The 55,324-nt window shown below is 48.1% G+C and carries 46 protein-coding genes (1 of these 46 running past the window's edge); 34 read left to right on the top strand and 12 right to left on the bottom strand.

Going from position 1 to position 55,324, the window contains the following annotated elements:
* Positions 1 to 636, bottom strand: partial view of a DUF1345 domain-containing protein gene (locus UC14_RS07400; protein WP_013576902.1) — the 5' portion only. The gene continues 24 nt to the left of window position 1, outside the view; 636 of the gene's 660 nt are visible here — the first part of the coding sequence; it begins with the start codon at positions 634 to 636; its stop codon lies beyond the left edge, outside the window.
* A 155-nt stretch (positions 637 to 791) separates the two neighbouring features.
* Between UC14_RS07400 and UC14_RS07405 the strand changes: the two genes are divergently transcribed.
* Both UC14_RS07405 and UC14_RS07410 read left to right on the top strand, forming a co-directional pair.
* Positions 792 to 2,084 carry a hypothetical protein gene (locus UC14_RS07405; RefSeq protein WP_112197484.1) on the top strand — a complete coding sequence of 431 codons (1,293 nt, stop codon included), beginning with the start codon at positions 792 to 794 and terminating at the stop codon, positions 2,082 to 2,084.
* Positions 2,081 to 2,719 (top strand): LysE family translocator, encoded by a 639-nt coding sequence (locus UC14_RS07410; RefSeq protein WP_013576900.1) that lies wholly within the window; start codon positions 2,081 to 2,083, stop codon positions 2,717 to 2,719. Before UC14_RS07405 ends, UC14_RS07410 begins: the two co-directional genes overlap by 4 nt.
* On the opposite strand, the gene UC14_RS07415 is transcribed toward UC14_RS07410, so the two are convergent.
* Complete coding sequence (locus UC14_RS07415) at positions 2,706 to 3,512, bottom strand: AraC family transcriptional regulator (protein ID WP_013576899.1); 807 nt, start codon at positions 3,510 to 3,512, stop codon at positions 2,706 to 2,708. The two genes, UC14_RS07410 and UC14_RS07415, sit on opposite strands and share 14 nt — an antisense overlap.
* A 607-nt stretch (positions 3,513 to 4,119) precedes the next feature.
* Here UC14_RS07415 and UC14_RS07420 point away from each other — a divergent pair.
* Complete coding sequence (locus UC14_RS07420; RefSeq protein WP_013576898.1) at positions 4,120 to 5,481, top strand: APC family permease; 1,362 nt, start codon at positions 4,120 to 4,122, stop codon at positions 5,479 to 5,481.
* A 50-nt stretch (positions 5,482 to 5,531) separates the two neighbouring features.
* Here UC14_RS07420 and UC14_RS07425 read toward each other — a convergent pair whose 3' ends face one another.
* Positions 5,532 to 5,855, bottom strand: a complete 324-nt coding sequence (locus UC14_RS07425; protein ID WP_013576897.1) for an AzlD domain-containing protein — start codon at positions 5,853 to 5,855, stop codon at positions 5,532 to 5,534.
* Positions 5,852 to 6,520, bottom strand: a complete 669-nt coding sequence (locus tag UC14_RS07430; protein WP_013576896.1) for an AzlC family ABC transporter permease — start codon at positions 6,518 to 6,520, stop codon at positions 5,852 to 5,854. The genes UC14_RS07425 and UC14_RS07430 overlap by 4 nt, the downstream gene beginning before the upstream one ends.
* 98 nt (positions 6,521 to 6,618) lie before the next feature.
* On the opposite strand from UC14_RS07430, the gene UC14_RS07435 reads away from it, so the two are divergent.
* The 3 genes from UC14_RS07435 to UC14_RS07445 all read left to right on the top strand — a co-directional run bounded on the left by UC14_RS07435 (position 6,619) and on the right by UC14_RS07445 (position 8,198).
* A complete protein-coding gene (locus UC14_RS07435) occupies positions 6,619 to 7,167 on the top strand; it encodes a helix-turn-helix domain-containing protein (protein ID WP_013576895.1) in 549 nt (182 codons plus the stop codon).
* Positions 7,168 to 7,297: 130 nt separating this feature from the next.
* The gene (locus UC14_RS07440; protein WP_112197485.1) at positions 7,298 to 7,954 is read left to right on the top strand and encodes a hypothetical protein; all 657 of its coding nucleotides are present in this window, start codon (positions 7,298 to 7,300) and stop codon (positions 7,952 to 7,954) included.
* On the top strand, positions 7,944 to 8,198 hold the full coding sequence (locus tag UC14_RS07445) for a hypothetical protein (protein ID WP_112197486.1): 255 nt from the start codon (positions 7,944 to 7,946) through the stop codon (positions 8,196 to 8,198). The genes UC14_RS07440 and UC14_RS07445 overlap by 11 nt, the downstream gene beginning before the upstream one ends.
* Before the next feature lie 64 nt (positions 8,199 to 8,262).
* Here the strand turns inward: UC14_RS07445 and UC14_RS07450 are convergent, their stop codons facing one another.
* Genes UC14_RS07450 through UC14_RS07460 form a run of 3 tightly spaced genes read right to left on the bottom strand, consistent with a single transcriptional unit; the run spans position 8,263 to position 13,375 of the window.
* Positions 8,263 to 9,228 carry an acyltransferase gene (locus UC14_RS07450; protein WP_013576891.1) on the bottom strand — a complete coding sequence of 322 codons (966 nt, stop codon included), beginning with the start codon at positions 9,226 to 9,228 and terminating at the stop codon, positions 8,263 to 8,265.
* The gene (locus tag UC14_RS07455; RefSeq protein ID WP_112197487.1) at positions 9,225 to 12,290 is read right to left on the bottom strand and encodes an efflux RND transporter permease subunit; all 3,066 of its coding nucleotides are present in this window, start codon (positions 12,288 to 12,290) and stop codon (positions 9,225 to 9,227) included. The genes UC14_RS07450 and UC14_RS07455 overlap by 4 nt, the downstream gene beginning before the upstream one ends.
* Positions 12,290 to 13,375, bottom strand: coding sequence for an efflux RND transporter periplasmic adaptor subunit (locus tag UC14_RS07460; RefSeq protein WP_015690378.1), 1,086 nt, complete (start codon positions 13,373 to 13,375; stop codon positions 12,290 to 12,292). Before UC14_RS07460 ends, UC14_RS07455 begins: the two co-directional genes overlap by 1 nt.
* Before the next feature lie 290 nt (positions 13,376 to 13,665).
* Here UC14_RS07460 and UC14_RS07465 point away from each other — a divergent pair, with 290 nt between their 5' ends.
* The 23 genes from UC14_RS07465 to UC14_RS07575 all read left to right on the top strand — a co-directional run bounded on the left by UC14_RS07465 (position 13,666) and on the right by UC14_RS07575 (position 43,131).
* On the top strand, positions 13,666 to 16,377 hold the full coding sequence (locus UC14_RS07465; protein ID WP_112197488.1) for a cation-transporting P-type ATPase: 2,712 nt from the start codon (positions 13,666 to 13,668) through the stop codon (positions 16,375 to 16,377).
* A 1,111-nt stretch (positions 16,378 to 17,488) separates the two neighbouring features.
* Positions 17,489 to 17,962, top strand: coding sequence for a helix-turn-helix transcriptional regulator (locus UC14_RS07470; RefSeq protein ID WP_223509121.1), 474 nt, complete (start codon positions 17,489 to 17,491; stop codon positions 17,960 to 17,962).
* Positions 17,963 to 18,036: 74 nt separating this feature from the next.
* On the top strand, positions 18,037 to 18,723 hold the full coding sequence (locus tag UC14_RS07475) for an EAL domain-containing protein (RefSeq protein WP_037033328.1): 687 nt from the start codon (positions 18,037 to 18,039) through the stop codon (positions 18,721 to 18,723).
* 288 nt (positions 18,724 to 19,011) lie between these two features.
* A complete protein-coding gene (locus tag UC14_RS07480) occupies positions 19,012 to 19,227 on the top strand; it encodes a hypothetical protein (protein WP_013576884.1) in 216 nt (71 codons plus the stop codon).
* Between the two features lie 74 nt (positions 19,228 to 19,301).
* Positions 19,302 to 19,958, top strand: coding sequence for a YjbF family lipoprotein (locus UC14_RS07485; RefSeq protein WP_013576883.1), 657 nt, complete (start codon positions 19,302 to 19,304; stop codon positions 19,956 to 19,958).
* Positions 19,955 to 20,698 carry a capsule biosynthesis GfcC family protein gene (locus UC14_RS07490; protein WP_013576882.1) on the top strand — a complete coding sequence of 248 codons (744 nt, stop codon included), beginning with the start codon at positions 19,955 to 19,957 and terminating at the stop codon, positions 20,696 to 20,698. Before UC14_RS07485 ends, UC14_RS07490 begins: the two co-directional genes overlap by 4 nt.
* Positions 20,698 to 22,788 (top strand): YjbH domain-containing protein, encoded by a 2,091-nt coding sequence (locus UC14_RS07495; protein ID WP_165497405.1) that lies wholly within the window; start codon positions 20,698 to 20,700, stop codon positions 22,786 to 22,788. Before UC14_RS07490 ends, UC14_RS07495 begins: the two co-directional genes overlap by 1 nt.
* A 170-nt stretch (positions 22,789 to 22,958) precedes the next feature.
* Positions 22,959 to 24,389, top strand: coding sequence for an undecaprenyl-phosphate galactose phosphotransferase WbaP (gene wbaP, locus UC14_RS07500; protein ID WP_013576880.1), 1,431 nt, complete (start codon positions 22,959 to 22,961; stop codon positions 24,387 to 24,389).
* 97 nt (positions 24,390 to 24,486) lie between these two features.
* Complete coding sequence (locus tag UC14_RS07505) at positions 24,487 to 25,620, top strand: polysaccharide export protein (RefSeq protein WP_112150915.1); 1,134 nt, start codon at positions 24,487 to 24,489, stop codon at positions 25,618 to 25,620.
* A 2-nt stretch (positions 25,621 to 25,622) separates the two neighbouring features.
* A complete protein-coding gene (locus tag UC14_RS07510; protein ID WP_112150914.1) occupies positions 25,623 to 26,057 on the top strand; it encodes a protein tyrosine phosphatase in 435 nt (144 codons plus the stop codon).
* Positions 26,058 to 26,075: 18 nt separating this feature from the next.
* Positions 26,076 to 28,247 carry a polysaccharide biosynthesis tyrosine autokinase gene (locus UC14_RS07515; protein WP_112150913.1) on the top strand — a complete coding sequence of 724 codons (2,172 nt, stop codon included), beginning with the start codon at positions 26,076 to 26,078 and terminating at the stop codon, positions 28,245 to 28,247.
* Positions 28,248 to 28,338: 91 nt separating this feature from the next.
* On the top strand, positions 28,339 to 29,496 hold the full coding sequence (locus UC14_RS07520) for a glycosyltransferase (protein ID WP_112150912.1): 1,158 nt from the start codon (positions 28,339 to 28,341) through the stop codon (positions 29,494 to 29,496).
* A gap of 15 nt (positions 29,497 to 29,511) precedes the next feature.
* Positions 29,512 to 30,501, top strand: coding sequence for a glycosyltransferase family 1 protein (locus UC14_RS07525; protein WP_112150911.1), 990 nt, complete (start codon positions 29,512 to 29,514; stop codon positions 30,499 to 30,501).
* A gap of 156 nt (positions 30,502 to 30,657) precedes the next feature.
* Positions 30,658 to 31,854 (top strand): O-antigen ligase family protein, encoded by a 1,197-nt coding sequence (locus tag UC14_RS07530; protein WP_112197490.1) that lies wholly within the window; start codon positions 30,658 to 30,660, stop codon positions 31,852 to 31,854.
* Between the two features lie 80 nt (positions 31,855 to 31,934).
* Positions 31,935 to 32,960 carry a cellulase family glycosylhydrolase gene (locus tag UC14_RS07535; RefSeq protein WP_112197491.1) on the top strand — a complete coding sequence of 342 codons (1,026 nt, stop codon included), beginning with the start codon at positions 31,935 to 31,937 and terminating at the stop codon, positions 32,958 to 32,960.
* A gap of 48 nt (positions 32,961 to 33,008) precedes the next feature.
* The gene (locus tag UC14_RS07540; RefSeq protein ID WP_112197492.1) at positions 33,009 to 34,247 is read left to right on the top strand and encodes a glycosyltransferase; all 1,239 of its coding nucleotides are present in this window, start codon (positions 33,009 to 33,011) and stop codon (positions 34,245 to 34,247) included.
* A gap of 4 nt (positions 34,248 to 34,251) precedes the next feature.
* Complete coding sequence (locus UC14_RS07545) at positions 34,252 to 35,268, top strand: polysaccharide pyruvyl transferase family protein (protein ID WP_112197493.1); 1,017 nt, start codon at positions 34,252 to 34,254, stop codon at positions 35,266 to 35,268.
* 18 nt (positions 35,269 to 35,286) lie between these two features.
* Positions 35,287 to 36,750: a lipopolysaccharide biosynthesis protein gene (locus UC14_RS07550; protein ID WP_037033313.1), complete on the top strand. Its 1,464-nt coding sequence runs from the start codon at positions 35,287 to 35,289 to the stop codon at positions 36,748 to 36,750.
* 8 nt (positions 36,751 to 36,758) lie between these two features.
* The gene (locus UC14_RS07555) at positions 36,759 to 37,748 is read left to right on the top strand and encodes a glycosyltransferase family 2 protein (RefSeq protein ID WP_112197494.1); all 990 of its coding nucleotides are present in this window, start codon (positions 36,759 to 36,761) and stop codon (positions 37,746 to 37,748) included.
* A gap of 118 nt (positions 37,749 to 37,866) precedes the next feature.
* Positions 37,867 to 39,288, top strand: coding sequence for a mannose-1-phosphate guanylyltransferase/mannose-6-phosphate isomerase (locus UC14_RS07560; protein ID WP_037033311.1), 1,422 nt, complete (start codon positions 37,867 to 37,869; stop codon positions 39,286 to 39,288).
* 14 nt (positions 39,289 to 39,302) lie between these two features.
* Positions 39,303 to 40,682 carry a phosphomannomutase CpsG gene (gene cpsG, locus UC14_RS07565; protein WP_037033310.1) on the top strand — a complete coding sequence of 460 codons (1,380 nt, stop codon included), beginning with the start codon at positions 39,303 to 39,305 and terminating at the stop codon, positions 40,680 to 40,682.
* 85 nt (positions 40,683 to 40,767) lie between these two features.
* Entirely contained in the window at positions 40,768 to 41,922 is a 1,155-nt protein-coding gene (locus UC14_RS07570; protein WP_112197495.1) for a glycosyltransferase family 4 protein, read from the top strand.
* Between the two features lie 138 nt (positions 41,923 to 42,060).
* Entirely contained in the window at positions 42,061 to 43,131 is a 1,071-nt protein-coding gene (locus UC14_RS07575; RefSeq protein ID WP_015690360.1) for a GDP-mannose 4,6-dehydratase, read from the top strand.
* An 87-nt stretch (positions 43,132 to 43,218) separates the two neighbouring features.
* On the opposite strand, the gene UC14_RS07580 is transcribed toward UC14_RS07575, so the two are convergent.
* Together UC14_RS07580 and UC14_RS07585 are read right to left on the bottom strand one after the other, a co-directional pair.
* Positions 43,219 to 44,232 (bottom strand): substrate-binding domain-containing protein, encoded by a 1,014-nt coding sequence (locus tag UC14_RS07580; protein WP_037033306.1) that lies wholly within the window; start codon positions 44,230 to 44,232, stop codon positions 43,219 to 43,221.
* Positions 44,233 to 44,241: 9 nt separating this feature from the next.
* The gene (locus UC14_RS07585) at positions 44,242 to 45,849 is read right to left on the bottom strand and encodes a methyl-accepting chemotaxis protein (protein ID WP_013576863.1); all 1,608 of its coding nucleotides are present in this window, start codon (positions 45,847 to 45,849) and stop codon (positions 44,242 to 44,244) included.
* 543 nt (positions 45,850 to 46,392) lie between these two features.
* On the opposite strand from UC14_RS07585, the gene UC14_RS07590 reads away from it, so the two are divergent.
* Complete coding sequence (locus UC14_RS07590) at positions 46,393 to 47,697, top strand: Nramp family divalent metal transporter (protein WP_013576862.1); 1,305 nt, start codon at positions 46,393 to 46,395, stop codon at positions 47,695 to 47,697.
* A gap of 11 nt (positions 47,698 to 47,708) precedes the next feature.
* Here the strand turns inward: UC14_RS07590 and UC14_RS07595 are convergent, their stop codons facing one another.
* The 3 genes from UC14_RS07595 to UC14_RS07605 are packed head-to-tail and all read right to left on the bottom strand — an operon-like array spanning position 47,709 to position 50,676.
* Positions 47,709 to 48,671 (bottom strand): YbhN family protein, encoded by a 963-nt coding sequence (locus UC14_RS07595; RefSeq protein ID WP_015690358.1) that lies wholly within the window; start codon positions 48,669 to 48,671, stop codon positions 47,709 to 47,711.
* Positions 48,671 to 49,918, bottom strand: a complete 1,248-nt coding sequence (clsB, locus tag UC14_RS07600; RefSeq protein WP_013576860.1) for a cardiolipin synthase ClsB — start codon at positions 49,916 to 49,918, stop codon at positions 48,671 to 48,673. The genes UC14_RS07595 and clsB overlap by 1 nt, the downstream gene beginning before the upstream one ends.
* Entirely contained in the window at positions 49,915 to 50,676 is a 762-nt protein-coding gene (locus UC14_RS07605) for an endonuclease/exonuclease/phosphatase family protein (protein ID WP_013576859.1), read from the bottom strand. Before UC14_RS07605 ends, clsB begins: the two co-directional genes overlap by 4 nt.
* A gap of 285 nt (positions 50,677 to 50,961) precedes the next feature.
* On the opposite strand from UC14_RS07605, the gene rbsK reads away from it, so the two are divergent.
* The 4 genes from rbsK to UC14_RS07625 all read left to right on the top strand — a co-directional run bounded on the left by rbsK (position 50,962) and on the right by UC14_RS07625 (position 55,199).
* Positions 50,962 to 52,176 (top strand): ribokinase, encoded by a 1,215-nt coding sequence (rbsK, locus tag UC14_RS07610; RefSeq protein ID WP_112197496.1) that lies wholly within the window; start codon positions 50,962 to 50,964, stop codon positions 52,174 to 52,176.
* 94 nt (positions 52,177 to 52,270) lie between these two features.
* Positions 52,271 to 53,200, top strand: coding sequence for a dihydrodipicolinate synthase family protein (locus tag UC14_RS07615; RefSeq protein ID WP_015690356.1), 930 nt, complete (start codon positions 52,271 to 52,273; stop codon positions 53,198 to 53,200).
* 172 nt (positions 53,201 to 53,372) lie between these two features.
* Entirely contained in the window at positions 53,373 to 53,867 is a 495-nt protein-coding gene (locus UC14_RS07620; protein ID WP_198670060.1) for a YhcH/YjgK/YiaL family protein, read from the top strand.
* A gap of 18 nt (positions 53,868 to 53,885) precedes the next feature.
* Positions 53,886 to 55,199, top strand: a complete 1,314-nt coding sequence (locus tag UC14_RS07625) for an MFS transporter (protein WP_173362116.1) — start codon at positions 53,886 to 53,888, stop codon at positions 55,197 to 55,199.
* The last annotated feature ends 125 nt before the right edge of the window (positions 55,200 to 55,324 follow it).

Here is a 55,324-nt window from a genome sequence, read left to right on the forward strand (position 1 = left end):
GTTAATGGACAACCCTAAAATCGCCAGATTAAAGACAAAGGAAATGACCGACTGCAACAGGGCAATCTGGCGCATATCGGTGGTGCCGGTCGCGACGTCGGCGGTTTGTGAGGCGACGGCGATGGTGAAGGAGAAATAGAGAAAATCCCAGTAGCCGGGCTGCTCAGGCTTTTCCGGGAAGATCATCGGCGTGATGTCTTTTGTCTGCCGCAGATAGTGATGATGCGCGTAATGCATGGCGAAAGAGGTCGGCAGCAGCGCCCACGAGGCAATCAGCGTAGTCGCGGTCAGCAAGATATGCAGGGTTTTTGCGCTTCCCGTCAGCGCTTTAAGGGAGCCGAGTTCCATCAGGATCGCCAGAATGCTCACCAGGCAGGTGAGCGTGACCAGCGTCAGCACCAGACTGGCGCTTTCATCCTGCGTCTTAGCGATGTGCGGGATATCCTTCGCTTCGGTGCGAAGCATGCGAAACCACAGGAAAAACAGATACATCCATGCCAGCACATTCCAGCCAATCATCAGCCGCTGCAAAATTCCCAGATGCGGGGGAAGCGCGAAGAAGCAAATCAGACCAGCAACAATAGAAATCAGTAAACGGCCACGAACGTGCAGATAATGGCGCAGAGAGAAACTCATGATGTCAGGCACCTGGTAAAAGAAACGGGGATAGATTAACTGTAGTCGCCGGGGGCAATATCCGGCGTGCAGACTTATGCGCAATTTCTTCCAATACCCCGCCGCAGGGGAGTGTTTAAGTAGTTTCTCTCCATTGCGCTCAAGGGTTTGAAACTATGTTTACGACATCATTTTGGCCAGCCGCCCCGGCATATCAGGTATCCATGATGGATCTGGATGCCCCGGAAAATTTAAGTCCTAAAGCTTTGCAAACGATTCATTATTGCCTGCGTCTGACCGAAGCCATCAACCAGCTGGAAGCGGCCTGTGAAAGCCGTTTGCTGGATGCCCTGCGTGAAGAGATGTCGATTCAGTGTTTCCGTTTAGCGCCGCTGTTTGAGGATCCCGATACCCGGCGCGGACTGTTTTTACGGGCGGAAATGCTGGCAGATGACAGTTGCGGAAAAACGGTATTACCGCAAATTGCTGGCCTGAAGGAACAGCAACTGGTGCTGGGCATCGGTAACACGTCCACCTGGGTGGGGAAATCCAAACAGAGTTTTTATTCGTCGTGGTTTGGTGAACCTGCCCCGGTTTTGCAGGAAGTTTCCGACGTGATGGACAGCCTGTTTCCGGAAAGCTTACTGTATCTGCAAAAGGAAATCGCCGCCGATTTACTGGCGATGCCAGGCTGCGCATACAAAATTATCAACCTCTTTGGCATTGCCGGTGAAGCCAATACCTATCCGAAACATTTTGCCTATTTCTTCCCGGAAGACGAGGGGCTGAAGTATTCGCCGGTCAAACGCACGGTGGTGTTTGCCAATACGTATCAGCAATTGTTCGAGCTGTTTTCACGTACCGAAGCCGCCAAAATGGGCTGGGCCGAAGACATGCTGCCAGACAGTGATGTGTGCCAGCGTTATCTGATTGCCTGGTTCCGCGGGCACGACCTCGGGCATTCTCTGGTGCGTAACGAGAACGTCTTTCCGAAACTCAGCAAAATTGATCGCTGGGGATCGATGATAGTGCAGGAAGCGCTGGCCGATCAGTTTGGTTTGCTGATGTGCCTCACGCCGCAGGTGGCCACCGGTTTGCAGCTCGACCGGACCGTGCTGGCGCGGATCTATTTCCTCGAAATGTTGCGCTATCTGCGCCGCGGCCCGTCAAGTTATCCGGATGCTGGTGCGGCCTGGATCCAGTTCAACTATCTGCGCGAACACGGTTGCATTGAGCTGTCGGCGGAGACGCTTGATTTCCATCCGGCGCTGTTTTACCCGCAAATGGCCGATCTGACCCGCCTGATGAGCGAAGCGCTGCTGGGGGGCGATGCGGAGCGTGCGCAGGCGTTCATGCTGCAACATTGTCCGCACACTAATCCGGAAGATGTCGAAATCCTGATGGCACGCCTCGGTACAACCAATGACATGATTGAATACAACCAGTTAATTAAGAGAGTCCCGTTATGATGCCGTTTTCAAATGGATTTTTACTCAGCCTGTCGCTGTGTCTGGACATTGGGATTGCTAATATCGCCATGATGACACTGGCGATGCAGCGGGGGTATTTTCATGGATTCTGGCTGGGCATCGGCACCTGCATCGGCGACTTAATTTACGCGGTGCTGGCGCTGGCCGGGATGACCATTTTGCTGCAATACCAGAGCGTGCGCTGGGTGCTGTGGGTCGGTGGTTCACTGATGCTGATGTGGTTTACCTACAAAATGATCCGCGCCGCACTCGCGCCTGCGGAGGATCTGAGCGCCGGTGACAGCGCGCAGCCACGTTCTGTTATTCGGAATTTTGGTCGCGGCATCGTACTGGCGATGTCTTCACCCACCGCTATTTTGTGGTTTGCCGCCGTCGGCGGGGCACTGATCTCCCGCATGGGGCAGGGAAGCACGGCGAATGCCTCGTGGTTCCTGGGCGGCTTCTTTATTGCAGGTGTGTTCTGGACGATGGTGATCTGTTCCGTCGGCAGCCTTGGCGGAAAAATGCTGGGCACCAAAATGCTGAAATATTCGTATGTAGCCTCAGCGGCGATCTTCTCTTACTTTGCGCTGTATGTGGTGATCAGCGGTTATCGGGAGTTCATCTTGGTATAAGTACCTGCGACGCGTGAAGTGACTGAGAATAAAGATGGGGAGTGATCCCCATCATCTTACGGAACGTATTGATGAAATGGCTTTGATCATAAAAGCCCAGCCCTATCGCCACATCCAGCGCATTATTATTTTTACGCAGCTGATTTCTGGCCTCGAGCAAACGCAGTTGCATATGGTATTGCAGCGGCGGCATGCCGATGTGCTGGCGGAACAGGCGGACAAAGTGAAACTTGCTCAGTCCGCTGATTTGCGCCAGCGTATCGAGATGGATTTTGCGGGTCAGATGGTCGCGCATAAAATCGAGCGCCAGCGTAATCGGCCGCAAAGACTGTTCCTGCTCTCTGGCGGGTTCTTCCAGCAATGCCCCCAGCAGCCACAACAAATTTTGTTCCTGATCGTCGTCGTTCAGCGTGCGTTTGTAATGGCACAGTGCCGAAAACAGCGCGGGATTACTCAGCACGCCTTCGGTTAACACCGGCGCGCAGTGATCGGAACGCAGATTGTGATCGACCGACACCTGACGCAGTAAAGCCTGCGGAATATGCACGCTGAGAAATTCGACCTTGTCGTTACCGAACAGCGACGACTGAACGGTGGCCGGGTTGTAAATCGTGATATCGCCGCCGCGCACAAGTTCGGTTTTGCCGTGCAGCCAGATTTCTTCCGTACCAGTCAGATTGGCACTGATGACATATTCGTCGTGAGTATGACGCGGAAATGAAGAATTGCTCGCTGTCAGGTGCGAGCATTCAATCTCATTAGCCATCGTCCATTCAGAAATAGAAAGAGACACGTTGCACTCCGAAAATCTTTGCTGTGCGGAAAAGAGGCTACATTGGTTTTTCTTATATGAAATTTATAGCACAAATTGTTAACCACAAAAGCGAGGAAAATTCATCTCTCATCGCAACAGGCCAAATTTTCAGATTTTGCCCATTCGCCAATCCGGGCAGCGGGACCCGGCGGAATGTTGTATGAATGTTGATTAATAGCCGCAGTCGTTATTTTCACCCACGCGCTGCCGATATTTGATAACGGCAATAACGGGGAATTCATTTTTGTTTTACAGGATAAAAACAATTAGCAAAACCACCGGCAAACGACTTTGACAATACGTGCTCGTTTTGACTGCCTGTTTTATTTATTGACCGTGTTTATTCTTATCCGGCTTGTAAATTCAATACTTAATAAGGCAAAATATGCGCCCCGCAAAACGGGGATGACTCATTTTTCGTTCATTGAACTACGCATTTTTCATTAAGCAAACCTTCAAATACCAGAGGCCGGGCTAAGTACCGGATAGATATTTACTTTCAGATACCGACAGTCTTGTCGCAAGGAATCATAAATGGTGCAGCACTCTTTATATGCAGCGTTCTCCGTCATGGGAAATCAACATCATGTCGGATAACCTCGTCACAGGGTCCCCTTCCCGCGTGGAATTACGTAAAAGTCTTACGCTGATTCCGGTTGTCATGATAGGTCTGGCCTATATGCAACCCATGACACTGTTCGATACGTTCGGTATTGTCTCCGGCCTGACGGACGGCCATGTGCCGACGGCGTATGCTTTTGCGCTGATCGCCGTGCTGTTCACCGCGCTGAGTTACGGCAAGCTGGTGCGCCGCTATCCTTCCGCCGGTTCTGCGTATACCTACGCGCAAAAAGCCATTCATCCTGTGGTCGGTTTTATGGTCGGCTGGTCGTCGCTGCTTGATTACTTATTCGCGCCAATGATCAATATTCTGCTGGCAAAAATCTATTTTGAAGCGCTGGTGCCGTCGGTGCCGTCGTGGATATTTGTCGTGGTACTGGTCAGCTTTATGACGCTGTCGAATTTGCGCAGTATCAAAACGGTCGCCAACATTAATACGCTGGTTGTTGTCTTGCAGATTGTGCTGATCACGGTGATCACCGGCATGGTGATTTATGGCGTAAATCACGGCACCGGCTATGGCACGCTCGCCAGCACCCAACCGTTCTGGGGTGAAAATGCGCATACCGTGCCGATGATTACCGGCGCGACCATTTTGTGTTTCTCCTTCACCGGTTTTGACGGCATCAGTAATTTGTCGGAAGAAACCAAAGACGCAGAACGGGTGATCCCGCGGGCGATATTCCTGACCGCTTTAATTGGTGGCGTGATCTTTATTGCGGCGACCTATTTCCTGCAACTCTATTTCCCGGATATCTCCAGCTTTAAAGACCCGGACGCCTCACAGCCGGAAATCATGCTGCAGGTGGCAGGCCGGGCGTTCCAGTTTGGCGCGCTGATTTTCTCCAGCATCACCGTGCTGGCCTCCGGTATGGCAGCCCACGCGGGCGTTTCCCGCCTGATGTATGTGATGGGCCGTGATGGCGTGTTCCCGAAACGCTTCTTCGGCTATATCCATCCGACATGGCGCACCCCGTCTTTCAACGTGCTGCTGGTCGGCGCCATTGCCTTGCTGGCGATTAATTTCGATCTGGTCACCGCCACGGCGCTGATTAACTTTGGTGCGCTGGTGGCATTCACGTTTGTGAACCTGTCGGTGATTTCGCAATTCTGGATCCGCGAGCAGCGCAACAAAACCGTTGTGGATCATATTCAGTATTTGCTGTTGCCGCTGTGCGGTGCGCTGACCGTTGGTGCGTTGTGGGTGAATCTGGAAGAAGGCTCGATGGTGCTCGGCCTGATCTGGGGCGCAATCGGCTTTATCTATCTGGCCTGCATGACCAAAAGCTTCCGCAATCCGGTACCGCAATACGAAGACGTAGCGTAACTCATCACTGGTGTGAAAATGGCTCCTGCGGGAGCCATTCTTGTTTCTGCCTACTGAATGCCGAACCCGCGCAGCAGCGCCGTCACTGCTGCTGCCGCAATAATAATCACCATCAGCGGCGCTTTTCTCCAGGCTAAAAACAGCGCCACGCTGACGCCGGTGACCCGCGCGTATCCGGCGAAATGCTGACCTTCGAACAGCGCCGACGTAGCGGCCACCGCCAGCAATAAGGTGGTCGCCGCATCCGATAACATTGTCTGAGTTGCAGGGGAGAAATTCAGGCGTGAACCCAGCCGGTAACCGGCCACGCGCATCAGAAATGTTCCGGCGGCGAGCACCGCAATTCCCGCGATCATCAGGCTGTGTGAGGTCATTTTCGGTTCCTCCACGCCAGCAATCCGAGCAGGGAAAACAGCACCGGCATACCGGCCGGAACGAAAGGCACCGCAGCCAGCGAAATCAGCGCACCGGAGGTAGCGGGTATGCGCGTTCTGCGGCTGCGCAGCGCCGGGAAAATCAACCCCAGCAAAATGGCCGGGAACACGGCATCAAGGCCGATGGCTTTGATATCCGGAATGAACTGGCCGATGTACGCCCCGGCCATCACACTGACCGGCCAGAATAAGGCGATACCTGCACCGCATAACCAGTAGGCGGTTTTGCGTTTTTCATGGGTAGATTGCGAGATGCCAAACACCACGCTTTCATCGTTCATGATGTGACAACCCAGCCAGCTCATGGCTTTGCTGCCGACCAGATCCTTCACCGCAATCCCGAACGGTAAATGGCGCGCATTGACCAGCAATCCGGCCGCCGCCGCCGCAAACGGGCTGCCACCCCCGCCGACGATGGCGATAAATAGAAACTCCGACGCCCCTGCCAGCACCAGCAGCGAAAGCATCAGCGGCACCCACAGCGGGAAACCGCCTGCGACCGCCAGCGAGCCATAAGAAATGCCGACCAGACCATCGGCCAGACACACCAGAAAGATGGCTTTAAGCACATCATTCCCCAACGGTGAAAAGAAACGCGCAGACATAATTTCATCCCATAACGAACAAGTATCCATTATAATGAACGCATCTGCATCGTTCTTCAAGTCGAACGATCGTTCGTTATACTGATCATGAGGCGGTTATGTCACAACCTATTAGTGTTATTTCGAAGGGACTGGTTCGTGAACGCCAGCGGGCTGGTCTGTCACTGGCGGAAGTCGCCCGCCGTGCCGGTATCGCCAAATCGACGCTTTCCCAGCTTGAAGCGGGCAACGGGAATCCGAGTCTGGAAACCCTGTGGGCGCTGTGTGTGGCGCTGAACATTCCTTTTGCGCGACTGATGGAGCCGGAAGTGAATAAAATGCAGGTGATCCGCCGGGGTGAAGGTCCGGCGGTAGTGGCGGAACTGGCGGATTATAAAGCGGTATTACTCGCGACCTGTCCGCCCGCTGCGCGCCGGGATATTTATCTGCTGACCACGCAACCGGGCGCTGACCGTATCTCCAGCCCGCATCCGCAGGGCTCGGTCGAGCACATCATCATCACCCAGGGACGCGCCCTCGTCGGCCTGGTTGACTCACCGGTGGAACTGAATGCCGGAGATTACATTTCCTATCCTGCCGACGTCGAACATATCTTTCGCGCGCTGGAACCGGACACCATGGCGGTGCTGGTATCGGAGCAGAGTTAAGGTTTTGTGTTAATGATCAATCTGTGATCCCGGAGGTACTGCGCGGCAGATATATACAATAAAGAGTCTGGTTGCTGAGTTATTAATGCCCTACAATTTGCGCGGGAATTATTAATGGCTAAGGGATGACATGGCTGACATTGGTGATATTGCAACGCGCATTGCCGGGATTATTCTTTCCCCTGATTCTGTATATGGCCTGATAAACGGTGCACTGACCGTTCCGGTTGATTTTGGATACATGGTGTATGGGATATTTGATACCGGTTCACGTTACATACATGAAACGATGCGAATACGTATGGCGGATGCCATCAGAAACGATATTCTGAATCATCACCATATCTCTGAAGCCGTTAAGCTGGTTTTTACCGAGTTTAATAAATATGTTTCAGAAACTGAGCAAGACAAAATTTACAGGGCGGTTTTTACTTCATTCATTGGACGAATGGGAACCAACATAATAATTGCGCTGATAACTGCCTCAGTATTAGAACGAGTCTCTTTCATCTCTGCCAGTTTTCGCTATCAGCCGATATCTGCATTAACCGGCGTTTTGCTAATAGGAGGCATGACAGAGCGTTCAATACGAACATCAGAAGCTCTTGAAACTGAGGATCCTGAAGTCTATAAACTCCTCAGACCGAGGGATTACGACCTTCTATATTTTTTGTTTAAGCCTTCAGTCCAACCCTTTGTGGACGCGATACATGTCAGAATGACGCAAGGTGAACCCACATTCATAAAAATTATGGATAGCGTGGAGAAGAAGATTAATGCAGCATAATAATATTTTTATCCGCTTTATCCGCTCCTTACTTAATATTGCCTCTAAGATTATCACCTTCACTATTCATCATGCTTTTGAAGCACTTATTGGCCCACTGATCGTTATTGGCTCAATACTTTGCATTATGTTTATCGAACCCTGGCCGGTGAAGTTTGTCAGTATCGGAGTATGGCTGGTGTTCCTCTATTTTCTGTCAAAGGTGATTGATAAAATCACTGGCAGAGATAAACGTGATAATTAATTATCCTTGATAAGGCCCCTCCATTTGCAGGGCTCATATTTGATCCCTGCCTCAGACCGCCTTCTCAAAACGTAATCAGCTTCTTCGTCACGCTATTCTTCAGCAGCAGCATTGAAGACAACACTGAAAGCAGGAAAGTCAGCAGGATGACGAACAGTTTGGCGGTCAGGGAGTTGATCGGGATCCACTGGATTAATAAATTGAAAAAGGTGTAGTGGAGAATATAAACGCCGGTCATGGTTTTCCCCAGCGAACTGACCATTTCACTGACCGGCAACCGCGTGGCGTCCTGTTTCACGCCATTGGCCGCGATAATGATCAATACCACCAGAATATAGACCTGCGATCCGGTCAGAATAAAGCTGTTGCGCTCAAGGTTGAAGATGGAAAAGAAGAAGTGTTTTTCATAATACCAGGTGAAAATATAGACAAAAGGAATGGCGATGGCGGCGATTTTCGCCACCCGCGGGCGACCGTACAGGGCGGAAACCACCGGGTCATATAACAACTGGCCGGTCAGATAATAAAGTACCCAGGTCCAGATGCGGAACTGCGCGGGGGTTGAAAAAGATTTATGGTCAGTGAAATAGATCGCCAGCAGATCATACGCAAAGGAAAAAATCAGCAGGCTGGCGACCAGTGCCGCAAGAATGACCCGTCTTTTAGCCAGCCATTCCACCAGCGGATGAAAGGTGTAAATAATCACCAGCGTAAAGATAAACCACGGCTGAATCAGATAACCTTTCTGGTAAGGCTCCCATAAATAATAAATCGAAAACCAGAAAATGAAGAGGGTTAAGATGCTGCGTATTTTCTTCAGTTGCCATTCTGCCGTGTGCTGTGAACCGGCATCCATATAACCGGTGACCACAAAAAACAGCGGTGTGGCAATGGTGGAAATAAAGGTCAGGAAAGCCAGAATAGTGTCGTAGTTATAATTGTAATTGTCGTAAGTGTTATAAACGGTGAAAAAGGTCACGGCGGTCAGGCAGCCGAGCGTTTTAATAATATTCAGTCCCGTGGTGTTCATTGTGTACGTCGTTGTCCTTCACGATGGAAACAGTTGTAAATCACCGGCAGCGCCAGCAGCGTCAGCACGGTGGCAAATCCCAGCCCGAACATGATAACAACCGCCATGCTCTGGAAAAAGACATCAAGCAACAACGGCGCGAGGCCGAGCACGGTGGTAAACGCCGTCAGCAGGATCGGGCGCAGACGCGAAGTGGCCGCGTAGATAATCGCGTCGGTCTGGTTTTTCTCTTTTTTCTGCTGACCAATTTCTTCCACCAGCACGATGCCGTTACGGATTAACATCCCGCTCAGGCTGAGCAGGCCGATCAGCGCCATAAAGCCAAACGGAATACCGGTCAGCAGGAAGCCAAAGGTGACGCCAATCAAGGCCAGCGGCACGGTCAGCCAGATGGCGATGGCGTTTTTCACCGAGCTGAACATCAGGACGGTAATGATAAACATCATCAGGAAACCAACCGGCAGGGTGGTAAACAGCCCCTGCTGCGCCTCGGCGGAGTTCTCCGCGTCGCCACCCCATTCGATGCTGTAACCGTGCGGTAATTTCAGCGCCTCAACCTGCGGTTTAATACGCGCCAGCATATCGCCGGAGGTTTCACCGCGGGCCGGATCCGGATCGGTCTGTACGGTGAGCACCCGCGAGCGGTCGCGCCGCATGATCAGCGGATCTTCCCATTCAACTTTAAAATCACTGACCACGTTACTCAGCGGAATAAATTGCTGACGCGTCTGGCTCCAGACCATGATATTGGCCATATGATCGACATCCAGTCGTTCCGATGATGGCGGGCGTAAAACAATCGGCATCAGCGTCGAGCCATCGCGGAAAATCCCCACGGTGCTGCCGCTGAAATTCATCTGTAATGCGCTGTCGGTTTCGCCTTTGTCCACGCCGAGTTCACGTCCCAGATACGGCGAAAATACCGGGCGAACCATTTTGCTGCGATCCTGCCAGTCATTACGCACCCCGTCGGCCGCGCCGTCATCGAGGATAATCTTATCCACCTGACTGGCGATATTACGCAACTGGTCGGGATCGGAACCTTTGATTCGCACTTCAATCGCACTGTCACCGGACGGCCCGAACATGATGCGTTTCAGGCTGGCGTTGACTTCAGGATAATGATTGCGGATGTTCTGTTCGGTGCTGTGGGCCAGCGCGGCGATTTTTCGCTGGTCATCCATGCGCACCATAATTTGCGCATAGTTGGAATATTGCCGCTGGCCGTTGTAGGTGAGGATAAAACGCATCCCGCCCTGACCGACGGTGGTGACAGTGTTTTCCACGCCTTCCTGCTTGTTAATATCTTTTTCGATTTCACCGGCGATGCGCGCGGTGTAATTAATGTCCGTGCCGTAGGGCAGCCACAAATCGACGAAGAAAATCGGTGTATTAGAGGAAGGGAAAAAGTTCTGCCGCACGGCACCGAAACCCCATACCGAAGCTACCAGCAGCGCAGCCAGCACGCTGAGCGTGAGGGCCTGGTGTGCAAGCAGTGCGGAAAGCATCCGCCGGTAGACGCGAAATATCCTGCCACCGTAAGGGTCAATCTGTTCGTCCGGTTTTTTATCCGCCACTTTCATATTGGCGAAGGCCCATTTCACCAGGACCGGCGTCAGCGTCAGCGCGGTCACCCAACTGAGCATCAGCGAAATCAGCAGCACCTGGAACAGCGATTTACAGTATTCACCGGTCGAATCTTGTGACAGCCCGATGGGCGCAAACGCCAGAATGGCAATCACCGTCGCGCCGAGCAGCGGCAGCGCGGAACGCTTAATGATTTGCGAGATGGCGTTCATCAGCGGGTTACCCTGCTGGCGCGAAATCAGCACGCCTTCCACCACCACAATCGCGTTATCCACCAGCATACTGAGCGCGATAATCAGCGCCCCGAGCGAAATGCGCTGCAGTTCGATGCCGGACAAATACATGATCAGCAGCGTGCCGAGCACGTTCAACGCCAGCGACACGGCAATAATAATCCCGCTGCGTAATCCCATGAAAATCAGCAACACGCCGACCACAATTGCCAGCGCCATCAGGAAGTTAATGATGAAACCATCGACGGATTTCTTCACTTCAGCAGCCTGATCGTAAAACACTTTCAGCTGGATCCCGGCCGGTTTATCGGCTTCAAGCTGATGCATTCTGGCTTCTATCGCCCGGCCAATGTTCATGACATTCACGCCGGGAATATAAGAGACACCAATGGTCAGCGCATTACGGCCATTGGCGTGATAAATATTGCCCGGATGATCGGTGATCCCCTGCGAGATGGTGGCGATATCACGCAGATAAATGCTGTGCGTCGAACCGGCGGGGCTGATCAGCACATTATTCAGCTCGTCAATATTTTCAAAGCCACCGGTCGGATGCAAACGGATCGACTCGCTGCCGACCGTCATGCTGCCCGCATCTGACACCATATTCTGGCGATTCAGCACGTCGGCAAGGCGCGGCAACGTGACGCCATAAGCAGCCATTTTTGCCCGTGAAATCTCAATGTTGACCTGTTCAGGAAGGATTCCGCCAATCGCGACTTTACCCACGCCGGGCACCAGCACCAGTTCACGGCGCAGTTGTTCGGCATATTTACGCAGTTCCGAGTTGCTAAAGTTGTCGCCATAAATCGAGAAAAAATAGCCGTATACATCACCGAAATCATCGTTCACAAACGGCGGGCTGACACCGGGCGGAAACTGCAACGTGGCGTCGTTGACGCGGCGGCGCAGTTCATCCCAGATTTGCGGCAGTTCGGAGGAGTGATAACGGGAATCGATATTGACGGTGATTTGCGATAAGCCGACGGCAGAAATCGAGGAAATATTATCGACGTAAGGCAGGCGTTGCAGGGCATTTTCCAGCGGCAGCGTGACTTCTTCCTCAACCTGCTGGGATGACGCGCCGGGATATTGCACGGCAACCACCGCGGTTTTAATGGTAAACGCCGGGTCTTCCAGCCTCCCGATATTGAACAACGCAATCAGCCCGCCCACGCCGAGCAGCAGGATCACCAGCCAGATGCGCGTCGGATTATTAATGAAGCTTTCGTTAATTCCCATCACAGACCCCGCTCTCTGGTCCAGATGCGAACCGGCTGCTGAGCGTGTAATTCCCCGACGCCCGCCGCCACCACTCTGTCGCCTTTTTGCAGCCCGGCGGTGATTTCAATGCCCTGAGACGTCAGCTCACCGACAGTGACTTTACGGTCTTCGACGTGCAGGGTATCGCCTTCACCGGCCACTACCCAGACGTGCGCGTCATTACGCTGGCTGCTGTCCGGATTAAAAACGGCTTCGACCGGGATAACCAGCGTACTGACCGGCGTTGCCGTGGCGAGATTGGCCGGATTAACCGTGACGGTGCCGCTTAATCCGGCCACCGCCGGGAAGTTTTCCGGACGCGGCATGACCAGCGTCACCTGCCAGGTCAGCGTATTGGCTTCGCTGCTGGCGGTGTGTTCTTTATAGGTTGCGGTGAATTCCCGGTCGGGAAGGTTGTTGATACGCACCCGCGGGCGGTAATCGACATTGCGTACATCCAGGCTGGTAAACAGATTTTCCGGCACGCTGAACACCACATCCAGCACGTCGGAACGGCTTATGGTTGCCACCGGCTGACCGGCGGCAACAACCTGATGATTGCGCACAGACAGCCGCGCAATGACGCCGCTGAACGGCGCAGTGAGGTTCAGATCGTTAAGTTCTTCCTGCGCAATTTTCAGTGCGGCAGCGGCGGAATCCCGGCTGGCTTTATGCACCTCGAGTTCGGCCTGCGACACCACGTTGCGCCGTGCCAGCGTCTGATAACGTTCAAACTGGCGCTGCGCCAGCGTGGCGGCGCTCTGACGATCGTTAAGGCGCTGACGGGCATCGTTGTTGGTCAGCCGGGCGAGAATTTGTCCTTGTTTTACCGCTTCGCCTTCGCGGACGTCCAGCGTTTGCAACTGGCCTGCACGTTTGAAAGCAATGTCGGTGTTATCACCGGCTAAAATGCGCGCCGGAAAAACGCGGGTGCTGAGCGGGCTGGCGGCTTCTGCCGTCGCAATTTTAACCTGTCGGGGCGGGGAGGGTGTATCCGGGGCTTTCTGGTCACAGGCGCTTATCAGAAATAGGATGAGCAGAGCGGGAGAGAAACGAATGTCCATAATACTTCCCCTCATAAACAACACACGAAATAATAAATTAAGACAGAATATATAAGGACATTTAATGTGCTGTGCCAATATATTATATCTCTGACCTATTCTTATTGAGACTCAGGTTATCTGTTGTTTTTGTTAATCTAATTGTTTTTTCAAAGCCGGGAATTAACACTATTTAACACGGTATATTATAGTTTATACAGCTTTACGTATCTTGCCAGAAATTAACATCACAATTCTTGCATTACCCGCATCATTCATGAACCCTTTCAGGGATCAAGGAGTCAGGCATCATGAATAATCCAGCGCCATATTCCGTGAATAAAACAACAGAAACACTGTGGTATCAGCAAAGCGTAGAAGAAAGCCTTACCGGGCTACAGTCCGGGCCTGACGGGCTCTCACCCGAAGACGCGAAAAATAAACTCCACCATTACGGTCCTAACGTCCTGCCGCAAAAAGAAGGTAAATCTCTGTTTATTAAGTTTATCTCGCACTTTAAAGATATTCTTATCTATATATTATTAGCGGCCGCTGTCGTCACGGCCATTATGGGGCACTGGGTTGATACACTGGTGATATTAGGTGTGGCGGTTATTAATGCTTTAATTGGTTTCATCCAGGAAAATAATGCTGAGAAATCATTGAAAAGCATTCAGAATATGCTTTCCAGTGAAGCGCTGGTATTACGCGGCGGACAACAGGTCACCGTCGGTACCGATGAAATCGTGCCGGGAGATATTGTTCTGCTGCGCCCCGGTGACAAAATCCCTGCCGATTTACGTCTGATTGACGTGCATAACTTACGTGTCGAAGAAGCCATTCTGACCGGCGAATCGACCGTGGTTTCGAAAAAGACCGGGGCGCTGGAAGGTGAGAAGTCGATTGGCGACCGTAAAAATCTCGCATTTTCAGGCACCACCGTCAGTTCCGGTACCGCCAGCGGCGTGGTATTTGCCACCGGTGGCCAGACTGAACTCGGCCATATCAATGAAATGTTGTCCTCCATTGAAGACAACAAAACGCCGCTATTGGTGCAGATAGATAAACTGGGGAAATCCATTTTTGTCATCATTCTGTTCATGATGGTGGCATTGCTGATTTTTGGTTATCTGCTGCGCGACATTCCGTTTGCCGAGCTGTTGCTGTCAGTGATCAGCCTGGCGGTGGCGGCGGTGCCGGAAGGGTTACCGGCGATCATTTCGATTATTCTTTCGCTCGGCGTACAGGCGATGGCGCGTTCCAAAGCCATTATCCGCAAGCTGCCCACGGTGGAAACACTGGGTGCGATGTCAGTGATTTGCTCGGATAAAACCGGCACGCTGACCATGAACGAAATGACCGTCAAGGCAGTGATTCTGGCGGATAATGTCTGGACGGTAGAAGGCAACAGTTACGAGCCGATGGGCAGCTTCTCGATTGCCGGTTCGGCGTCGCCGCTGCCTGCGGATTCTTCGCCTTTGCTGACCCAGTTCCTGCGTACGGTAGATATCTGTAACGACAGCACACTGTCGCAGGATGCGCAGGGGCACTGGGGCATTACCGGTGGCCCGACGGAAGGGGCGTTGAAAGTATTGGCAGCCAAGGCGCATTTGCCAGAATTGCCGTTTAACCTCAGCAGTAAAATCCCGTTCGATTCTCTCTATAAATATATGGCGGTGGCCGGTGAGAAAAATGGCCAGTCGCAGATCATGCTGACCGGCGCACCGGACGTGCTGCTCAAACTGTGTCAGTTCCAGCAGACGCCGGAAGGGGCGGTGCCGCTGGATCACGCCTACTGGGAATCGGCGATCACGCAATATGCCAGTGAAGGATTACGCATGGTCGCAGCGGCCTGGAAGCCGGTCGATCAGCCGGTTGCTGCACTCGATCATCCGGAACTCAGTCACGGCATGGTGCTGATCGGCATTGCCGGCATGATGGATCCGCCGCGGCCGGAAGCGATTGTGGCGATTGGCGAATGCCAGCAGGCGGGGATCCGCGTCAAGATGATCACCGGTGACCATCAGGAAACCGCGATGGCGATCGGTAAAATGCTTGGCATCGGTAACAGCGAGAATTCCATCACCGGCTATGAGCTGGAGCATATGGATGACGCGCAACTGAGAACGGCGGCGAAGCAGTTTGATATTTTCGCCCGCACCAGTCCGGAACATAAACTGCGTCTGGTGAAAGCGTTGCAGGATACCGGAGAAATTGTCGGCATGACCGGCGACGGCGTGAATGATGCACCGGCGCTGAAACAGGCCAACGTCGGCATTGCGATGGGGATTAAGGGTACGGAAGTAACCAAAGAATCCGCCGACATGATCCTGGTGGACGACAACTTTGCCACCATCGCCAACGCGGTCAGGGAAGGGCGGCGGGTTTACGACAACCTGAAAAAAACCATCCTGTTTATTATGCCGACCAACCTGGCGCAGGGGCTGCTGATCATTATCGCCATTCTGATGGGCAATCTGCTGCCGTTAACACCCGTGCAAATCCTCTGGATGAACATGGCGACTTCTGCCACGTTGTCCTTCGGACTGGCATTTGAGAAGGCTGAAAGCCGCGTGATGCGCCGTCCGCCGCGTAACGTCAGCGCACACGTCATGGATAAATACGCCATCTGGCGCGTGGCGTTTGTCGGGCTGCTGATTTCCATCAGCGCCTTCATGCTGGAAGCCTGGCTGCAGCCGCGTGGTTATGAGCCGGAATTTATCCGCACCGTGCTGTTGCAGACGCTGGTTACCGCGCAGTGGGTGTACATGATCAACTGCCGCGATTCGGATAACTTCTCGCTCAGCCGCGGTCTGCTGCACAATAAAGGCATCTGGATTGTCACCCTGGTGCTGTTTGCGTTGCAGGCGATCATTATCTATGTGCCGCTGATGAACACGCTGTTCGGTACGCGTCCGCTGCCGTTCATCTATTGGATCATCGGCCTGATGATCGGTGTGGCGCTGTTTGTGATTGTTGAAATAGAAAAAGTGCTGACCCGCCGCTGGCGCAAAGCGAGTTAAGGCAAGCCCCTGGGATATTTTCCTCTCAGGGGCCTGTATATTACCGCAGAGAAAATACTCACCCGCTCACCTTCCCGCGCTTCAGCAGCCCGCATAAAAAACATCAACCAGCCGAAAGGCTGGTTTTTTATTGCGCATTCACCTCTCTTAATTGTCTGTAAATTCAACATATTGAAAAATTTACTTTTTAATATTTATCCGAGTTATCTGATAGCCACAATGATTTAAATGCTAATTACCCTGATTTATCTGCACGAATTTACGTTAAAAAGGCATTTTTATAAGAATAGTCTTGGTATTAACAGGCATGGATAATCAAATAATTATTATTATTTGCATGAAAATAAAGAATTAATTCTGTTTACCCTATGAGTTAAGAATGTTCTTGGGTAAATTAGGGGTTACTGGCCCGGTTAATCGCTATGCATAAATGTGTATAAAAGAGCAATAGGTTAGTTTTTTTGAGCGGTTTTTCAGATAATGACTCAATAATGAAATTTGAATGTTTAGTTTTCGTAAAAAGCAAAATCTGAAATCACACTTAAAAAAAGTGAAAAATCCTGTTTTAAAACAAAAATACAGACAGTTAAGTGTGTTAATGGAGTTGTTTAAATGAGAGAGATTCTTACTGAGATAGTTCTTAGATTTTGGGGGCGCTTAACCTTAAAAGCGTCGTATACGTCACATTTTGATTCCTAATTAGGAATAATTGTAAGAATGCGCCTAGAAAACAGGCATGCATTTAACGATAAGAAAGTGTAAATCGATCGGTCAAACCTATTGTTAGGTCTTATTATGAGCGAGAAAAACGATTTGAAGAGTTTCGGCTGCGTATTACTCTACGTACAGATACTGAAAAGTTTTAAATATGATTTAGAGCGGATCTAAACATTCTTTTTTCTTATCTCTTTCTGAGAGTGCTTTATTCTTCCCCGGATTAACGAGGCAGAATTTGAGCGTTTTTAAAACCACATAATTAGGCGGCCCAATGCCTCGGGTAATAATCTGGAGTGAGTGCCAATTTACTAAATTGGCGTTGAAAGAAATAATCTCCAAGAAGCTGCCTTACGTAGACAATGTCATCCCATTTGACCAGAACGAAGGGATGAACTTGTTTGCGAAAGATTACTTGATCATCGATCCTTCAGGCGGTGGCTTCCACAGGTGTTATGAGTTTTTAAGAGAAAATCTGAATATATTGGACCCGGAGAGAATTCTGATTGTGTCATCAGCTGTTGATATGTTAATGCTCGAGCTTTTACTGAAAAAGGAGTTCAAGTTCCTTAAGAAGAAGAGTGATCTGGTTGATGTCGAGAGATCAGTTGAGCAATTTATCCGGCTTCAGGGCAGCGCGATTAACAAGGAAGAATTCAATTATAATATTACCAAAATGGAAGAAAAAGTTTTGGTGATGATGATGTCTGGTCTGTCTGTCACCAGCATTTCAAATATTCTAAAGCTCAGTGTTAAAACGATTAGTGTTCATAAATGCAACTCATTAAGAAAAATAGGCGTTGATGCCAGCAGCAGTTCAGCTTTGTTCTTTTTGCACAAACACGCCGTGGGTAACAGAATTGTCAGATAACAAAAAAACTTTTTAAGCTGACCTTGCACAGTGCAGGTCCGCGACAGACATTGCTATTTTTTCAGGGGTATGAAATGCGATCACTCAAAAGAAGTCATCCTGGCTTCCTGTATGAACCCATTGTGTCCGTCTCGGGAGTGATACTTGGTTTTGAGCTGGTTAAGAAAAAGAATACAAAGGAAAGCAACGAGTATTCAGAGGATTACGCATTACCTCTTTCTGCTGAAGAGAAGGTGAAGGACTTCTTCGAGCAGGTCACCACAGCGTGTGTGAATGAAAGTATCTTTGTCGCCAACGGCTTTTTATTGTCGATCAATATTGACTATGAGATTGCGGTGCATATTGCCAGCAATCAGGCGATACAAAAGGTTTTGCAGCAGCACAAATATATAAGACTGGAGGTGAGTGAGGATTTTCACGAATTCAATGCCGGGCAGGAACGTCCTGTGCTTCAGTCTTTAGCTGCATGCTGCCCTTTATGGCTGGATAATTTTGGCGCAGGTAACACCAGTCTTACGCTGGTGATGAGCGAAAAGTTTGAATATATAAAAATCAGTAAGACCTTTTTTTGGCAACACCAGGGAACTCAATCTCTAAGAAAAGTGATCGCCCATCTCAGGCCCTATTGCCGTGGCATTATTATCAATGGTGTCGAGAATTCGCAGCATATTGAGTACTTAAGCGGCAGTGATATTCTTGCTATGCAAGGTGCGTTATGGCTGCCTTATAGTCAGGATGAATTAATACAGTCATTTTTTTGAAAAGAATGACTTTTAAAATAACGCTGTAATAAGCACGAATAGCTAATTACTGCGGTTATTTTAAATGTACGGGAACCTATCGCCTGACCTATTTTTGGCGAGGGGAACCTGTGCGAATTATTACCGGAATTATCGTTTGGCAAATTGGTGGCCGTAAACCAGGGGCGGTAGCATAGCTAAAATATATACCGGTCTTAAATTGTACAATAATTATTTTCTATTGATATACTCAAAGGGCCCATTGGTTATTGGGTGAACAATTCGTTTGTCAATTGAAGAGGAGTAATTATGAGAAAATTTATGTTTTCTGTTATTGCCCTGATGCTGCTGCCGCTATATTCGCAGACAACATCTGCTGCTGAACTTAGCTCAGGGGAAACAGTGGCGGCAGTGGTCGGTACCAGCGGTGCAATATTAGCCGCAGGTCTGATTGCTGTAGGTAACGATGATAGTGATGGTAACAGCAACACCAATACCTCAACTACCACCACAACCTCACGCTAATAAGTCACTTAATTATAACCACACATCCGTGTGGTTATTTTCCCACATGATAATAAAGATATAGGGAATCACTTGTGCGCTATTCCTTATTGTTCCTCTGCCTCTTGTTACAAGCATGTTCCCCTTCGCAAAACAGTCTGGTTGATACTTTTAAGGTTGCCATTAAAGGGCCGCAGGATGTTGTGGTGCCACCCCAAAGAATTGCCGCTATTCCTTACGGCAGCATTTATTTAAAACTGCCTACGTCTGCGCAAATCTTTGTGGTCGGTTATCTCCAGGATGGCTTTGAAAAATGGAGTACCGGCGACCAGGTCGTATTTATTACCCAAAATGGTCGCCTGGTCCGTTCGGCCGGTTATTCGCAAGGGGATCTGCTGGAAGTCACCAATCTGCAACAAGACCCGCTGTTGCATGCAGCAAATTTGCGTGAAGGGGCTGGCTGGACACGTCTGATGCGCTGGACGGAGAACCGGCAGCCATTGTCATCCGTTGTGACATCCCGTTTCAGCCGTGAGGACGACGAAACCCTGACACTTCCCGGAAGAGTCGTCGCCTGTCAGGTGTGGCGCGAGGATGTGACGCTTGAGGCCACGGGTGACCGCTGGCAAAACACTTTCTGGGTAGATCCGCACAGCGGATTGGTGCTCAAGAGCAATCAGAGGTTGGGAGCAGATATGCCGGTGAGTATGACGTTGCTCAAACCTGCCAATGCGGGGATCCCACCAGCATGAAAATAAAAACGCTTTTATTCATTTTTAGCGCCTTGCCGGGGATGGCATTTTCCGAGGGCAACGTGGCCGTTTACACCAGCGCCTCTCAGGGGCAGCCTGCCCAGGTACTCAGCCATATTAAAGATATGCGCCAGATGATGGCGGAGTCCGATCTGATCCGCCAATCCTGGTCGCCCGGCACCGTGATTGCTGTGCCTGCCGCCACGCCTGAGGCGCAGCAACAGTATCTGTCCATGCAGAACCAGCTCAAGGCCTGGCGTGCCACGGAGAGTGGCGATACGCAGCAGACCATTAACCGCGTCATTCAGCAGTTGCAGGGGTTGCAGGTTACCGGTCGTCAGTTTACCCCGATGGATGCGGATTTGATCCTCAACAACAATGCCGCTAACCGCCAGTTACAGGGGGATTATCGCGTCTATACCGCAACGCGTCCCAACAGCGTGTTGTTGCTGGGTGCGGTGAGTGGTGCGGGAAAACAGCCGTGGGTTGCAGGTCGTACGATTCGTGAATATCTCGCAGACCATCAATTTCTTTCTGGTGCCAATCTGAATGAAGCCGTGGTGATTGATCCCAATGGAACCATCCGGGTCGTGCCGGTCGCGTACTGGAATTATCGCCACGCTGAAGCCCAGCCGGGCAGTATCATTTGGGTCGGTTTTTCTGACTGGACGCTGCCGCGCCAGTTTAAAAACCTTAATCAGCACATCGTCTCTGTTTTGGCGCACCGGATCCCTGAATGATGAAACCAAAATATCTTCTCAGCCTGCTTGCTGTGTCCGTGGTTTACGCTAATTCCGTCCGGGCGCAAACGTATGATGAACCCCTTGGTCCTTCACAGTCCGATTTCGGCGGCGCGGGACTTTTACAAACACCGACGGCGCGGGTCCCGAAAGAAGGGGAGTTCAGTGCCAACTACCGCGATAATGATGCCTACCGTTTTTATTCGGTCTCGATGGCGTTGTTTCCCTGGCTGGAGACCACGTTGCGTTATACCGACGTGCGTGACCGGCTTTACAGTAGTGATCCAAACTTCAGCGGCAATCAAACCTATAAAGACAAGTCTTTCGATGTGAAATTAAGGCTGTGGGAAGAGGGCTACTATCTTCCGCAGGTTGCGTTGGGCAAGCGCGATATCGGCGGCACGGGGTTGTTTGACAGTGAATATCTGGTCGCCAGTAAAGCGGCCGGACCGCTAGATTTCACGCTGGGGATAGGCTGGGGTTATATCGGCAACAGCGGCAATATCACGAACCCTTTCTGCAAAGCCAGCGATAAATATTGTACCCGCGCGCAAAGCCATTCCACCGGCGATATTTCACTCAATGATATGTTCCGCGGCCCTGCGGGGGTATTCGGCGGCGTGGAGTATCAGACCCCCTGGCAGCCGTTGCGCCTGAAGATGGAATACGATGGTAATAACTACCGCGATGATTTTGCCGGGGCACTAAAACAGAACAGTAAGTTTAACTTCGGTGCTGTTTATCGCCTGGCAAGCTGGATGGATGTCAACGCCAGCTACGAGCGTGGCAATACCTTTATGTTCGGGTTTACCCTGCGCAGTAACATGAACGATTGGGTTCCTCATCAGATTGATGATCCGGTTCCTGCCTATCAGCCGCAGCCGCAAAGTGCGGGAATGGTTAATTACAGCGTCGCGACCGGACAACTGGCTCAGCTGAAAGGCAATGCCGGGTTTAGCGAACCGCGTATCGACATCCGTGACGACACCCTCAACGTTACGGGTCAGCAGGATAAATATCGCAATACGTCCAAAGGCGTAGAGCGTGCCAATCTCATCATGCTGAATAATCTGCCGGAGAATGTCGACACCCTGGATGTTACCCAAAACCGCTTTGGTATGCCGATGGTCACCACACGTACCCGCGTGGCGAGCCTGCGTCAGCAGCAACAGGGTTATCCGCTGGGGCAGGAACAGTCCCTGAACCAGCAACGGATTGAACCGGTCACGGATGTTGGTCAGGGATTCTTTATCGGCAAGGACCGGTTTAATTACAGCCTGTCGCCGGTATTAAGACAATCCGTCGGCGGCCCTGAAAACTTTTATATGTATCAGATCGGGGTGCTGGCGGATGCCAACTACTGGCTGACAGATCATCTGCTTGTCGATGGCGGCGTGTTTGGCAACGTTGCCAATAACTACGATAAGTTCCGCTATGACGGCGTCAGTAATGACTCTTCTCTGCCACGCGTACGAACGCATATCCGTGAATACGTTCAGAACGATGTCTATGTGAATAACCTGCAAGCCAACTACTTCCGTTATCTGGGCAACGGTTTCTACGGACAGCTTTATGGCGGTTATCTGGAGATGATGTACGGCGGCGTCGGGGGCGAAGTGCTCTACCGGCCACTGGATTCTGACTGGGCACTGGGTATTGATGCTAACTATGTCAAACAGCGCGACTGGGACGACATGATGCGTTTTACCGATTACAAAGCCGCGACCGGCAACCTGACAGCCTACTGGCGGCCGGCATTTATGGATGATGTGCTGGTGAAAATGAGTGTCGGGCAATATCTGGCTAAAGACAAAGGCGGCACGTTGGATCTCTCCAAACGCTTTGACAGCGGTGTCACCGTGGGAGCCTATGCGACGCTGACGAATGTCTCTAAACAGGAATACGGTGAAGGCTCCTTTACTAAAGGCTTCTACATCTCTGTTCCGCTGGACTTGCTGACGGTCAAACCGACACGCAGTACACCAACCGTCAGCTGGACACCACTGACGCGTGATGGTGGCCAGATGCTGGGCAGACAGTACGGCTTGTACGGTATTACTTCAGACAGAGATTCGCCGCAGTTGCCTTAATGAAAGGTTGTGCCTGACTGCAACAGTCAGGCACCTACAAAATGACTTATTTATTATTTTTCTGATATGTCAGCATGTCAGGAGACCGTTAATGAAGTCCATTATTATAAGCCTATTAACCTGATGCTCTCAGGTAATAATTATTTTTTGATACTTGTTGTGAGGGAAATATGACATTTCTCACCAGAAATTTTTACTCAAGCCTGTTTCTTGCTCTTTCGGATTTCGTCAGTTTTACCCTGTCGATTTATGTCGCTAAAATATTACTGAGCTTTATGCTCAAAGAGTTTGATGACTATATTCCCGCTCAACATGTTACTGCCCTGGTTTTATTACACTGGACGCTGGCATTTTGTTGTGTTGGCTGGTTCTCCATGCGCTTGCGGCATTATTACTACCGCAAAACCTTCTGGTTTGAACTGAAAGAAATTTTACGCACGCTGGTCATTTTTGCCGTTATTGAGATCGCGGTGATGGCTTTCGCGGAGTGGAATTTTTCCCGCTATATGTGGATCCTCACCTGGTTGTTGGTGCTGATATTTGTACCTTGTGCCCGCATGATGACTAAGCGTGTATTAACGGTTCTGGGTATCTGGCAACGCGATGCCATTATTATTGGTACCGGTAAAAATGCTCACGAGGCTTACAAAGCGATTCAAAGCGAAAAGAATCTCGGGCTGAACGTCACCGGATTTATTTCCAGCGAACTCACTGACAAGCCGGGTGACAGCATTGATGGCATTCCGATCATATTCTGCGATGACCTGTGGTTATTAACCCCGTGCGATAAGAAAACCCAGTTTATTGTCGCCGTGGAAGCACACCAGAGCGATATCCGTAACTACTGGCTGCGGGTGTTTATGATCCACGGTTACCGCTATGTCTCAGTGATCCCGACACTGCGCGGCATGCCGCTCGACAGTACGGATATGTCGTTTATTTTCAGCCACGAAGTGATGATCTTACGTGTTCATCAGAACCTGGCGAAATGGTCATCACGCTTCCTGAAACGCGCTTTCGATATTGTGGCTTCACTGGGGATTATTGCCATATTGTCTCCGCTGCTGCTGTATATCAGCTTCAAAGTGAGAAAAGATGGCGGCCCGGCAATTTATGGCCATGAGCGTATTGGTAAAGGCGGCCGTCCTTTCAAATGTCTTAAATTCCGCTCAATGGTAATCAATTCCAAGGAAGTGCTTGAGGAATTGCTGGCAAATAACCCCGAAGCACGCGCTGAGTGGGATGAGACATTTAAGCTGAAAAACGATCCACGTATTACACGCATCGGACATTTATTGCGTAAAACCAGCATGGATGAATTGCCGCAGTTATTTAATGTATTAAAAGGAGAGATGAGCCTTGTTGGTCCGAGGCCTATTATTAACGCTGAACTGGAGCGTTACAGTGATGAGGTGGATTATTACTTGCTGAGCAAACCGGGAATGACCGGATTATGGCAGGTGAGTGGTCGCAGTGATGTGGATTACGAGACCCGCGTCTATCTTGACGCCTGGTATGTAAAAAACTGGTCGATGTGGAATGACATTGCCATCTTATTTAAAACAGTAAGTGTTGTGCTTAGAAAAGACGGTGCTTATTAACAGTCATTTAAATAATGCATCACCCTCATGTATTGGCTGCTAGTTATTAGCGTCATGGCCAACATCAATTTCTGTTGAACCACATGATATGGATTTTATGAAAAATAAAACGTTTAAGATTTCTGCATTATTCGGGGCTTTGTTACTGAGCGGATGTACGGTTATTCCAGGGCAGTCGTTAAGTACCACGGACAAAGATGTTGTTCAACCTACTGATAGCAATTATGACATTGATAAATTAGTTAACGTGTACCCGATGACGCCAGGTCTGGTGGATCAGCTGCGTCCGATCATTGCTCAGGCACGGCCAAATCCAGAGCTGGATATGCAACTGCAAAACTACCAATACCGCATTGGTTCCGGGGATGTTCTGATGGTTACGGTGTGGGATCATCCTGAACTGACCACCCCGGCAGGCCAGTACCGCAGTGCCAGTGATACGGGTAACTGGGTGAATACCGATGGCACGATATTTTACCCATACATAGGTAAAGTCGCCGTGGCGGGGAAAACTGTCTCTCAGGTTCGTGAGGAGATCAGTAGCCGTCTGGCGACGTATATTGAAAGTCCGCAGGTGGATGTCAGCGTCGCGTCGTTCCGCTCGCAAAAAGTTTATGTCAGTGGCGAGGTTGTGAAATCGAGCCAGCAGCCGATTACCAATATCCCTCTCACTGTTATTGATGCCATCAATGCCGCGGGCGGGCTGGCGCCGGACGCAGACTGGCGTAATGTCGTATTAACTCATAACGGGAAGGATCGTCGCATCTCGCTTGAAGCATTGATGCAGAAAGGGGATTTAACCCAAAATCAGTTGCTCTTTCCGGGCGATATTCTCTACGTACCACGTAATGATGACCTGAAAGTATTCGTCATGGGGGAAGTCGGGAAACAGAGCACGCTTAAAATGGATCGCAGCGGAATGACGCTGGCAGAAGCATTAGGTAATGCAGACGGCGTTTCACAGGTGATGTCGGATGCCTCGGGGATATTTGTTATCCGCCAGATTAAGGATAATAAACAGGGGAAAATCGCCAATATCTATCAGCTGAATGCTAAAGATGCCTCCGCAATGGTGATGAGTACTGAATTCCAGTTACAGCCGTACGATATTGTTTATGTTACCGCCGCACCGGTTGTCCGCTGGAACCGCGTGATATCTCAGCTGGTTCCTACTATTAACGGGGTTAATAGTATGACCGAAACTGCACGATATATTCATAACTGGAATTAGGAATGTTTGATTCATTGCTGATTATCTGCACGGGAAATATTTGCCGCTCTCCAACGGCAGAACGGATATTACGTCAATTATTACCTGATAAAAAAATAGACTCTGCAGGTGTCAAAGCATTAGTGGGATATCCCGCTGACGAAACGGCATTACTGACTGCACAGCACTATGGTGTTGCTCTGGATGGGCATAAAGGCAGGCAATTTACCAAGCAACTTGGGCGTCAGTATGACCTGATACTCGTGATGGAAAAACGCCATATTGAATCTGTCACACGTATGGCTCCGGAGGTTCGTGGTAAGACTTTGCTACTGGGGCACTGGCTGCAGCAAAAAGAAATTCCCGATCCATATCTCCAAAGCCAGGAAGCATTCAACTTTGTTTATCAGCTAATTGACCGGGCTTGCCAGAGTTGGGCAATTAAACTGGGTGGCTAAAAATTAGGAATCTATTGCATGTCATCTGTTATTTCTTTGAAGTCAGAAAGTTCACACTCGGGTGAAATTGAACTGGGTAAGTTAATTGGGCAATTACTTGACCATAGAAAACTTATTATTATCTTAACCGCAATATTTGCGGTGTTGGCGGTAGTATATGCTTTATTTGCCACTCCGATATATCAGGCTGATGCTCTGATTCAGGTTGAACAAAAGCAAGGCAATGCCCTCATTAATAGCATCAGCCAGATGTTACCAGACAGTCAGCCTGATTCAGCGCCGGAAGTCGCACTTTTACAGTCCAGAATGATATTGGGTAAAACAGTCCAGGATCTGAATCTACAGGCAAATGTTGAACAGGATTACTTCCCAATTTTTGGAAGGGGTTGGGCTCGTCTGACTGGACAGCCGAAAGGTAAGTTAACCGTGAGTCGACTTTATCTGCAAAATGTCGCCGGTAAAAGTCCTGAAATTACGCTTACGGTGCTTGATAAACATCATTTTAATATCACCGGTAATGATATCGATTTAAAAGGAACCGTCGGTGAGCTTATCGAAAGTAAAGGCATCTCATTACTGGTTAGTCAAATGGATGCACCGCCGGGAACTAGTTTTACAGTAAGCTATCTGACATATCTGGATGCCATTAACAAAGTTCTGGGTTCTTTCTCTGCGGAAGATCAGGGGAAGAATACGGGTATCCTTAATTTGACATTCACAGGCGATGATCCTGAATTAATTAAAGCTGTTTTAAATAGTATCAGCGAGAACTACCTTGCACAAAATATCGCCCGGCAAGCTGCTCAGGATGCGAAAAGCCTCGAATTTCTAAATACACAACTCCCCAAAGTCCGTAGCGATTTAAATATTGCGGAAGATAAGTTAAATACTTACAGGAAACAAAGTGATTCTGTTGACCTGTCACTGGAAGCAAAGTCGGCTTTAGACCAGATTGTAAATGTTGATAATCAATTAAATGAGCTTACTTTCCGTGAGGCTGAAATTTCTCAGCTTTATACCAAATCGCATCCAACCTATAAGGCGCTTATGGAAAAACGCCAGACATTGGAGGAAGAAAAAGAGAAGCTCAATAAGCGCGTCTCCGGAATGCCAGCAACCCAACAAGAAGTGTTGCGATTGAGTCGTGACGTAGAATCCGGTCAGGCAATCTATATGCAATTGCTGAACCGGCAGCAGGAATTGAGCATTGCAGAATCAAGTGCTATTGGTAATGTAAGAATAATTGATAGCGCGGTGACTGAGCCTAAACCTGTAAAACCCCGAAAGCTTTTGGTTATATTTATAGGGATTGTTTTAGGGGGAATATTCTCATTATCTATTGTCCTGTTAAGAATTTTCCTGCACAGAGGTATCGAGTCACCTGAACAGTTAGAAGAATTGGGCATTAATGTGTATGCAAGCGTTCCTCTGTCTGAATGGATTGTTAAAGAATCAGTATCAAAAAAAGGAAAAAAACAAAAGAACAAAGACAACTTTTTATTTTTAGCGCAAGAAAATCCTGCCGACCTGGCAATAGAGGCAATTCGTGGGCTGCGTACCAGTTTGCACTTTGCCATGATGGAAGCTAAAAATAATGTCTTAATGATCTCCAGTGCAAGCCCGAATGCCGGTAAAACATTTATAAGCAGCAACATGGCTGCATTGTTAGCCATGGGAAATCAGCGCGTACTGTTTATAGATGCTGACCTGCGCAAAGGTTATGTGCATAAACTGTTCAAGGGTAGTCTGGAGCATGGTCTGTCTGATATTCTTGCTGGGAAATCCACTATCGAACAGGGTGTTAAAACCTTGCCAGGTGTCGGGTTTGATTATATTACGCGCGGTAAGGTACCCCCGAATCCTGTCGAGTTATTAATGCATTCGCGCTTTAATAAGTTAATCGAATGGGCTGCTGAGAATTACAATATTGTTGTCATTGATACTGCCCCTATTCTTGCGGTCACTGATGCCGCTGTCATTGGACGCTATGCTGGCACATCGTTGCTGGTGGCACGATTTGAGGTCAATACTCCAAAAGAAATGGAAGTGAGTATCAGACGTTTCGCACAAAGTGGCGTTGAAATTAAAGGATGTATACTTAACGGGGTTGTAAAAAAAGCCAGTAGTTATTACGGCTACGGATACAATCATTATGGCTATGAATATTCGGATAAAAAATCTGACGAATAGTATGCATGTTTATGTCAGATCGATACTTTAATTGATGAATGCGGGTTGTTTGTCTTAAAACATTAACGCATAAAGAAATTCAGGCCAAAAAATGAAAAAAATTCTTGTTGCTTGTCGTGGTTATTATCCTGATATCGCCGGGGGTGGCGAAATTTCAACTAAGTTGTTGACTGAACAATTGTCAAGTTTAGGCTATGAAGTTGAAGTACTTGCTGTCAGTGATGCTGATTATAAAGATCAGGTTAATAGCATAGATGTTAACAGGGTTAAGTATTCTAATTTGTATTGGTCCATGAAAAACAAAGAAGTATCTAAAGTTAAGAAGCTAATCTGGCATATTGTGGATTCTAATAACATTGCATTTGCAAATAAAATTGGCGCGATTTTAGAAAAAGTAAAACCAGACATTTTTATTACCAGTACGATAGAGGATATATCTTCACTGGCCTGGAAAATTGCAAAGGAAAAAGGAATACGGACTATCCATATCTTAAGGAGTTATACATTATTATGTGTAAACGCAAATATGTATAAGGAAGATAATTGCGGTAGTCGATGTGGATTGTGCAAGAGCATGACTATTCTTAAAAAATCCAACTCAAAGTATGTGGATGATGTAGTTGGTATCAGTCGTTTTGTCTTGGATGAACATATAAGAAGCGGTTATTTCAAGAACGCACAACAACATGTTATTTATAATATTTGTTTGGAAGATGTTTTAAAAGAAAGGCAATATAATGGTTTTAATGGAAAAATAATAAATTTTGGTTATTTAGGGCGCGTTCATAAAACAAAGGGAATAGATTTGATATTTGCAGCGCTTAGTAAGCTCCCTGACAGTATAACCAAAAATATTAGTTTGAAAATAGCAGGTGATGGAGATAAAGATTACATACGCCATCTTTCTGATGAAGCCAGGAAAAGTAAGTTGAACGTTGAGTTTCTGGGTAATGTGCCTGCAAATGACTTTCTTGATTGCCTGGACCTTTTAATTGTGCCATCAAAATGGAATGAACCATTTGGCAGGGTGATCATTGAGAGTATGGCAAGAAAGGTTCCTGTCGCAGCGAAGAAAGTCGGTGGGATTCCTGAATTACTGTCAGATAACCAAGGCTTTTTATTTGATAATGAAGAGCAACTTACTTTATTAATCCGGAACTATTTAGAAAGTAACCTGCATTTTAAATTTATATTGAACAACTTTGAAACAAAAAATATTGTCAATAAATGGAATGATTTATTGTCTTAATTACAAGGGGGGGTAATGAAAAAAATAATATTCGATAAAAGATGGGAAGGCGGCCATGGGATTGGAAGATTTTCATCAGAAATCACGAAGCGTGTCAACTTCGACGGGTACATAAAACTAAATATAAAGCCCACCAGTCCTTTAGATATCTTAGTCACTCCATGGTATCTGTTTTCTAATAAATCAATATATTTCACCCCCGGATTTAATGCCCCCTGGTTATTTGTCAATCGTAGTATTATTACTATCCATGATTTAAATCATATTGATATCAGCGGAAATGATAGTCTTCTAAAAACTATTTATTATGACTTTGTTTTAAAGCGGGCTTGCAAGAAATCGTTGCTAATATTTACCGTGTCTGAATTCTCAAGAAGGAGGATAGCTGAATGGGCAGGCGTCTCTCCCGAAAAAATTGTGGTAGTTGGAAATGGTGTATCTAAAGATTTTAGACCTGAGGGAGATGTTTTTAAGCCCGGATACAAATACTTTTTATGTGTAAGTAACAGGAAACTACATAAAAATGAAGAAAGGTTAATAAAGGCTTACTCTACTATTGAAGAAAAATGTGGAATCAAACTTGTTTTGACAGGAAAAGAAACACCTGAATTAAAAGAATATATTGCTTCTCTGGATTTGTCAGACGATGTTTATTTTACCGGTTATATCGATGAAGAAAAGTTGCCATCTTATTATCGTGGTGCTAGTGCATTGCTAATGCCATCGTTATACGAAGGTTTTGGTTTACCTGTCATTGAAGCAATGGCTTGTGGTGTACCTACGTTGGCCTCGAACACGACAGCACTTAAAGAAATCGCTGAAGGTTATTCAGTTCTGGTTGATCCTGAATCTGTCGAGGACATAGCAAGAGGAATAAATTCTCTGATAAATAATAAGGTTTTGGTTAATGACCTACAGATTAAGGGCCTGCATCGTGCCAGGCAATTCACCTGGGATAAAACTGTAAGTTTAATTAATCATTCGCTTACTAAATTAAGAAAATAGAAAGTGAAATCTGTACTACTACAAACTGACATAATCTATTTTTTACTAAGTGGTTAGGATATAAATCTTTCCTGTATAAAGTTATGGGGTGAGTTAACTGCTTGACGAAAAAATAAGCTAATAATCGGCCTGCGAGATCAAAAAAAGTGATGGGTTATGAAGTTTAATAAAATAGAACTTACGTCATTTGCATTTTCATTATGTACGAGTGTTGACCTGTTAAGTTTTATGGGGTTCAGGGTATCACTTATTCCGATGGTCATATATGGAGTTGCATTAATCATTAAGAATAAATCCATTGACAAAAATATTTTCTTTGTTTTGGTTTTCTTTTTATGTTGTGCTCCTTCGGTTATGTTTAGTTATGCTTTCGGTAAGTCCGCTGGATATTTAATATGGATAATTTTTAATTTCTTTTTTATTTCATATATATTCAAACATCTTGCTCAGAATGATTATTCTGCTACCTTGAAAGGGTTATTTAACTCTTATCGCTTTCAAATTGTTTGTGGTGCAATTTTTTATTTCGCACATTTGCAAGACAGAGCGCACTTTCTCTATTATGAACCTTCTTACTTCGCCATCGCTTTAATACCATATGTTGTGATCGTTTTATGTAATTTTTTCCAAAAAGACAACAAAATACAAATACCCAAAGCACAGTTTTTTGATATTTTTTTATGTATCGTTGCAATTTATACAACCAAAAGTGCTAATTTACTTTTAGTTTTCCTAATTGGTACCTGCGTCATATCGTTACATGGAAAGAACAAGATGTTAAAAATATCAATTTCTTTGCTTATAATGTTTATTGGTTTCGTGGGTCTTTATTTTTATGCTAAAACAAACAATGATTTGATTGCTATTACCTTTAGAAATGTTTTTATGTCGGGTGATGTTTTAGAAGGTCTGAAAGACCGTGTGGGTAACAGATGGTACAGAGTTGAAATGGCTTATCATGTTGCCTTAGAACATTTTTGGGGGGTTGGGATTGGTGCTTATACCGAGTACACATTAAGTAATAAAAGTGCCTATCCATTTTACAATTCCCTGCCGTGGTATTTAAATCCCTTCGGGCTTCCAGCGATCAATCTTTACGTCGAAATGGCGGCTACATGTGGTTGGATGGCACTGATTGTATGGTTGATATGGCATCATAGGTTGTTGTTTGCTCGTGAAGCCGTGTTGTTTAAAGGAACTGTTATTTACTTCTCGTTACTTATATCAATGATAATTCTTATAATTGAATCTAGTTTTATGAGACCTTATTACTGGGTGTTAATTGGAATTTGTATGTCGCATAATCGATTTACTTTTAAAAGAATATTTACCAATGAAAACACCCTTAAATAAATATATGATTCATTTTGAGCTATGATTATAGCTAAATTTAATGTATTACAATTGCCAAAGTTTAAAAAGAGGTGGGCGCGATGATTAATAAGGTAATGAGATGGGGCGTGAATGTCACTCTAATTGTACCTTTTGTTCTTCTATCAATAAACCAAGCTTTGGCGTTTAATGTCGGTGTGGGTGTACACCCCGATGGTTTCTATGGTACCCCTGAGGAATTTATTTCATTAATGAAGAAGTATGATATAAATTCCTTAAGAACAGATTATAAATGGGATTCTGTGGAAAAGGTAAAAGGACAATATTCTGTACCGAATAGTAAAACTGAAAAAGTGCTCGACATAGCTTACCAAAACGGAATTAATCCTGTTGTTATACTAGATTATGGAAACGAATTATATGGAAAAGGAAAGCCAATAACTGACGAGCAAGTTTCTGCTTTCTCTAACTATGCAGCATGGACTGTTAAGCATTTCAAAGGTAAGGCTTCTGTCTTTGAAATATGGAATGAATGGTCCAACAGGGTAGAACCTGGAGCTAATAATGATGAGTCTGCCAAAAACTACGTCAAGTTAGTGGAAGTTGTTTCAAAAGTTATTAAAAAAGAAAATCCGCAGGCGACTGTCATCGCCGGTTCTTTCAACCCTATGGATTATATTGATCTTCGATGGGGGAAAGAAATCGTCAAGCTGGGAATCCTGGATTATATTGATGGCCTGTCAGTGCATCCTTATACGTGGGGAAGTAAAAGAGCCTCAATCCCCGAATTCAATATAAAAATGCTTGATAAGACTCAACAGGACCTGATGGTGTTGGCAAAACGAACTTCACCTATACCTTTGTATATAACTGAGATGGGTTTCCCAACTTCTGATAAAAAGCCTGTTCTCACACAGCAAGAAATTGCTGACTATGCCTATAAGTATATCCTCCTGGCTAAAACTAAACCTTATATTAAAGGTGTGTGGTGGTACGATTTTATTAATGATGGGAATAATAAAAATTATCGTGAACATAATTTCGGTATTCTTAATAGAGATCTGAGTGAAAAATCTACAGCAGATGCTATAAAAAATGCTTCTAAAAGTATATCAATAGAAAAGTAACAGTCATTGTTTAGTATTGTTGCAGCTGTTTTTTAAAGGACGTTATTTATGAAGGTTGCATTTTTTGTCTACAAATTCCCAGTGGCATCAGAGACATTTATTATTAATCAAATTGCGTATTTTATAAAAAAAGGGATCGATGTTGAAGTCGTGTCAGTTTTCCCTGGTGATTTCAACATTAAACACAAGTCACTTACCCAGTATCGCATATTAGATAAAGTAAGATTTCTTCTGGATAAAGAACCAGACAGTAAGGGACAAAAACTCATTACCAGAGTTATTGCTGCTACCGGTGCACTTACAAATAAAAAAGCATTTGAAAGCTTGAATTTCAAAAAATATGGATATTACGCAAAAACTCTAATTTTATCCCAAATTTTATCTAGGAATAGCAGGAAAATAAAATCCGACATAAATATTGCACATTTTGGAACTACAGCAGCGTTGTTAAATCAACTAAAAAGATTGGGTTTTGTTGATGGGAAAATAGCTGCTGTTTTTCACGGTAATGATATTTCTCAAAAAAGAATTTTGAATTTGTTTCATTCCGATTATGAACAGCTATTCAATGATGCAAATTATATTTTTCCGGTGAGTGAGTTGTGGGCGAGTAAGATAGCCTTAACACCTGCAATAAAAAATAAAACACACGTGATAAGAATGGGCGTGAATGTTAGTAAATTCATTTATAAAGAACGGATTACTATCAGTCATCCAATAAAACTGCTCTCTATCGCCCGACTCACAGAAAAAAAAGGCATCTCAGTCGCTATAAATGCCTGCCTGTTATTGAAACAACAAAACGTTGACTTTGATTACACCATTATCGGGGACGGGCCTCTGCGAAAAGAACTTGAATCTCAGGTCGCCAATCTTGGGCTGGGTGACAAAATTGCCTTTTTAGGTGCGCAGACGCAAGAAACTGTCTCTGAATATTTAAATAACTCGGATGTGTTTTTACTACCTTCTGTCACGGCGTCAGATGGTGATATGGAAGGGATCCCGGTTGCACTGATGGAAGCAATGGCAATCGGTATACCTGTGATATCGACGTTTCACAGTGGCATCCCTGAGCTTATTGAAGATCGCGTGTCTGGTTTTCTGGTCAATGAAAATGATGCCGCCAGCATTGCAGGTGTCATCTCTGAAATAATCGATAATCCCGGTGTGTTGCCGGATATTTGTCGTAATGCGAAACAAAAAATTGATAACGAATTTGATCAGGATAAATCCTATTCCAGGATGTTAAATATTCTACTCGGCCAGCCATTAAATATTAACCGGTGATAAATTGAAAATTTACTATTATAAATCTGCGCATGGAAATTTTGGGGATGATCTTAACGCATGGATTTGGGATGCACTACTTCCTGGCTTTTTTGATGACAATGAGAACGTCAGGGTATCCGGTATTGGCACCATTATTACTTCCGCTATGCCGCCTGCTAAAAAGTGGTATGTCTTTTCGAGCGGGGTGGGTTATGGCTATCCACCGGCTAACTTTGGTGACAGCTCCTGGGAAACGTTGTGTGTCAGGGGGCCGCTCAGTGCTGAAATTTTGGGATTGCCGAAAGACAAGTTTATTACCGATGGCGCCGCGCTGTTAAACACGCTCGCCGAGTTTAAACCCCTCTCAGAAGCTGAACGTAAGGGGGTGATTTTTGTTCCTCATCACCATGCGCTCGTCACGGGGCAGTGGGAAAAGGTTTGTCAGCAGGCCGGGGTTGAGTTTGTGAATCCACAGTCGGATGCGAAGACCGTTATTCAAAAAATCCGAAATGCCAAACTGGTGCTGGCGGATGCCATGCATGCTGCGATTATTGCAGATGCAATGCGTGTACCTTGGGTTCCTTTGATTACTTCTTCACAAATCAATACATTCAAATGGTTAGACTGGACTCAGACAATAAACCTTCCTTACAGGCCAACTGTTCTGGGTAGCAGTTCATTGCGTGAGTGTATGCGTGATAAGGGTTTATATGTTTATGGCGAGAAATACCATTTACCTGATGCTGACGTTGAGTATGCCGTGAGTTATTTTAAAAAACAGCGTGAGCTGAAGAATAAAAAATGGTGGCCTCACTATCATGACCTGACACGTCTTGCCTTATACCGGATCCCTAATAAAGGTATTCAAATTATTGAAAAAACCGCTAAATTAAATCTTGATAATCGCTTTATCGATAATGCAGCCAATATCCTCTTAGCTGCCAGAAAACAGCCTGGTTTTTTGAGTGAGGATAATCAGTTTAATAATAATGTAGAACGTCTGCTGGCTGGTATTGATATACTTTCAAAATGCAAGTGATATGTAAAGGATGTAACCTTGAAATCTCAAGAAAACGCCCGCAGGCCCAGTATTCTTTCTGGTGCAATCTGGTCTATTCTGGATAATACTGCGTCTCAGGTCATTACGTTTGTCATATTTATTGTACTTGCTAAGATTTTAACGCCCAGTATATATGGCATGTTAAGTGTTTCTTTATTAGTGACTCAATTTTTCAAAAGCGTTCTCTTTGATAGTATTGCGACTTCAATTGTCAGGAAAAAATCACCTTCTGAAGTCGATTACAACTCTGCTCTTTTTTTGTGTTTTTCTTTATCTGTTCCCGCTTTTCTGATTGTTTTTTTCGCCGCTCCTTTTATTGAGGCGTATATGAACGTGCCGCAGTTAGCCAATGTGATCCGCGGCACTGGCGTTATTATCCTGGTGAGTGGTCTGAGTCGTACTCATGAAGCCTGGCTGTCGCATAATATGATGTTTCGCCCGTTAGCGATACGTTCTATGACGTCGATTTCTATCGGCGGTATTGTCGGGGTAGTAATGGCCTACAATGGCTTCGCCGTCGCCAGTTTAGTTGTGCAGCAAGTTGTGACGTCTTTGATTTCACTGGTAGCTCTGTGGGTGGCGACACCCTGGAAACCCAGAATGAAAATTTCCAGAGAATCAATGAAGGAATCATTGGGATTTTCAAAGCATGTCGCGTTGAGCAATGTCACTAACTTTGCAAATCAGAATAGCGATGTTTTCTTTATAACTTATTTCCTGGGAAGTGCAGCAGCGGGGATTTACTCTGCCGGCAAGCGTATTGTTAATACATTGAATCTGGTTCTGGCATCGGCCTTAATGCGTGTTTCACTGCCTGCATTCAGCCGTTATAAAAATGATATCAACGAGTTTGGTAAGAAGTATTTGCAGGCGACATATTTAACGGTGTTAGTCACTGCGCCTGCTTTTGTGGGGCTTGCAACATTGTCCCATGATATTACTTTTTTACTTTTAGGGCATAAGTGGATGAATTCTGTCCCTGTTATGCAAATTGTCAGTGCTGTCGGTTTTGTCACTTCAATTGGCTATTATAACCATTCAGTGATGTTTGCCAGAGATAAGCCTGAATGGCAGGCACGACTGACATTGGTTTACGCTATTACCAATGTGGTGGCTTTTTATTTCTTTGTAAGATTTGGACTTATCGCTACCGCTCTCGTCTTCTCAATCCGAACCGTGTTGCTTTACCCTATTTCAGCATGGTGTGCCCTGACTCTGTTGAATTTAACTTTCAAACAATACGTAAAAGAGTTGATTACGCCCGTTATTTGTTCAGTTCTGATGTGCATGATACTCGTGGCGGTACAACAATACGCTGTCCTGAGCGAGTCCTGGTTTGGATTAATGATAAAAATAGGTATTGGTGCAGTGTGTTATTTTGCTTTGATTTTTACTTTCTCCTCAGTGAGTAAGAGAACAATGATTTTTTCTCTTGCAAGAAAAATTCTTCAGAGAGGATAAATGATCTCATGGAAAAAAACTCATCCTTAGTGAGTATCTTAATACCCGTCTATAATTCAGAAAAATTCCTCAGGAAAGCGCTTCAGTCAGTTGCAGATCAGACATATTCAAACGTGGAAATAGTTATCGTGGATGATTGTTCGAAAGACTCATCGCGAAAAATTGTCACCACTTTTTTTGAAGAATATGAACACATCCAGCACAAAGTCATCAATAATAAAATCAATCAAGGGGTCTCTTTTGGGAGAAATACTCTGGTTGATAATGCTTCAGGAGAGTTTATCTGTTTCTTAGATTCAGATGATTATCTTGAACCTGATTTTGTCAGTTACCTGCTCGGAGTTCTGACGAAAAATAATACCAGTATGGGGCAGTGCCTGTATTTTTCTGAGGAACCCTCGGGAGTCTCCGTTGGCAAAACGAATGATTTTGCATCAGATACTACCTTACAGGGTAAAAATGCTGTTTTTTCCATGCTGGAGGGTAAGGTAACGGGATATTTGTGGCATAAAATCTTTAAACGCGACTTGTTTGATGGCATTCGGTTTGATACTACATTGACCGTTTTTGAAGACTACGAAGTGATTATGAAAATGTTTGTTAACGGAGCAAGTATCGCTTTCGGTAATGAGCGTAAATATCATTATATCCAGCACGCGTCGTCATTAACTAAACAATCTTACCTTAAAATATTAAACCGACTGGAATACCTTAACAGGACGAAGTCACTTGTATCGCCACTTATTATCTCTGAAACCGATAAAGAAAAATGGGCTAAACATAGTTATCTGGTCATTTTAATGGTGTTTATCAATGCCGTCAGATATGGGGCGCCGTTAAAGGATGTTATTGGCATCAGGCGCTCTATTGATCTCTCGTATGTTGCGAAATTATCTAAATCGGTCAGTTTAAAGAAACTCTCCGCCATTTCATTAATTAAAGTTTCCCCCTATTTGTTTTATTTTATGCTTAAGACTGCTTTTAAAATAAAAGCATAGTGTTTTTCATATCCCTTTGTACCCTGCTGAATTATTAGTAAGTTATTCCTCTGCACACTGAGTGGTTGTATTCGGTGGTTTAATCTTATTTAACTCTTTTATTTTTGAGACGAAAACTATGATCCTTCCAGTAATCATGGCTGGCGGCACCGGTAGCCGTTTGTGGCCAATGTCTCGTGAGCTTTATCCAAAACAATTTCTTCGTCTGCATGGCGATAATTCCATGTTGCAGGAAACGGTCACCCGTTTAAAAGGGCTGGACGTTTCTGCACCGCTGGTTATTTGTAATGAAGAGCATCGTTTTCTTGTTGCCGAACAATTGCGACAAATAGACCAGCTCTCTGACAATATTATTCTTGAGCCTGTCGGGCGCAATACGGCGCCTGCTATTACGCTGGCTGCGCTCAGTGCCATCGACGACGGTTCTGATCCGTTACTGTTGGTGCTTGCTGCCGACCATGTGATCGAGTCTCCGGATGCCTTCCATCAGGCCGTGCAGAATGCTATTCCGTTCGCTGAGCAGGGGAAACTGGTCACGTTCGGTATCGTGCCAACAGGCCCTGAAACCGGTTACGGTTATATCCAGCGGGGAACAGAATTCAGCAGTGATGCCGATCCTGTTTTTCGGGTGCAGCGTTTTGTCGAGAAACCGAATCTTGAGACCGCATTGCAATATCTGGAAAGCGGCGAGTATTACTGGAACAGCGGTATGTTTTTGTTCCGCGCCAGACGTTTTCTTGAAGAGATGGCGAAATTCAGGCCGGACATACTCGAAGCCTGTCAGAAAGCGATTGAAACTTCGCATACTGATGAGCAGCAAGATTTTATTCGTGTAGATAAAGCGGCATTTATTTCCTGCCCGGATGAATCGGTTGATTATGCCGTAATGGAAAAAACCACGGATGCGATTGTTGTTCCGTTAGATGCGGGCTGGAATGATGTGGGTTCCTGGTCGGCGCTTTGGGAAGTGAATGATAAAAACGCTGAAGGGAATGCCATCAATGGCGATGTATTTACCCATAATGCGAACAATTGTTATATCAACACCGATGAGAAATTGGTGGCCGCCATTGGTGTGGATAATCTGGTCATCGTAAATACGAAAGATGCCGTTTTAGTGATTGATAAAAACCAGGTGCAGGACGTTAAAAAAGTCGTCGAATATTTAAAAAATAATAAACGACGGGAATATCGTTTGCACCGCGAATCCTATCGCCCGTGGGGCCGTAACGATAATGTTGTGACTGCACCCCGTTATCATGTGAACCGCATCACCGTTAAACCGGGCGGACAGTTCTCATTACAAATGCACCATCACCGCGCGGAGCACTGGGTTATTCTGTCGGGCACCGCCAGAGTTATTCTCGAAGATAAAAATTATCTGCTCAGTGAAAATGAATCAACGTTTATCCCTATTGGGGCTCAGCATATGTTAGAGAACCCGGGAAAAATTCCTCTGGAACTTCTGGAAATTCAGTCAGGATCCTATCTGGAAGATGACGATATTATCCGTATAAAAGATCACTATGGTCGCTGTTAATTTGGGGATGAAATATGTCAGGTACATTAACTTGCTTTAAAGCTTACGATATCCGCGGTGAATTAGGCGTCGAATTAAATGAAGATATTGCCTATCGCATAGGGCGTGCTTACGGGGAATATTTAAAACCTAATAAAATGGTATTGGGGGGCGATGTCCGCTTAACCAGCGAAGCATTAAAACTTGCGCTGGCGAAAGGTTTGCAGGATGCGGGAACCGACGTTGTTGATATCGGCGTGACCGGTACAGAAGAAATCTATTTTGCGACGTCTTATTTGTGCCTTGATGGCGGCATTGAAGTGACGGCCAGCCACAATCCGATGAACTACAACGGCATGAAACTGGTACGTGAAGATTCCCGTCCGATCAGCGGCGATACCGGCTTACGTGATATTCAGGCGCTGGCGGAAGCTAATAATTTTCCACCGGTCGATCAGGCTAAGCGCGGCAGTTACGAGAAAGCCTCTGTGCTGGATGAGTATGTTGATAAGCTGCTCAGCTTTATCAATGTAGAGAACTTTACCCGCCCTTTAAAGCTGGTGTTTAATTCCGGTAATGGGGCAGCGGGCCATGTTGTTGATGCCATCGAACAGCGGTTTATTGCAGCTGGAGTGCCGGTTGAATTTATCAAAGTTCACCATGAGGCAGACGGCACATTCCCGAACGGTATTCCTAACCCGTTATTGCCGGAGTGCCGTCAGGACACGACGGATGCCATCATTAAGCACAACGCAGATATGGGGATCGCTTTTGACGGTGATTTTGACAGATGTTTTCTCTTTGATGATGCCGGTAATTTTATCGAAGGGTATTACATCGTCGGTCTGCTTGCCGATGCCTTCCTCGAAAAATATCCTAACTCAAGAATTATCCATGACCCGCGTCTGAGCTGGAATACCATTGATATTGTCACCGGTGCGGGTGGCGTGCCTGTTATGTCGAAAACCGGCCATGCTTTTATTAAAGAGCGTATGCGTCAGGAAGATGCGGTCTATGGTGGTGAGATGAGCGCCCATCATTACTTCCGCGATTTCTATTATTGCGACAGTGGGATGATCCCCTGGCTGCTGGTCGCTGAATTATTGCATCTGAAAGGCAAGTCTCTGCGGCAACTGATTAATGACCGGATCACGGCCTATCCTGCGTCCGGCGAAATTAACAGCTATTTGCAGCAGCCTAAAGAATCCATTGCCCGTGTATTAGCCATGTATGAAGGTGAGGCGGTTAATGTCGATCATACTGACGGGATCAGTCTTGAGTTTGACGAATGGCGTTTCAATCTCCGCAGTTCTAATACAGAACCTGTTGTAAGGTTGAATGTTGAATCCCGCGCAAATACAAAACTCATGCAGGAACAAACCAGAAGAATTCTTTCTATCCTCCGCAGTATGTAATTATTAAAAATATCTTATTTAAGTGAGTAATGATAACTCGCTGTGGGTTTGTATTACTCACTTTTCATTTTATAAGGTTTAAATTATGTCACATGATGTGAGTGTTGGGATTGTTGCTGACTGGTTGGTGACATTTGCAGGGTCAGAAAAAGTTATTGCAGAGTTTATTAAATTATACCCAAATGCTGATATTTATTCTGTTGTCGATTTTCTTTCTGATGAATCCCGGAAGAAATTCTATGGAAAAGAAGCGACGACCTCTTTTATACAGCGGTTACCTTTTGCGAAGAAGAAATATCAGCAGTATCTGCCTTTAATGCCGCTGGCTATCGAGCAGCTTGATGTGACGGGGCATGACATTGTGCTTTCCAGCAGTCATGCGGTGGCTAAAGGGGTATTGACCGGCCCTGATCAGCTGCACATCAGTTATGTGCATTCGCCGATCCGCTATGCCTGGGATTTTCAGCACCAGTATTTGCGTGAGGCGGGGCTGAACAAAGGCCTGAAAGGGAAACTGGCCCGCTGGTTCTTGCATAAAATCAGGATTTGGGATTACCGGACAGCCAATGGCGTGGATCATTTTATCGCTAATTCCCAGTTTATTGCCCGGCGAATCAAGAAGGTCTATGGCCGGGATGCGGATGTTATTTATCCTCCCGTCGATGTAGAACGTTTTACTTTGCAGGAGAATAAAGAAGACTTCTATTTTACCGCCTCCCGCATGGTGCCTTATAAGCGTATCGACCTGATTGTTGAAGCATTCAGTCAGATGCCGGATAAGAAACTGGTGGTGATCGGTGACGGTTCTGAAATGGCGAAAATAAAATCCCGGGCTGGCAGCAATATCGAAATTCTGGGCTATCAGCCTGACGATGTGATGCAAGATTACATGCGGCGCACCCGGGCGTTTGTTTTTGCTGCTGAAGAAGATTTTGGCATTACGCCGGTCGAAGCACAGGCCAGCGGGACGCCGGTTATTGCCTTTGGCAAAGGCGGTGTTCTCGAGACCATCAGACCTTATGGCGAAAGTAATGCCACCGGGGTATTTTTCTCAGAACAAACGGCGGAATCACTGATTAACGCCGTGCGTCACTTTGATACGATTAAAGACTCTATCCTGCCCAAGGACTGCCGCGAAAACGCTTTAAAGTTCTCTGCACAAAGATTTCATGATGAGCTGGATGAGTATATCAAAACAAAATGGCATGACTTCAATGAACGTAAACGCATCGTTTATTAATTTTTATCCTTTTTAATATTGTTCTTTTTTCTGTCGTTGACTGTTTGTTCTGCGATTCATCTTACTCAACATAACCTTGCAATTATAATCGTGCATCTGTCCGGATGCGTTTTTTAAATTGTAATCTAAGGGTTTACTATGTCTAAGGTCGCTCTTATTACCAATATCTCCGGGCAGGACGGGTCTTATCTGACTGAGCTTTTGCTTAAAAAAGGCTATACAGTCCATGGGATTATCCTGCACAGCCCGGTACCCGATACTGAATTTGTCACTGATGATTTACATGCAAACAATCCTGATTTCCATATTCATCATTATGGCTGGGGTGAAATCTTAGATCTGAGGAGTTTGCTGGCGTTAATTCGCCCGGATGAAATTTATAATCTGGATATCACCAGTGAAACTACCGCGCATTCTACATTTCCTGTCACCGGGATCAGTGCGCTGAGAATGCTGGAGGCTATCCGTTCTGAGGGGCTGGAGCGCACAACCCGTTATTATCATGCTTCATCTTCCGCGTTGTGCGGGCTGGTTAACGGGATGACCATCAATGAAATGGTGACGTTTAATCTTCCACCTTCGGAGACCGTCGCCAGAGTCAGTGATTTCTGGACCGCCGTGAATTACCGGGAAACATTCGGTATGTATGCCTGTAACGGCATTCTGTTTAACCATGAGTCGCCGCGGCGCAGCGAAAGTTTTGTCACGCGTAAAATCACACGCGGGCTGGCGAACATTACTCAGGGGCTGGAGAAGTGCCTTTATCTGGGCAATCTGAATGCCTTACGTGACTGGGGGCATGCCAGAGATTACGTCAAAATGCAGTGGCTGATGCTGCAGCAGGACAAACCGGAGGACTTCGTCATTGCAACGGGCGTGCAGTTTACGGTGCGTCAGTTCGTGACTTTTGCGGCCCTTGAACTGGGGATCAAACTGCGGTTTGTCGGCAAAGGCGTGGAGGAAAAAGGGGTGATTGCGGCGATTATCAGCCCGGTCGCGGCAGCGCTGAAAGTCGGAGATGTGATTGTCGCCGTCGATCCGCGCTATATGCGCCCGTCGGAGGTCAGCAAGGTTTCGGTTAATCCGTCAAAAGCACGGCGTCAGTTAGGCTGGGCACCTGAAACCTCATTACAGGATCTGGTGATTGAGATGGTGCAGGCGGATCTGGCCTTCGCCAAAAAGGCGGCGCGTCTGAAGCTGTACGGCTAACGCCAGTCGCTGTTTCTGACGATGTACGAAAAAAGCCGGAGAATGCGCTGACATTCTCCGGCTTTTTTTTGCCTTCAGAAAAGCTGTTTATTTAGCGCCAAAACAGGCATCCAGCCCTGCCTGAGTATCTTTGCTTGCCAGACCTGGCATAGGTTTATCGGCGATAAGCGTGACGCCGGTATCCACATACCCGGAAACCTTTTTGCCGTGTCTGGCATAGGCAACGGCAGCATCAACACCCATCGCCGCCATCGTTAAAGGATACTGCTGGGCCGTGGCAGCAATCTTGCCTTCACGTACGTAATTTACCCCCGCACACCCGCCATCAACAGAGAGAATCATGGCATTCTTTTGTTTACCTGCCTCCTGCAAGGCTTTGTAGGCTCCGGCTGCGGCCGGTTCGTTGACGGTGTAAACCAGATTAATGTCCGGATGGGCTTTCAGGCAATTTGTCATGACCTCGTAGCCTTGTTTCTCTGCCCCTTCGCTATAGCCTGCACACACAATTTCGGGTGCGGCTGACAGTTCACTGGATTCGGCACCTGCCGCAGTTAAACCCAATCCTTTCATAAACCCGTTGTGCCTTCTTGCCCCTACCAGATGTCCTGGCGATAAATCCAGCATCGCTATTTTGAGGGGTTGTCCCGCGAACGTCAGCGGCATGGCCGCCTGAGCATACTGGCCAATCAATTCGCCAGCTTTATAGTTATCGGTGGCGAAGAGGGCATCGACGGCACTGATCGGATCCGTCGGGGAATCGAGGGCGATAACCTGCACGCCTTTCGCCCGGACCTCATCGAGTGCGGGCACAATGGCCTTAGCATCGCTCGGCGTAATGAGCAACGTAGTCGCACCAGAGGCCACCATGGACTGAATCGCGATGATCTGTGAAGGATAATCGCTGTCTTCTTTACCGGCTGCGGTAAGCAGTTTGACCCCGTGTACGGTGGCCCCCAGCATGGCACCTTCTTTCATTTTCAAAAAGAACGGGTTGGTGTCTGTTTTAGTAATCAGGCCTATCGTGATGTTCTCATTGCTGCTGGCAAGAGCTGCCGATGTCAGCAGGGTCGTCGCCACGGCAAAAACGCAGGAAATTTTCATGTAAATACCTTAGCGGGTGGCTGTTGCAGTGACATTAAGATTTCCCGCACGTGAAATATCAAATGCAGAAATCCCCTCCAGCAAGATATGGGCCTGTTGTTTTAAACTGTCTGCTGCCGCCGCACTTTGTTCCACTAACGCGGCATTCTGCTGCGTCGCCTCGTCCATGTTGACCACGGCTTTATTGACCTGATCGATGCCAGTATGTTGTTCGCTTGAGGCAAGGGTAATCTCAGCCATCAGGCTGTTGACGCCTTTGACCGCATTCACCACTTCCATCATGGTGGTGCCCGCTTCATCCACCAGCTTAGAACCGACGTTAATCCTTTCAACAGACTCGCTAATCAGGTTTTTAATTTCCTTGGCGGCATTGGCGCTGCGCTGTGCCAGCGTTCGCACTTCACCGGCAACTACCGCAAAACCACGTCCTTGCTCACCGGCACGGGCTGCTTCAACGGCGGCGTTAAGCGCCAGAATATTGGTCTGGAAAGCAATGCCTTCAATGACCGTGATGATCTGTGTCACTTTGCCTGAGCTTTCGGCGATTTCATGCATGGTGCTGACGACGCGTTCAACGACGTTGCCACCGCGTTGCGCCACTTGTGACGCACTTGTGGCCATCAGATTCCCCTGATGGGCATTGTCGGCGTTGTGTTTCACTGTCGCGGTCAGTTCCTCCATGCTTGCTGATGTCTGTTCCAGCGAGGAAGCCTGGGCTTCGGTCCGGCGACTCAGATCCTCATTGCCCAACGTAATTTCGGTGGATGCACTGACAATGCTTTCAGCGGAATTAGCCACCTGGTTGATTAACTGATGCAGTTTCGCCTGCATTCCGCCAAGCTCTGCCAGGACGCTGTTTTGTGGTGCGTTTTCCGCGCCTTTCACTTCACTGAGATCACCCGCAGCAATACGTTGTACCACCTGACCTAAAACAAGCGGTTCTTCACCCAGTGCACGGAACAGGGAACGGATAATAATGCCCCCCAGAATAACCGCCAGACTCAGTGCGACCAGGCTGATAACGATGAAAATGAGGCGGGTTTGTTGATACGCATCTTGTGCGGTATTCAGGCTCTCTTTAGCCCGTACGTTACTGTACTGGAGATAGTCATTGGTCGTATTCAGCAGCAGCGCCAACTGAGGTCGTAGCTCGCGATTCATGCGGTCAATCGCTTCAGCTTTCTTCTCTTCAAGGGCCAGATCAACAATATGTTTAGCAACCGGACGGTATCCTTCTTCCGCATTAGAAATCGCGGTCACGAATTGCCGATCCTTATCTGTGACGTCAGAGTGTTCTTTGATTGCCGCCTGAAGCCGGTTCAGCGCGGCTGCGGTTTTCTCTTCTGCAGCAGCAACTTGTCTTTTACCTGCTTCGATATCAGCAGCCTCACTGACCAGCACCAGCCCGTAAATATTCAATGAACTGTCTTTTACGCCGCTGAGAATTAAATTCACAGCCGCCTCACGGGCGGAAACCTGCTGTACGTGAGTTTTGAATCTGTTGTTGGCCTGGCTTAACGCGTTGATAGAGAGCAGGACTACTGCGAGAACAATGACGACTAAAACGCCAAATCCCAGCGTAAGCTGGGTGCGTACAGTAGTGTGTTTAAAAGACATAGTGGTAACTCCCTGAAATTGCGATTAAAAAGGTGCGGGCACCTTAAGTTATGACAACATTTCAATCAGTCTCGTGCGTAAAATGTCGTTACCGGAGTAGCCTGTCAGGAAACACAGGATAGAAATCTGTCGGGAAGAAACTGAAGTTGGTCACGTGAACCGAATGAGTTTTAGTGATTAAGTTAACGGCACACTGGCGAGGAAACTTGATAGCAGGGGGCGGACAGCCGGTTTGTTTGTCAGAAAAGTGTGATGTCTGTCAGGTTTTCATGCCGGCAATGTTTTCACGCGCTGTTGCGCATAACCTCTGAACGAAAGGCGCGGGCACAGGGCCGTCAGTGTGGCCGTCACGCCGGATTCATCATCAGAAAAATCATTCCATTTTTATAATCTCAGGCAATGATTCAAGTTTCATATTTTGAAACATAAAGCCCTTAATAACCCTCAAACTAAGCTTGCACTATAGAGTATAGCCAGTGCTATATTCGTCTTTGCCGGATAAAATTCACACAAAAATAACAAGCAAGAACAGGGCGGGGCAGTATGCGTGGAACAGGCCAGACTTCTTCTCTAACCGACAGAACCAATGCGGCGATTGCTAACGCCATGTCCGGCCGCAAACGCGGCCTGATGACACCGCTGTTGTTTGCGGGGCCTGCGGTGATCGCCTCGATCGCCTATATGGATCCGGGTAATTTTGCGACCAATATTCAGGCTGGCTCGCGCTATGGCTACGCGCTCCTGTGGGTGGTTGTCATGGCCAATATGATCGCCATGCTGTTTCAGGCGCTCTCCGCCAGACTGGGGATCGTCACCAACAGAAATCTGGCGGAAATGTGTCGCGACCAGTTCTCCAGACCCGTGGTTTGGGGGATGTGGGTGGGCAGCGAAATCGCCGCAATGGCGACCGATCTGGCCGAATTCCTCGGGGGGGCTTTAGCCCTGTCGTTACTGTTCCATATGCCGTTACTGGCCGGGATGGGTATCACGGCGCTGGTTACCTACGGCCTTTTGATGGTGGAAAAGCGTGGTTTCCGCCCTGTTGAGCTGATGATCGGCGGGTTAGTGGCGGTGATTGCACTGTGTTATCTGGTTGAAATGTTTATTGCGCAGGTTGACTGGGCCGCAGCCGGTCTGGGCATGGTGACACCGCAACTGCCCGACGCGCAGGCGCTGACCATTGCCGTGGGGATCATCGGAGCCACCGTGATGCCACATGCGATCTTCCTGCACTCGGGGCTGACTCAGCACCGTACCCATGCCAGGAATCCGGGCGAACGTCGTACACTGCTGCGTTTTTCTAATATTGAAGTGGTGATCGCGCTGACCCTCGCCGGATTGGTGAATATCGCGATGGTGATTATGGCCGCGAGTGCCTTCCATGCCGGCCACAGCGATGTGGCGGAAATCGAAACGGCTTACCACACCCTGACTCCGCTGTTAGGGGCGGGGGCGGCAGGTTTCTTCCTGCTGTCATTGATTGCTTCCGGTATTTCCAGTTCAGTGGTAGGCACTATGGCAGGCCAGATGATCATGCAGGGCTTCGTCGGTTTTCGCATTCCCGTCTGGTTGCGCCGTCTGGTCACCATGATCCCTGCGTTTATCGTGGTGGCGATGGGCGTTAATGCCACCGACGCGCTGGTATACAGCCAGGTGGTGCTCAGCCTGGCGTTGCCTGCGCCGATGATTGCATTGGTGATATTCACCAGCCGTCGCGACATCATGGGGGAGTTTGTTAACAGCCGCCTGACTGTCGTGACTTCCATCATCGGCACCGTGGTGATTGTGGCGCTCAATATCATCCTGCTGCTGCAAACATTTGGCGTGAATATCCCCGGTCTGGAATAAAGCCAGAAGGCTTACTTCGCCATCGCCTTCTGGTTCTTCGCCCGCAATTTCTTCGCCCGGCTCTCCAGCATCAAATAGCACACCAGCGCCAGCAGCAGCGGCAGGAAGTAGTAGAGCATACGGTAGGCCAGCAGGGCGGCGATAATCGTGCCCTGCGACGTATGTTCTCCGGCCAGCAGGGCGATAAACACCGCTTCCAGCACGCCGATCCCCGCCGGAATATGCACAATCACCCCGGCGATACTGCTGACTAACAGCACGCCCAGCACAAAGAAATAGTTCACATCCTCGCCTAACAGCAGCCAGATAATCGCCCCCATGGCCATCCAGTTGGCGCTGGAAATTACCATCTGCGCCACGGCAAATTTAAACGACGGTAGCACCAGTTTTTGCCCTTTCACCGTCATATGGCGGCGTTTAGCATAGGCGCAGAACCAGACGTAAGTGGCCACCATCGCCAGCAGCACAATGCCCATAATGCGCAGTGTGCCTTCGTCGATGTACCAGTGCGAAGGCAGCTCCACGACGCCGAAGGTGAAGATAATTCCGCCGAGCAAAATATAGCCAAGCCAGTTGGTGGTAATGCTCAGTGAGAAAATGCGGGTGATCGTGGCGCCGGGCAGACCCAGGCGGGAGTAGAGCCGGTAACGCATGCCGATGCCGCCAACCCAGGTGCTGAGCGTGAGGTTAAAGGCGTAGCAGATAAATGACACCAGCATCACCTGACGGGCCGCGAGTTTGTGCCCGCAATAAGCGCGCGCCAGCAGATCGTAACAGCCGTACAGCAGATAGCTGATGATCACCAGCACCACTGATATCAGCAGTGGCGTGCGGTTGTAATTGCGAATGACCTTCCACACGTCTTCCCAGTTGACCGTGCGGGCGTAAACCACCAGCAGCACAGCCACGGCGATAAAGAAAATCCAGGTGAGTATTTTTTTCGCCAGACGCCACTTCGGATGTGATGCAGACATTATGATTTCACCTCTGAATTCTCTGACGTCACCCGATCCTGCGTTTCAATTTCGGGTTGTACGGGCGGCTTTACCTGGGCAAGCCTTGGCGTGTGCGCCGGTAGCCAGCCGACCATGGCCGGGAATTTACGCAGGAAGTGAAACGCCACCACGCTTTTCGCCAGGTTCCACCAGGTGCGTTTCGGGGCCATAGTTTGATCCACGCGCTGGCAGTCTCTGGCGATAATACCGTGCAGGTTCTCGCGCAGCGTCTGGTTAAACGTCCGGTCGTGGATAATCAGATTGGCTTCAAGATTGAGCGACAGGCTCAGCGGATCGAGATTGCTGGAGCCGATCGTCGCCCAGTGAGCATCCATCAGCGCGACCTTGCCGTGCAGCGGACGACGGCGATATTCATACACCTGCACACCGCCTTTCAGCAGATAGTTGTACAGCAGCTCTGCACCGACTTTTACAATCGGCATATCCGGCTCGCCCTGCACGATGAGTTTTACCTGCACGCCGCGGCGGGCTGCATTGCGCATGGCGTGAAGCAGACGGTAACCAGGAAAGAAATAGGCGTTGGCGATAATCACTTCGCGCCTGGCGCTGGCCAGCATTTTCAGATAGTGACGCTCAATATCATCCCGGTGATCGTCATTATCGCGCCAGACAAACAGCGCCTGCGCCTCGCCGGGATTGCGATTTTCCGCCGCATGATAGCGGCGACGTTGCTGCCACCATCGGTGGGTATGCGCATGATCAGGCAGATTTTCCAGCTCAAACTGCAAAATGTCATCCACCACCGGGCCTTCCACCCGTACGGCGTAATCCTGCTTGGCCTCGGGACCGTAATCGGACATGTGCTCGGCGGAGTAATTAATCCCGCCGACAAACGCCACTGTATTGTCGATGACAACAATTTTACGGTGCATACGGCGGAAGAGATTGGTTCGCATACCGAACAGCGGCGGGCGCGGGTCGTAATAGCGAAACACCACGCCTGCTGAAGTCAGTTCGCCGACGAAATCATCGCTCAAATCAGGCGATCCGTAGCCGTCGAGCAGCACTTCAACCCCGATACCGCGCTGTGCGGCGCGCAGGAGCACCGCGTGTAACTGGCGACCCACGTCATCTTCAAACCAGATAAAGGTTTCGAGAATCACTTTACGCTGAGCGTTATCGATAGCGTCAAATACCGCCGGGTAATATTCGTCGCCATTTTCCAGAAGCTGGATGTGGTTGCCTTCCCGCCATGCGGTTTTCATAGATGGATCTCCGCGCTTAACGGGGCATGATCGGACAGATGACGCCAGTTACGCAGCGGCAGCACCGCAGGCGCGCTGGCATTGGCATTTTTCACATAGATCCTGTCAAGACGCAGAAGCGGCATCCTGACCGGGAAAGTGCGCGCCGGGCGGCCTTTTGCGCGGGTGAAAATCTCATCGAGTCCCGCCTGTACTTTAAGCGGGCGATTGGCTTTTTGCCGCCAGTCGTTGAAATCGCCCGCCACCAGCACCGGTTCTCCCTGCGGGAAAGCGTTAACCCAGTCGGCCAGCATCTTGAGCTGCGCCTGGCGGTGCGCTTCGCGCAGACCCAGATGTACGCAAATCACGTGGACAGGAGACCCAAGCTGCGGGGGCACGATACGGCAGTACAACAGGCCGCGATTCTCGCTACCCGCGACTGACACGTCGCGATTCTCGTAATGTTCAATGGGATAGCGTGAAAGGACGGCATTGCCGTGATGACCTTCCGGGTAGACCGCGTTGCGCCCGTAGGCGAAGTCGCTCCACATGGTGTCAGCAAGAAACTCGTAATGGGGGGTGTCCGGCCAGCTTTCCACGTGCAATGAATGCACATCATGTGCGCCCGTCACTTCCTGCAGGCAGACGATATCGGCACCGACGGTGCGTACCGCGTCGCGCAGCTCGGGTAAAATGAAGCGTTTATTAAACGCGGTGAAGCCCTTGTGAGTATTAATCGTCAGTACTTTCAATGAAAATTGCGGTCTTTGTTGGGTCATTCTTTATCCTGCCAGCGTCACTATCCTGATGAAAATAAAGTATAGTTTCTGTTACGAAAAGAGGCGGCGTCATGTGTGTCCGGGTGAAACGAGCACCGGGGTAATGCGCGCCCTCTTTTGACAGCCCCTCACTTTCGATGGCTCTTTTCTGCTCCTTTCTTCTCACTTCGCCAAATCAAAAATTCCCATTTTTGTTTACTTCCGTTTTGCTGGTTAAGCTATGAGCATCATCACTCTTTAATCAGTTTCGTGCACTTATTCTGAATACAGAGAAGGCGGGTGGATATGTTTCTTGAAGAACGTCGGCAGCAAATCCTGGAATATCTGGATAAAAACGAGCGGGTAAAAGTGGAGGTTTTGGCGTCCCTGTTTGCGGTGACCAGAGAGACCATTCGCAGTGATCTGAATGCCCTGGCGGCTGAAAAATTGGTTCAGCGATGTCATGGCGGTGCAATGGTGATACGGCGGAGTTTGCAGTCAAAGCTAATTGCTGACACCGGAGGCAACTTTGAAGTGTTGCTGCAACGGCTGCAGAGTCAGAAAAGAAAGCAGAGCGTACAACAGGGGAAAGGAAAGAACATGAAAGGTAAGGTTTGCATTCTGGGTTCATTTAACGTCGATATCGTGGCGAAGGTTGAACGTTTTCCAAAAGGCGGAGAATCCTTGTTGGCGCTGGGCAGCACGCTCGGCCCGGGCGGCAAAGGGGCGAATCAGGCCACGGCGGTCAGTCGTGCGGGTGCCAGAGTGCATTTCGTTTCCAAGGTGGGTAAGGACCAGTTCAGCCAGTTTGCTTATGATCACCTGACCTCCTCGGAGATCCACTCCTTTACCCTTTATCAGTCGGACACTGAGCCGACCGGCAACGCCATCATTTATGTCTCGCAGGAAAACGGCGAGAACATGATTGCCATTTATTCCGGTGCCAATAAAACCATCAGCGAAGACGAAGTGGCAGCGATCGCCCCCGAACTGGAAGATTCGGACGTGCTGCTCGTACAGCTCGAAAACAATTTTGCCGCTACCCTGAGCGCGATGAAATTGGCCAAAGCGCTGGGCGTGAAGGTGATACTCAACCCGGCCCCTTTCTCGAGCCATGCGCTTGAGTGTCTGGAATATGTTGACGTTATTACACCTAATGAAACTGAGGCATCGCAGCTTTCCGGCATTGACGTGAAGGATTTAGCCAGCGCCAAAGAGGCTGCACAGCGTATCGTCAGCCAGGGGGCGAGGCGGGTGATTATTACCATGGGATCGCGCGGCGCGTTGCTGTTTGACGGTAATCAGTTCCAGCACATTCCTGCCTTCCCGGCGCTGAGCGTTGATACCACCGGTGCAGGCGATGCTTTCAACGGCGCGCTGGCCTCAGGTATTGCCAATGGACAAAGTCTGGTTCAGGCGGCGACCTATGCCGCGGCGTTTGCCTCGCTGGCCGTCGAGCGTGAAGGTGCATCAAACATGCCTGATAAGGCTCAGGTTTCAGCACGTCTGGCGCAGCGATAAATGCTGCGGTAATTCTTTAGTTTCTTGTGACGGTCGCTGCCTTGATGCATTGAGTTTAGCGGCCACGTAATCGATTCCGTCTTAAGGAGCAGTCATGACTAAAAGTATTGAAGGCATCGTGCCGGTGATGTTGACCCCTTTCACCGAAGACAACCAGATTGACTATCCGGGCCTGACCCGTTTGATCGACTGGTATCTTGAGAAAGGTGTAGATGCGCTGTTCGCCGTGTGTCAGTCGAGCGAAATGCAGTTTCTGACCCTCGAAGAGCGCGTTGCGCTGGCCGGGTTTGTGGTGAAGCACGTTGCGGGGCGCGTGCCGGTGATTGCCTCGGGCCATATCAGTGATGATATCAATGACCAAATCAGTGAGCTGAGTGCGATGGCGAAAACCGGAGCCGACGCACTGGTGCTGGTCACCAACCATCTCGATCCGAAAAATCAGGGCAGTGAGACCTTCTTTGCCACCCTGGATAAGTTGCTGAGTGCCTTGCCTGAATCCATGCCGCTGGGTTTGTATGAGTGTCCTGCACCGTATCGCCGTCTGCTGACCGACGAAGAGCTCACTTACTGCGCCAACACCGGCCGCTTCGTTGTACTGAAAGACGTGAGCTGTGACCTGGCAACCGTTACCCGCCGCGTGAAGCTGGTGGCAAATACGCCGTTGAACATCATTAATGCTAATGCCGCGATTGCTTATCCGGCGATGCTGGCGGGGTCTAAAGGATTCAGCGGCGTGTTCACCAATTTCCACCCCGAGCTTTACAGCTGGCTGTATCACAAGGCGGCAACCCAGCCGCAACTCGCCGACGAGTTAGCCATTTTCCTGTCGCTGGGCGCGGTGACTGAAACACTGGGGTATCCGAAGAATGCCAAGATTTATCATCAGCGTCTGGGCACTTTCGACAGCGAGTTCTGCCGTGTGAATAAAGACAATGTGCTGGAAAAGTTCTGGGGGCTGACCGTATTGCTGGATCAAATTCACAGCGGCACGGCGCTGTGGCAGAAAAAAATCGCCGCCGTATAAGGTGAGATAGCCATGAGTGAGTGATGCGGATGAGTTGCCATCTTATCCGCTGATTAATGGCCTGGTCGGATATTCTATGCACATGATGATGCTGCCAGGCCGTCAGTTTCAAATCTATAACCTTTTTAGCCGTAATCCGACCCTGAATATAAATATAAAAGGATTATTCAACATGATCGTATGTTGCCTGAGAGACTGGGAACGTGAGAAATTCGCTTTCCATCCGATTATTAATAAAGGTATTGAGTATATTACTCAAACTGATTTTACCACGCTGACACCAGGGAAATTCGATATTATTCCGGACAAGATGTTTTGCCTTCTCCAGGAAATGAATACCGTTCCTGCTCATGAAATGCGGGCTGAGTCACATTTCAGGTTTGCAGATATTCAATTTCTCTTGCAGGGAGAAGAAACCATCGGTGTGGCGCGCGGTGCGGCGGAGCACGAGGTGGCAGAAGACCGGGCGGAGAAGCATGACATCGTGTTTTATCAGGAAACGAATAATGAATCGCTGATTCGTTTGGAACCCGGCATGTTTGCCGTTTTCTTTCCGCAAGATTTACATCGCCCTTGCTGTAATACCCGAAGTCAGTCTTTTATTCGTAAAGCTGTGATTAAAATTCACCTGAGTCTGTTCAATGATGACTTATTTATGAATAACTAATAGTGGATAATTAAAATGATGAAAGACGCTACCTCTCCTCCCGATACATCTTTGGTTAAAACGGCTGCTCCGGTTGTTTCACGCTTGCGCTGGGGCATTATTTTTATTTTGTTAATGGCGGCGGTCATTAATTATCTCGACCGTGCCAATTTAAGTATTGCTAATACCACCATTGCGAAAGAGTTTGGTTTCAGCCAGACGGAAATGGGCCTGCTGCTGTCTGCTTTCCTGTGGCCATATGCGCTGGCAAACCTGCCTGCGGGCTGGTTGGTTGACCGTTTCGGTCCTAAAAAAATGTTCTCGTGGGGCGTGGGGCTGTGGTCCACCTTCACGGTGATGGCAGGTTTCGTTAATGGTTATTCCATGTTCTATGCCCTGCGCATGCTGCTGGGCATTTCCGAATCACCGTTCTTTACCTCCGGCATCAAGATTACTCACCGCTGGTTCTCTGATAAAGAGCGCGCGCTGCCGACCTCCATCATCAATACCGGTTCGCAGATTGCCAATGCCATTGCACCGCCAATCCTGACCGTGCTGCTGTTAACGCTCGGCTGGCGCGGCATGTTTATTGCCATTGGCCTGGCGGGGATTCCGCTGCTGCTGGTATGGCTGAAATTTTACCGCAATCCGACCGAGCGCGAAGAAAAGGTGATCCACGCCAATTCTCAGCTGGTGCAGAAGTCGGTGACCGAAGTTAACGGCAATAACAAGGCGAGTTGGGGAGCGTTGTTCAGGCATAAAACCACCTGGTTTATGGTGATCGGCAACTTTTCTATCATGTTCACTATCTGGGTTTACCTGACCTGGCTGCCGGGCTACCTGGAAAAATCGCTGGGTTTTAGCCTGAAACAAACAGGCTGGCTGGCGGCCATTCCGTTCCTGGCGGGGATTTTAGGTGTGCTGTGCGGCGGGGCTATCTCTGACCGTCTTATCCGTCGCGGTGTGAAGACGATTACCGCGCGTAAGGTGCCGATTGTGGCCGGGGCAGCGCTGGCGGCCTGCTTTGTGGCGCCGATTCCTTTTGTGCACAACACAACACTGAGTATCGCGCTGCTGTCAGTTGGCTACTTCTTCTCGCAACTGCCGCAGGGTGTCATCTGGACGCTGGCCTCAGACATTGCGCCGAAAGAGCAGGTGGCATCGATGGGCGCCATTCAGAACTTTGGTGGGTTCCTGGGGGCGGCCTGTGCGCCGATTGTCACCGGGCTTATTCTGGATGCAACCGGGCAGTTCACCAACGTCTTCTTTCTCGGTGCCGGTTTACTGATGCTGGGCGCGTTAAGCTACGGACTGTTCGTGAAAAAGCCTATTTTGGTGACAATGTCGAAATAGCGACAATCGTAAACTTCATTAAACGCCTGGCTATCGGGGCGTTTAATGAGTACGGGTTACCCATGTTTCGCCTTTTGACACACTGAAGACAGTATGGAGAGTCCGCATCTCTGAAAGCAAAAAAC

Source organism: Rahnella sp. NRRL B-41462 (genome assembly GCF_003263525.1).
Lineage (GTDB): Bacteria > Pseudomonadota > Gammaproteobacteria > Enterobacterales > Enterobacteriaceae > Rahnella > Rahnella aceris.

Excerpts from the sequence above, each read along its gene's own strand:
- UC14_RS07425 (WP_013576897.1), bottom strand. The coding sequence starts at position 5,855 with ATGACCTCACACAGCCTGATGATCGCGGGAATTGCGGTGCTCGCCGCC.
- UC14_RS07430 (WP_013576896.1), bottom strand. The coding sequence starts at position 6,520 with ATGTCTGCGCGTTTCTTTTCACCGTTGGGGAATGATGTGCTTAAAGCC.
- UC14_RS07435 (WP_013576895.1), top strand. The coding sequence starts at position 6,619 with ATGTCACAACCTATTAGTGTTATTTCGAAGGGACTGGTTCGTGAACGC.
- UC14_RS07445 (WP_112197486.1), top strand. The coding sequence starts at position 7,944 with ATGCAGCATAATAATATTTTTATCCGCTTTATCCGCTCCTTACTTAAT.
- UC14_RS07560 (WP_037033311.1), top strand. The coding sequence starts at position 37,867 with ATGATCCTTCCAGTAATCATGGCTGGCGGCACCGGTAGCCGTTTGTGG.
- UC14_RS07460 (WP_015690378.1), bottom strand. The coding sequence starts at position 13,375 with ATGGACATTCGTTTCTCTCCCGCTCTGCTCATCCTATTTCTGATAAGC.
- UC14_RS07515 (WP_112150913.1), top strand. The coding sequence starts at position 26,076 with ATGTCATCTGTTATTTCTTTGAAGTCAGAAAGTTCACACTCGGGTGAA.
- UC14_RS07475 (WP_037033328.1), top strand. The coding sequence starts at position 18,037 with ATGCGATCACTCAAAAGAAGTCATCCTGGCTTCCTGTATGAACCCATT.
- clsB (WP_013576860.1), bottom strand. The coding sequence starts at position 49,918 with ATGAAAACCGCATGGCGGGAAGGCAACCACATCCAGCTTCTGGAAAAT.
- UC14_RS07480 (WP_013576884.1), top strand. The coding sequence starts at position 19,012 with ATGAGAAAATTTATGTTTTCTGTTATTGCCCTGATGCTGCTGCCGCTA.
- UC14_RS07575 (WP_015690360.1), top strand. The coding sequence starts at position 42,061 with ATGTCTAAGGTCGCTCTTATTACCAATATCTCCGGGCAGGACGGGTCT.
- UC14_RS07540 (WP_112197492.1), top strand. The coding sequence starts at position 33,009 with ATGAAGGTTGCATTTTTTGTCTACAAATTCCCAGTGGCATCAGAGACA.
- UC14_RS07440 (WP_112197485.1), top strand. The coding sequence starts at position 7,298 with ATGGCTGACATTGGTGATATTGCAACGCGCATTGCCGGGATTATTCTT.
- UC14_RS07595 (WP_015690358.1), bottom strand. The coding sequence starts at position 48,671 with ATGTCTGCATCACATCCGAAGTGGCGTCTGGCGAAAAAAATACTCACC.
- UC14_RS07465 (WP_112197488.1), top strand. The coding sequence starts at position 13,666 with ATGAATAATCCAGCGCCATATTCCGTGAATAAAACAACAGAAACACTG.
- UC14_RS07605 (WP_013576859.1), bottom strand. The coding sequence starts at position 50,676 with ATGACCCAACAAAGACCGCAATTTTCATTGAAAGTACTGACGATTAAT.
- UC14_RS07580 (WP_037033306.1), bottom strand. The coding sequence starts at position 44,232 with ATGAAAATTTCCTGCGTTTTTGCCGTGGCGACGACCCTGCTGACATCG.
- UC14_RS07455 (WP_112197487.1), bottom strand. The coding sequence starts at position 12,290 with ATGGGAATTAACGAAAGCTTCATTAATAATCCGACGCGCATCTGGCTG.
- UC14_RS07525 (WP_112150911.1), top strand. The coding sequence starts at position 29,512 with ATGAAAAAAATAATATTCGATAAAAGATGGGAAGGCGGCCATGGGATT.
- UC14_RS07495 (WP_165497405.1), top strand. The coding sequence starts at position 20,698 with ATGAAACCAAAATATCTTCTCAGCCTGCTTGCTGTGTCCGTGGTTTAC.
- UC14_RS07625 (WP_173362116.1), top strand. The coding sequence starts at position 53,886 with ATGAAAGACGCTACCTCTCCTCCCGATACATCTTTGGTTAAAACGGCT.
- rbsK (WP_112197496.1), top strand. The coding sequence starts at position 50,962 with ATGTTTCTTGAAGAACGTCGGCAGCAAATCCTGGAATATCTGGATAAA.
- UC14_RS07535 (WP_112197491.1), top strand. The coding sequence starts at position 31,935 with ATGATTAATAAGGTAATGAGATGGGGCGTGAATGTCACTCTAATTGTA.
- UC14_RS07450 (WP_013576891.1), bottom strand. The coding sequence starts at position 9,228 with ATGAACACCACGGGACTGAATATTATTAAAACGCTCGGCTGCCTGACC.
- UC14_RS07420 (WP_013576898.1), top strand. The coding sequence starts at position 4,120 with ATGTCGGATAACCTCGTCACAGGGTCCCCTTCCCGCGTGGAATTACGT.
- UC14_RS07530 (WP_112197490.1), top strand. The coding sequence starts at position 30,658 with ATGAAGTTTAATAAAATAGAACTTACGTCATTTGCATTTTCATTATGT.
- UC14_RS07410 (WP_013576900.1), top strand. The coding sequence starts at position 2,081 with ATGATGCCGTTTTCAAATGGATTTTTACTCAGCCTGTCGCTGTGTCTG.
- wbaP (WP_013576880.1), top strand. The coding sequence starts at position 22,959 with ATGACATTTCTCACCAGAAATTTTTACTCAAGCCTGTTTCTTGCTCTT.
- UC14_RS07555 (WP_112197494.1), top strand. The coding sequence starts at position 36,759 with ATGGAAAAAAACTCATCCTTAGTGAGTATCTTAATACCCGTCTATAAT.
- UC14_RS07590 (WP_013576862.1), top strand. The coding sequence starts at position 46,393 with ATGCGTGGAACAGGCCAGACTTCTTCTCTAACCGACAGAACCAATGCG.
- UC14_RS07510 (WP_112150914.1), top strand. The coding sequence starts at position 25,623 with ATGTTTGATTCATTGCTGATTATCTGCACGGGAAATATTTGCCGCTCT.
- UC14_RS07585 (WP_013576863.1), bottom strand. The coding sequence starts at position 45,849 with ATGTCTTTTAAACACACTACTGTACGCACCCAGCTTACGCTGGGATTT.
- cpsG (WP_037033310.1), top strand. The coding sequence starts at position 39,303 with ATGTCAGGTACATTAACTTGCTTTAAAGCTTACGATATCCGCGGTGAA.
- UC14_RS07490 (WP_013576882.1), top strand. The coding sequence starts at position 19,955 with ATGAAAATAAAAACGCTTTTATTCATTTTTAGCGCCTTGCCGGGGATG.
- UC14_RS07620 (WP_198670060.1), top strand. The coding sequence starts at position 53,373 with ATGATCGTATGTTGCCTGAGAGACTGGGAACGTGAGAAATTCGCTTTC.
- UC14_RS07405 (WP_112197484.1), top strand. The coding sequence starts at position 792 with ATGTTTACGACATCATTTTGGCCAGCCGCCCCGGCATATCAGGTATCC.
- UC14_RS07520 (WP_112150912.1), top strand. The coding sequence starts at position 28,339 with ATGAAAAAAATTCTTGTTGCTTGTCGTGGTTATTATCCTGATATCGCC.
- UC14_RS07570 (WP_112197495.1), top strand. The coding sequence starts at position 40,768 with ATGTCACATGATGTGAGTGTTGGGATTGTTGCTGACTGGTTGGTGACA.
- UC14_RS07615 (WP_015690356.1), top strand. The coding sequence starts at position 52,271 with ATGACTAAAAGTATTGAAGGCATCGTGCCGGTGATGTTGACCCCTTTC.
- UC14_RS07505 (WP_112150915.1), top strand. The coding sequence starts at position 24,487 with ATGAAAAATAAAACGTTTAAGATTTCTGCATTATTCGGGGCTTTGTTA.